Annotated in this window: 57 protein-coding genes, 1 pseudogene and 1 riboswitch (1 of these 59 only partly in view); of the genes and pseudogenes, 39 read left to right on the top strand and 19 right to left on the bottom strand. The window is 70.7% G+C overall.

Features of this window, described 5'->3' with window-relative positions:
- The 5 genes from HFP15_RS30445 to HFP15_RS30425 all read left to right on the top strand — a co-directional run.
- Nucleotides 1-536 carry the 3' portion of a YggS family pyridoxal phosphate-dependent enzyme gene (locus HFP15_RS30445; RefSeq protein ID WP_168520216.1) on the top strand. 184 nt of this gene lie to the left of the window's left edge, so the window shows 536 of its 720 coding nt (coding positions 185-720); its start codon lies beyond the left edge, outside the window; its stop codon occupies nt 534-536.
- 68 nt (nt 537-604) lie between these two features.
- Entirely contained in the window at nt 605-1,225 is a 621-nt protein-coding gene (locus HFP15_RS30440) for a cell division protein SepF (protein WP_168520215.1), read from the top strand.
- A 177-nt stretch (nt 1,226-1,402) separates the two neighbouring features.
- The gene (locus tag HFP15_RS30435) at nt 1,403-1,687 is read left to right on the top strand and encodes a YggT family protein (RefSeq protein WP_312871822.1); all 285 of its coding nucleotides are present in this window, start codon (nt 1,403-1,405) and stop codon (nt 1,685-1,687) included.
- Between the two features lie 51 nt (nt 1,688-1,738).
- Entirely contained in the window at nt 1,739-2,581 is an 843-nt protein-coding gene (gene wag31 / locus HFP15_RS30430) for a DivIVA-like cell division protein Wag31 (protein WP_168520214.1), read from the top strand.
- Between the two features lie 84 nt (nt 2,582-2,665).
- A complete protein-coding gene (locus tag HFP15_RS30425) occupies nt 2,666-3,211 on the top strand; it encodes a hypothetical protein (RefSeq protein WP_168520213.1) in 546 nt (181 codons plus the stop codon).
- Here the strand turns inward: HFP15_RS30425 and HFP15_RS30420 are convergent.
- Nucleotides 3,201-3,953 (bottom strand): ArsR/SmtB family transcription factor, encoded by a 753-nt coding sequence (locus HFP15_RS30420; protein ID WP_168520212.1) that lies wholly within the window; start codon nt 3,951-3,953, stop codon nt 3,201-3,203. The genes HFP15_RS30425 and HFP15_RS30420 overlap by 11 nt on opposite strands.
- A gap of 64 nt (nt 3,954-4,017) precedes the next feature.
- Here HFP15_RS30420 and HFP15_RS30415 point away from each other — a divergent pair, with 64 nt between their 5' ends.
- The 3 genes from HFP15_RS30415 to HFP15_RS30405 all read left to right on the top strand — a co-directional run bounded on the left by HFP15_RS30415 (nt 4,018) and on the right by HFP15_RS30405 (nt 10,330).
- Nucleotides 4,018-5,325 carry an MFS transporter gene (locus HFP15_RS30415; protein WP_210718069.1) on the top strand — a complete coding sequence of 436 codons (1,308 nt, stop codon included), beginning with the start codon at nt 4,018-4,020 and terminating at the stop codon, nt 5,323-5,325.
- Between the two features lie 219 nt (nt 5,326-5,544).
- Nucleotides 5,545-8,712 carry an isoleucine--tRNA ligase gene (gene ileS, locus HFP15_RS30410; protein WP_168520211.1) on the top strand — a complete coding sequence of 1,056 codons (3,168 nt, stop codon included), beginning with the start codon at nt 5,545-5,547 and terminating at the stop codon, nt 8,710-8,712.
- Nucleotides 8,713-8,764: 52 nt separating this feature from the next.
- A complete protein-coding gene (locus HFP15_RS30405; RefSeq protein WP_312871821.1) occupies nt 8,765-10,330 on the top strand; it encodes a penicillin-binding transpeptidase domain-containing protein in 1,566 nt (521 codons plus the stop codon).
- Here HFP15_RS30405 and HFP15_RS30400 read toward each other — a convergent pair.
- Nucleotides 10,231-11,574, bottom strand: coding sequence for an MFS transporter (locus HFP15_RS30400; RefSeq protein ID WP_210718067.1), 1,344 nt, complete (start codon nt 11,572-11,574; stop codon nt 10,231-10,233). The genes HFP15_RS30405 and HFP15_RS30400 overlap by 100 nt on opposite strands.
- 66 nt (nt 11,575-11,640) lie before the next feature.
- On the opposite strand from HFP15_RS30400, the gene HFP15_RS30395 reads away from it, so the two are divergent.
- From HFP15_RS30395 to HFP15_RS30370, 6 genes are all read left to right on the top strand, one after another.
- Complete coding sequence (locus HFP15_RS30395; protein WP_168520210.1) at nt 11,641-12,309, top strand: ArsR/SmtB family transcription factor; 669 nt, start codon at nt 11,641-11,643, stop codon at nt 12,307-12,309.
- Nucleotides 12,306-12,578 carry a DUF167 domain-containing protein gene (locus HFP15_RS30390; RefSeq protein WP_446680255.1) on the top strand — a complete coding sequence of 91 codons (273 nt, stop codon included), beginning with the start codon at nt 12,306-12,308 and terminating at the stop codon, nt 12,576-12,578. Before HFP15_RS30395 ends, HFP15_RS30390 begins: the two co-directional genes overlap by 4 nt.
- 396 nt (nt 12,579-12,974) lie before the next feature.
- Complete coding sequence (locus HFP15_RS30385) at nt 12,975-14,453, top strand: potassium/proton antiporter (protein ID WP_168520209.1); 1,479 nt, start codon at nt 12,975-12,977, stop codon at nt 14,451-14,453.
- A gap of 52 nt (nt 14,454-14,505) precedes the next feature.
- Nucleotides 14,506-14,620: riboswitch (SAM riboswitch) on the top strand.
- Nucleotides 14,621-14,654: 34 nt separating this feature from the next.
- Entirely contained in the window at nt 14,655-15,983 is a 1,329-nt protein-coding gene (locus tag HFP15_RS30380) for an aminotransferase class V-fold PLP-dependent enzyme (RefSeq protein WP_168520208.1), read from the top strand.
- Between the two features lie 83 nt (nt 15,984-16,066).
- Complete coding sequence (gene lspA / locus HFP15_RS30375) at nt 16,067-16,621, top strand: signal peptidase II (RefSeq protein WP_376768905.1); 555 nt, start codon at nt 16,067-16,069, stop codon at nt 16,619-16,621.
- Complete coding sequence (locus HFP15_RS30370) at nt 16,618-17,544, top strand: RluA family pseudouridine synthase (protein WP_312871820.1); 927 nt, start codon at nt 16,618-16,620, stop codon at nt 17,542-17,544. Before lspA ends, HFP15_RS30370 begins: the two co-directional genes overlap by 4 nt.
- Before the next feature lie 29 nt (nt 17,545-17,573).
- Here the strand turns inward: HFP15_RS30370 and HFP15_RS30365 are convergent, their stop codons facing one another.
- Entirely contained in the window at nt 17,574-18,443 is an 870-nt protein-coding gene (locus HFP15_RS30365) for an AsnC family transcriptional regulator (protein ID WP_168520207.1), read from the bottom strand.
- A gap of 78 nt (nt 18,444-18,521) precedes the next feature.
- On the opposite strand from HFP15_RS30365, the gene HFP15_RS30360 reads away from it, so the two are divergent.
- Nucleotides 18,522-20,171, top strand: a complete 1,650-nt coding sequence (locus HFP15_RS30360) for a DUF885 domain-containing protein (RefSeq protein WP_168520206.1) — start codon at nt 18,522-18,524, stop codon at nt 20,169-20,171.
- Between the two features lie 61 nt (nt 20,172-20,232).
- Nucleotides 20,233-21,273, top strand: a complete 1,041-nt coding sequence (locus HFP15_RS30355; protein ID WP_168520205.1) for an LLM class F420-dependent oxidoreductase — start codon at nt 20,233-20,235, stop codon at nt 21,271-21,273.
- 38 nt (nt 21,274-21,311) lie between these two features.
- On the opposite strand, the gene HFP15_RS30350 is transcribed toward HFP15_RS30355, so the two are convergent.
- A complete protein-coding gene (locus HFP15_RS30350; RefSeq protein ID WP_168520204.1) occupies nt 21,312-21,692 on the bottom strand; it encodes a nitroreductase family deazaflavin-dependent oxidoreductase in 381 nt (126 codons plus the stop codon).
- 59 nt (nt 21,693-21,751) lie between these two features.
- On the opposite strand from HFP15_RS30350, the gene HFP15_RS30345 reads away from it, so the two are divergent.
- Both HFP15_RS30345 and HFP15_RS30340 read left to right on the top strand, forming a co-directional pair.
- A complete protein-coding gene (locus HFP15_RS30345; RefSeq protein WP_246272167.1) occupies nt 21,752-22,549 on the top strand; it encodes an Fpg/Nei family DNA glycosylase in 798 nt (265 codons plus the stop codon).
- Between the two features lie 30 nt (nt 22,550-22,579).
- Complete coding sequence (locus HFP15_RS30340) at nt 22,580-22,744, top strand: hypothetical protein (RefSeq protein ID WP_168520203.1); 165 nt, start codon at nt 22,580-22,582, stop codon at nt 22,742-22,744.
- A gap of 10 nt (nt 22,745-22,754) precedes the next feature.
- Here HFP15_RS30340 and HFP15_RS30335 read toward each other — a convergent pair whose 3' ends face one another.
- The 3 genes from HFP15_RS30335 to HFP15_RS30325 are packed head-to-tail and all read right to left on the bottom strand — an operon-like array spanning nt 22,755 to nt 26,303.
- Entirely contained in the window at nt 22,755-25,151 is a 2,397-nt protein-coding gene (locus HFP15_RS30335; RefSeq protein WP_168520202.1) for a glycoside hydrolase family 65 protein, read from the bottom strand.
- The gene (locus HFP15_RS30330; RefSeq protein WP_168520201.1) at nt 25,148-25,882 is read right to left on the bottom strand and encodes an HAD family hydrolase; all 735 of its coding nucleotides are present in this window, start codon (nt 25,880-25,882) and stop codon (nt 25,148-25,150) included. Before HFP15_RS30330 ends, HFP15_RS30335 begins: the two co-directional genes overlap by 4 nt.
- A gap of 49 nt (nt 25,883-25,931) precedes the next feature.
- Entirely contained in the window at nt 25,932-26,303 is a 372-nt protein-coding gene (locus HFP15_RS30325) for an ArsR/SmtB family transcription factor (protein ID WP_168520200.1), read from the bottom strand.
- Nucleotides 26,304-26,462: 159 nt separating this feature from the next.
- Between HFP15_RS30325 and HFP15_RS30320 the strand changes: the two genes are divergently transcribed.
- The gene (locus HFP15_RS30320) at nt 26,463-26,912 is read left to right on the top strand and encodes a PaaI family thioesterase (RefSeq protein WP_168520232.1); all 450 of its coding nucleotides are present in this window, start codon (nt 26,463-26,465) and stop codon (nt 26,910-26,912) included.
- Nucleotides 26,909-27,748 carry an SCO6745 family protein gene (locus HFP15_RS30315; RefSeq protein WP_168520199.1) on the top strand — a complete coding sequence of 280 codons (840 nt, stop codon included), beginning with the start codon at nt 26,909-26,911 and terminating at the stop codon, nt 27,746-27,748. The genes HFP15_RS30320 and HFP15_RS30315 overlap by 4 nt, the downstream gene beginning before the upstream one ends.
- Before the next feature lie 4 nt (nt 27,749-27,752).
- Here HFP15_RS30315 and HFP15_RS30310 read toward each other — a convergent pair whose 3' ends face one another.
- The 4 genes from HFP15_RS30310 to HFP15_RS30295 all read right to left on the bottom strand — a co-directional run bounded on the left by HFP15_RS30310 (nt 27,753) and on the right by HFP15_RS30295 (nt 33,505).
- The gene (locus HFP15_RS30310) at nt 27,753-27,986 is read right to left on the bottom strand and encodes a DUF6480 family protein (protein ID WP_168520198.1); all 234 of its coding nucleotides are present in this window, start codon (nt 27,984-27,986) and stop codon (nt 27,753-27,755) included.
- Nucleotides 27,983-30,496, bottom strand: coding sequence for an ATP-dependent Clp protease ATP-binding subunit (locus HFP15_RS30305; protein ID WP_168520197.1), 2,514 nt, complete (start codon nt 30,494-30,496; stop codon nt 27,983-27,985). Before HFP15_RS30305 ends, HFP15_RS30310 begins: the two co-directional genes overlap by 4 nt.
- Before the next feature lie 24 nt (nt 30,497-30,520).
- Nucleotides 30,521-32,626 (bottom strand): catalase, encoded by a 2,106-nt coding sequence (locus HFP15_RS30300; RefSeq protein WP_168520196.1) that lies wholly within the window; start codon nt 32,624-32,626, stop codon nt 30,521-30,523.
- Between the two features lie 75 nt (nt 32,627-32,701).
- Complete coding sequence (locus HFP15_RS30295) at nt 32,702-33,505, bottom strand: SigB/SigF/SigG family RNA polymerase sigma factor (RefSeq protein WP_168520195.1); 804 nt, start codon at nt 33,503-33,505, stop codon at nt 32,702-32,704.
- Between the two features lie 142 nt (nt 33,506-33,647).
- On the opposite strand from HFP15_RS30295, the gene HFP15_RS30290 reads away from it, so the two are divergent.
- From HFP15_RS30290 to HFP15_RS30250, 9 genes and pseudogenes are all read left to right on the top strand, one after another.
- A complete protein-coding gene (locus HFP15_RS30290; protein ID WP_168520194.1) occupies nt 33,648-34,064 on the top strand; it encodes a DUF4383 domain-containing protein in 417 nt (138 codons plus the stop codon).
- A gap of 29 nt (nt 34,065-34,093) precedes the next feature.
- Entirely contained in the window at nt 34,094-35,062 is a 969-nt protein-coding gene (locus tag HFP15_RS30285; protein ID WP_246272166.1) for a glycosyltransferase, read from the top strand.
- Nucleotides 35,059-36,282 (top strand): glycosyltransferase, encoded by a 1,224-nt coding sequence (locus tag HFP15_RS30280; protein ID WP_168520193.1) that lies wholly within the window; start codon nt 35,059-35,061, stop codon nt 36,280-36,282. Before HFP15_RS30285 ends, HFP15_RS30280 begins: the two co-directional genes overlap by 4 nt.
- Nucleotides 36,283-36,448: 166 nt before the next feature.
- Nucleotides 36,449-36,958: pseudogene (locus HFP15_RS30275) on the top strand (D-glycero-alpha-D-manno-heptose-1,7-bisphosphate 7-phosphatase); the annotation flags it as partial.
- Entirely contained in the window at nt 36,955-37,956 is a 1,002-nt protein-coding gene (locus HFP15_RS30270; RefSeq protein ID WP_210718066.1) for a glycosyltransferase family 9 protein, read from the top strand. The pseudogene HFP15_RS30275 and the gene HFP15_RS30270, both read left to right, overlap by 4 nt.
- On the top strand, nt 37,953-38,516 hold the full coding sequence (locus tag HFP15_RS30265; protein WP_168520190.1) for a D-sedoheptulose-7-phosphate isomerase: 564 nt from the start codon (nt 37,953-37,955) through the stop codon (nt 38,514-38,516). Before HFP15_RS30270 ends, HFP15_RS30265 begins: the two co-directional genes overlap by 4 nt.
- Nucleotides 38,513-39,871, top strand: coding sequence for a PfkB family carbohydrate kinase (locus HFP15_RS30260; RefSeq protein ID WP_168520189.1), 1,359 nt, complete (start codon nt 38,513-38,515; stop codon nt 39,869-39,871). The genes HFP15_RS30265 and HFP15_RS30260 overlap by 4 nt, the downstream gene beginning before the upstream one ends.
- Nucleotides 39,864-40,550, top strand: coding sequence for an SDR family oxidoreductase (locus HFP15_RS30255; RefSeq protein ID WP_168520188.1), 687 nt, complete (start codon nt 39,864-39,866; stop codon nt 40,548-40,550). Before HFP15_RS30260 ends, HFP15_RS30255 begins: the two co-directional genes overlap by 8 nt.
- Nucleotides 40,541-41,479 (top strand): glycosyltransferase family 9 protein, encoded by a 939-nt coding sequence (locus HFP15_RS30250; RefSeq protein WP_246272171.1) that lies wholly within the window; start codon nt 40,541-40,543, stop codon nt 41,477-41,479. The genes HFP15_RS30255 and HFP15_RS30250 overlap by 10 nt, the downstream gene beginning before the upstream one ends.
- Here the strand turns inward: HFP15_RS30250 and HFP15_RS30245 are convergent.
- Both HFP15_RS30245 and HFP15_RS30240 read right to left on the bottom strand, forming a co-directional pair.
- Nucleotides 41,442-41,801, bottom strand: coding sequence for an STAS domain-containing protein (locus HFP15_RS30245; RefSeq protein WP_168520187.1), 360 nt, complete (start codon nt 41,799-41,801; stop codon nt 41,442-41,444). The genes HFP15_RS30250 and HFP15_RS30245 overlap by 38 nt on opposite strands.
- A 104-nt stretch (nt 41,802-41,905) precedes the next feature.
- Nucleotides 41,906-42,289 (bottom strand): ATP-binding protein, encoded by a 384-nt coding sequence (locus HFP15_RS30240; protein WP_168520186.1) that lies wholly within the window; start codon nt 42,287-42,289, stop codon nt 41,906-41,908.
- Nucleotides 42,290-42,426: 137 nt separating this feature from the next.
- Between HFP15_RS30240 and HFP15_RS30235 the strand changes: the two genes are divergently transcribed.
- The 8 genes from HFP15_RS30235 to HFP15_RS30200 all read left to right on the top strand — a co-directional run bounded on the left by HFP15_RS30235 (nt 42,427) and on the right by HFP15_RS30200 (nt 46,933).
- Nucleotides 42,427-42,978, top strand: coding sequence for a nucleotidyltransferase family protein (locus HFP15_RS30235; protein WP_168520185.1), 552 nt, complete (start codon nt 42,427-42,429; stop codon nt 42,976-42,978).
- Nucleotides 42,975-43,226, top strand: coding sequence for a BON domain-containing protein (locus HFP15_RS30230; RefSeq protein ID WP_168520184.1), 252 nt, complete (start codon nt 42,975-42,977; stop codon nt 43,224-43,226). Before HFP15_RS30235 ends, HFP15_RS30230 begins: the two co-directional genes overlap by 4 nt.
- Nucleotides 43,223-43,936: a metallophosphoesterase family protein gene (locus HFP15_RS30225; RefSeq protein ID WP_312871818.1), complete on the top strand. Its 714-nt coding sequence runs from the start codon at nt 43,223-43,225 to the stop codon at nt 43,934-43,936. Before HFP15_RS30230 ends, HFP15_RS30225 begins: the two co-directional genes overlap by 4 nt.
- 69 nt (nt 43,937-44,005) lie before the next feature.
- Entirely contained in the window at nt 44,006-45,772 is a 1,767-nt protein-coding gene (gene ctaD / locus HFP15_RS30220) for an aa3-type cytochrome oxidase subunit I (protein ID WP_168520183.1), read from the top strand.
- Nucleotides 45,773-45,814: 42 nt separating this feature from the next.
- Nucleotides 45,815-46,234 (top strand): phage holin family protein, encoded by a 420-nt coding sequence (locus HFP15_RS30215; RefSeq protein WP_168520182.1) that lies wholly within the window; start codon nt 45,815-45,817, stop codon nt 46,232-46,234.
- Entirely contained in the window at nt 46,227-46,442 is a 216-nt protein-coding gene (locus tag HFP15_RS30210) for a DUF3618 domain-containing protein (RefSeq protein WP_168520181.1), read from the top strand. The genes HFP15_RS30215 and HFP15_RS30210 overlap by 8 nt, the downstream gene beginning before the upstream one ends.
- Nucleotides 46,443-46,448: 6 nt before the next feature.
- Nucleotides 46,449-46,778, top strand: coding sequence for a DUF3140 domain-containing protein (locus tag HFP15_RS30205; RefSeq protein WP_168520180.1), 330 nt, complete (start codon nt 46,449-46,451; stop codon nt 46,776-46,778).
- Nucleotides 46,778-46,933 carry a hypothetical protein gene (locus HFP15_RS30200; protein WP_168520179.1) on the top strand — a complete coding sequence of 52 codons (156 nt, stop codon included), beginning with the start codon at nt 46,778-46,780 and terminating at the stop codon, nt 46,931-46,933. The genes HFP15_RS30205 and HFP15_RS30200 overlap by 1 nt, the downstream gene beginning before the upstream one ends.
- A gap of 72 nt (nt 46,934-47,005) precedes the next feature.
- Here HFP15_RS30200 and HFP15_RS30195 read toward each other — a convergent pair whose 3' ends face one another.
- Genes HFP15_RS30195 through HFP15_RS30170 form a run of 6 tightly spaced genes read right to left on the bottom strand, consistent with a single transcriptional unit; the run spans nt 47,006 to nt 53,467 of the window.
- Nucleotides 47,006-47,629 (bottom strand): pyridoxamine 5'-phosphate oxidase family protein, encoded by a 624-nt coding sequence (locus HFP15_RS30195; RefSeq protein WP_246272165.1) that lies wholly within the window; start codon nt 47,627-47,629, stop codon nt 47,006-47,008.
- A 28-nt stretch (nt 47,630-47,657) separates the two neighbouring features.
- Nucleotides 47,658-48,914, bottom strand: a complete 1,257-nt coding sequence (gene ispH, locus HFP15_RS30190; protein ID WP_168520178.1) for a 4-hydroxy-3-methylbut-2-enyl diphosphate reductase — start codon at nt 48,912-48,914, stop codon at nt 47,658-47,660.
- A gap of 11 nt (nt 48,915-48,925) precedes the next feature.
- Nucleotides 48,926-49,921: a polyprenyl synthetase family protein gene (locus HFP15_RS30185; protein WP_168520177.1), complete on the bottom strand. Its 996-nt coding sequence runs from the start codon at nt 49,919-49,921 to the stop codon at nt 48,926-48,928.
- Nucleotides 49,918-51,306 (bottom strand): family 2B encapsulin nanocompartment shell protein, encoded by a 1,389-nt coding sequence (locus HFP15_RS30180; protein WP_312871817.1) that lies wholly within the window; start codon nt 51,304-51,306, stop codon nt 49,918-49,920. Before HFP15_RS30180 ends, HFP15_RS30185 begins: the two co-directional genes overlap by 4 nt.
- Before the next feature lie 15 nt (nt 51,307-51,321).
- Entirely contained in the window at nt 51,322-52,053 is a 732-nt protein-coding gene (locus HFP15_RS30175) for a terpene synthase family protein (RefSeq protein WP_168520175.1), read from the bottom strand.
- Nucleotides 52,054-52,060: 7 nt separating this feature from the next.
- On the bottom strand, nt 52,061-53,467 hold the full coding sequence (locus HFP15_RS30170; protein ID WP_312871816.1) for a family 2B encapsulin nanocompartment shell protein: 1,407 nt from the start codon (nt 53,465-53,467) through the stop codon (nt 52,061-52,063).
- A gap of 632 nt (nt 53,468-54,099) precedes the next feature.
- Between HFP15_RS30170 and HFP15_RS30165 the strand changes: the two genes are divergently transcribed.
- Nucleotides 54,100-54,867, top strand: a complete 768-nt coding sequence (locus HFP15_RS30165) for a bestrophin-like domain (protein ID WP_168520174.1) — start codon at nt 54,100-54,102, stop codon at nt 54,865-54,867.
- Nucleotides 54,868-54,870: 3 nt separating this feature from the next.
- A partial coding sequence (locus HFP15_RS30160) for a DUF6923 family protein (RefSeq protein ID WP_168520173.1) occupies nt 54,871-55,902 on the top strand: 1,032 nt, incomplete at its 3' end.

Here is a 55,902-nt window from a genome sequence, read left to right as displayed (position 1 = left end):
AGAACCGCGACCAGGAGGCGGGCCCGAAGGCCGAGGAGGTCGCCCGGCTGCGCCCGGACGCCGCGCCGCGCTGGCACATGGTCGGCAGGCTGCAGCGCAACAAGGCGCGTTCGGTGGTGCGGTGGGCCGCCGAGGTGCAGTCCGTCGACTCGGTCCGGCTGGCCGACGCGCTCGACAAGGCGGTGGCCGCCCAGGAGCGCCCGCCGCTGGACGTGCTCATCCAGGCAAGCCTCGACGACGACCCCGGGCGCGGGGGCTGCCCGCTGCCCGGACTCGCCGCGCTCGCCGACCACATCGCCCGCGCGGGTGGCCTTCGATTGCGTGGCCTGATGGCCGTCGCGCCGCTGCGCGCCGACCCGGCCGCGGCGTTCGAACGACTGGCCCGAGCGGCGGAAACGTTGCGCCACGAGCATCCGGAGGCCACCGAACTGTCCGCGGGGATGAGTGGTGATCTTGAACAGGCGATCGCGCATGGTTCGACCTGTGTGCGTGTCGGAACCGCGTTGCTCGGCGGACGCGGTTTAGCCTCGCCCTAGCGAGTCACCCGGAAGTGCGCTGGCGTGCGGCCGGGTTACCAGGTCGAGGGAGCGGCTAGGGAGAAGCCATGAGTGCGCTGAACAAGCTGAAGGCCTACTTCGGCATGATCCCGGCTGACAGTGACGACTACGACGGCTACGGCGATTACGACGCGCCCGGGGACTACCGGCGTGACTACGACGACGGCGGTTACGAGCCCGGCTACGACGGTGACTTCGAGGAGGAGGCCGCATCCGTGCGGCCCCGGCGGCGTTACCGCGGCGAGTTCGAGGACGAGCCGCTGGCCAGGCCGCGCGCCGCCGTGCGCGAGCCCGCGGTGCACGGGGCGCTGGCCGTGGACCGGCAGCCGGAGCCCGTGGCGCGGCTGCGCCCGGTCGCCGAGCCGGTGCGTGCGACGCAGCGTGACCCGCTGAGCCGCATCACGACGTTGCACCCGAGCAGCTATGTCGAGGCCCGCGCGATCGGCGAGGCCTACCGCGAGGGCGTGCCGGTGATCATCAACCTGACCGCGATGGAGAACGCCGACGCCAAGCGTGTCGTCGACTTCGCGGCCGGGCTGGCGTTCGCGCTGCGCGGGTCGATGGACCGGGTCACCAACAAGGTGTTCCTGCTCTCGCCTCCCGACGTCGAGGTGACCGCGGAGGACCGCAGGCGGATCGCCGAGGGCGGACTGTTCCTTCGTCACTGAACGGAGTGACCTGAGCGCGGAACGTGGCCGGGAAGGCGTAATTGCCCTATGACAGAGCGTGAGATGGTACTCCTTTCAGGTGACATCGTTGGATAAATCACAGTTCGGTTACATGACCCGGACACTTCGGTCTTCCTCGGCGTTCGCGGCGGTCCGGTGATGTGGCAGAGTGGTGATGTGGATGTGGTCTGGCTTGTCATCTACTACGTGCTGTTCGTCTTTTGGCTGCTGCTCACAGCACGTGTAGTGGTTGAACTCGTGCGCGCCTTCGCCAGGGAGTGGCGGCCGGCGGGCGGGGTTGCGGTGACGCTTGAGACCATCTACACAGTGACCGATCCGCCGGTCCGCCTGGTGCGGCGGATCATTCCGATGGTGCGGATTGGCGGCGTCGGACTGGACTTATCGATTATGGTGCTGCTGTTGGTTGTGTTCATACTGATGCAACTGGCGTATCCCGGTTGATCGGGGCTTCCGGGAAGTCGGAGCAGGCCATGGAGTGCGTGAGGTGATCTGATGTCGTTGACCCCCGCTGACGTGCATAACGTCGCGTTCAGCAAGCCACCCATCGGCAAGCGGGGCTACAACGAGGACGAGGTGGATGCATTCCTCGACCTGGTGGAAACCGAGCTGGCCCGGCTCATCGAGGACAACAACGAGCTGCGTCAGCAGGTCGAGCAGCTCGACGCGGAGCTGGAGTCCACTCGTTCCGACCTCGAGTCCGCCCGTGCGGGCGGCGGAGGTTCGCAGGAGACGTCGCGCAGGCTGGCCCCGGTGCCGCCGCCCCCGTCGCCGGTGGAGCAGACCCAGGCCCACTCGATGGCCGACACGGGCGAGCCCAACGTGCAGGCGGCCAAGGTGCTCGGCCTGGCGCAGGAGATGGCCGACCGGCTGACCGCCGAGGCCAAGACCGAGTCCGACGGCATGCTGGCCGAGGCCCGTGCGAAGTCCGAGCAGCTGCTCTCCGACGCGCGGTCCAAGGCGGACTCGATGGTGAACGAGGCGCGCACGCGCGCCGAGACGATGCTGAACGACGCCAGGACCAGGACCGAGACCCTGGAACGGCAGGCGCGCGACAAGGCGACGTCGATGGAGCGCGAGGCACAGCGCAAGTACACCGAGACGATGAACAACCTCAACGCGGAGAAGACCACCCTCGGCAAGAAGATCGAGGAGCTGCGCACGATCGAACGCGAGTACCGCACCCGGCTGCGGGGCTTCCTGGAGTCCCAGCTGCGTGAACTCGACGACCGCGGTTCGGCCGCGCCGGCGTCCGCTTCGGCGTCGTCGGGCAGCTCGAGCTCCGGTTCGAGCAGTGGGCAGGGTTACTCCTTCGGCCCGCGGGCCGAGGCGGGTTGATCGAGGCTTAACGGACAGGAACGGTTCCGGCACTCTTCGGAGAGTCGGAACCGTTCCCCGGATCCCTCCGTGTTGTAATTCACCGTGCTTTTCATCGTTCTCATCCTGGTCCTGGCCGCGCTGGGGTTGCTGGTCACGGCACTGATCACCGCGAACTCGCTGTGGGCCTGGGTCTCGATCGTCTTGTCCGTGCTGGCGGGGCTGCTGCTGGTGGTGGACTACTTCCGCCGCCGGTCGCGGCGTAAGCAGGCGGCGGCCGAACCCGCCGACGCGACCGTCGTGGACGCCGAGCCGGTCGAGTCCGAGGACAGCGAGACCGAGGCCGTCACCTCCGAAACCGACGAGCCCGCCGAGGAGACCGAGGCGGAGCCCGCGCAGGCCGGCGAGGCCGGCGACCCGGCGGAGGAGAAGAGCGCGCCCGCCGATGTCGAGGTGGTCTCGCAGCTGGACGTCGAGGTCGTGGTGGTCGACGAGTATCCGCGCTACCACCTGGTCGAATGCGGCTGGCTCGAAGGCAGGGACACCATCCCGATCGCGGTCAAGGAGGCACGCGACCTCGGCTTCACGCCGTGCGCGCGGTGTGCGCCCGACGCGAAGCTGGCCGGGACGCACCGGGCGGCTACTCGCTGAGCCGCACGTCCAGGCGCTTGCCGATCTCGCGAGCGCCGGTGTCGGTCAGCCGCAGCGCCCGGTGACCGGGCGTGCGGCGTTCGGTCCAGCCCTGCCGGTCGAACGCTGCCGCGACTTCGGCGCCGAGCGCCCCGGCGAGATGGTGGCGCTGTTCGGACCAGTCGAGGCAGAACCGCAGCAGCGGGCGTTTCCGCCGGGCGACCTCGGCCAGATCCACGCCCAAGTCGCGAAGGACCGTCTCCGCGTCCGGGCCGAGCTCGTAGGGATGGCCGGCCAGCGGTTGGGAGATCTTGTCCTCCGGGCGGCGCTCGGTGCTGTCGATGCCGTCGGTCGCGGTCAGCGCCCGCTGGTCCAGTAATGCCGCGGTGACGGCCACCCCGAGCCGACCGGCGAGGTGGTCGTAGCAGGTGCGGGCGAACCGGACGGCCTGTGCACGAGTGCCCGCCCGTAGTGATCTGACCGGTTGCGCCGGAGAAAGCCGGGCCAGCGTCTCCAGCACCTCCCCGACCTCGGGACCGGCCAGCCGGTAGAACCGGTGCCGTCCCGACCGCTCCACCTCGACGAGCCCGGCCTCCCGCAGCTTGGCCAGGTGCGCGCTGGTGCCCTGGGCGGACAGCCCGGCCTCGGCGGCCAGCACGGACGCCGCGAGCGTGCGTCCGTCGCCGAGCGCCATCAGCACCCGCACCCGTGCCTGGTCGGCGAACAGGGCGGCGGTGGTCGCGATATCGGCGTCTCCACGCATGCCTCAAGGATGCACCCGGCACGCTTCCAGCGCGCTGGAACCGTTTCCGGGGTCTGCTGGGGACATGAGAACCGCCACCCTGCTCACCATGTGCGCCGGGATGTTCCTGGTGCAGCTCGACGTCACCGTCGTCAACATCGCGCTGCCGGCCATCGGCGGCCAGCTGCACGCGGCGCTGTCCTCGCTGCAGTGGATCATCGACGCCTACACGGTGGTGCTGGCCTCGCTGCTGCTGAGCGGCGGCGCGATCGGCGACGCGTTCGGGCACCGGCGGGTGGTGATGAGCGGGTTCGCCGCGTTCGGCGTCGCCTCCGCCGGGTGCGCGCTGGCGCCCTCGATCGATTTGCTCATCGGATTCCGTGTCCTGCAAGGGATCGGTGCGGCTTTGCTGCTGCCCGGCACGCTCGCCGTGATCACCCGGACCTTCCCGGAACGCCGCGAGCAGGCCCGCGCGCTGGGCGTGTGGGCCGGGGTGTCGGCGCTGGCGCTGCCCGCCGGGCCGCTGCTCGGCGGTCTGCTGGTGGGCCTCGCCGGATGGCGTTCGCTGTTCTGGATCAACCCGCCGCTGGTGGCGCTGGCGATCCTCGCCTGCCTGCGGGTGGTGCCGCGCAGCGGCCGGACGGGCCGCCGGGTCGACCTCGGTGGCGCCCTCACCGCGGCGGTGGCGCTGGCGGCGGTGGTGTTCGGCGTGATCGAGCGGATGCCGGCCGCGGCCGCCGTCGCCGTGGTGGCCGTCGCGGCCTTCGCCGTCGTGGAGCGCCGGGCCACCGATCCGATGTTGCCGCCCGAACTGCTGCGCTCGCGCCAGTTCGTGGGCGCCAATCTGGTCGCGGGGGCGATGAATTTCGTCGGGCAGGGCACGATTCTCGTGCTCACGCTGTACCTGCAGGGAGTGCTGGGCCACGCGCCGCTGGCGGCGGCCGTGCTGATGCTGCCGGGATTCCTGCCGCTGGCGGTGCTCGCGCCGGTCACCGGCCGGCTCACCGGGCGGTTCGGGCCACGCCCGCTGATGATCGCGGGGCTGGCCGCCGGTGCCGTCTCGATGCTCAACCTGCTGCGTGTGGGCCCGGGCACCGGCTACGGCACGTTCGTGCCGACCTGGGCGGGGCTGGGCCTTGGCATGGGCCTGCTGACCGCGGCGGTGGTGGCGGCCGCCGTCGGCGGGGTGCCCGGCGAGCGCGCGGGGGTGGCCAGCGGGGTCAACAACACCGCGCGGCAGGCGTCCGGTTCGATCGGCGTGGCCGTGCTCGGCACGATCGTGGGGGAACCGGTGCGGCACGACGCGTTCGTCGCCGGCATGCACACCGTCGGCGTGCTGGGCGCCGCGCTGTGGGTGGTGGCCATCGCGATAACCGCTGGCACGGTGCGCTAACCTGGAACGCACAAGGCGCCGATCCGGCCATCACCGGGGAGCCTCCGGAAGAACGGGCGTGAGCCTCAGTAGAACCGGACGGGACTGGCCCGTCACAGCCTTTCAACGAGCGGCCCGCGGTTGCGGGCAAGCGGGGTGGTACCGCGGAACGCGCGAGCAGCGCGTGTCGTCCCCGTAACGACTGCCAGGTCTTTACGAGGAACCGCGAGGAGCGCACCGATGTACCCGAAGGCACAGCTGGGCGGCCAGACCCCTGGCCAGGTCCCGTCCCAGCCGTCTTTTCCCGAGCTGGAGAAGAGCGTGCTGGCCTACTGGGAGTCCGACCGGACCTTCCGTGCCTCGGTCGAGCAGCGCGACGCGGGCGTGAACGGCGCGAACGAGTTCGTGTTCTACGACGGCCCGCCCTTCGCCAACGGCCTGCCGCACTACGGTCACCTGCTCACCGGGTACGTCAAGGACATCGTGCCCCGCTACCAGACCATGCGTGGCCACCGCGTCGAGCGCCGCTTCGGCTGGGACACCCACGGCCTGCCCGCCGAGCTGGAGGCCGAGCGGCAGCTGGGCATCACCGACAAGTCGCAGATCGACGAAATGGGTATCGCCAGGTTCAACGACGCCTGCCGCGAGTCGGTGCTGCGCTACACGAACGAGTGGCGGGAGTACGTCACCCGGCAGGCGCGCTGGGTCGACTTCGACCACGACTACAAGACGCTCGATCTCACCTTCATGGAATCGGTGATCTGGGCGTTCAAACAGCTGTGGGACAAGGGCCTGGTCTACGAGGGCTATCGCGTGCTGCCCTACTGCTGGCGCGACGAGACGCCACTGTCCAACCACGAGCTGCGGATGGACGACGACACCTACGCCAGCCGCCAGGACCCGGCGGTCACGGTCGGATTCCGCTTGCAGGACAACGGAAACAATCTGGACGGCGCCTACCTGCTGGTGTGGACGACCACCCCGTGGACGCTGCCGTCCAACCAGGCCGCCGCAGTGCACCCGGATGTGGACTACGTCGTCGTGGAGGCCGACGGCACGCGGTTCGTGCTCGCCGAGAACCGCCTCGCCGCCTACGCGAAGGAACTGGGCGAGGAACCCGCGATCCTGGAGCGCCACAAGGGAAGCGCGCTCAAGGGGCTCACCTACGCGCCGCCGTTCCCGTACTTCGTGGGCAACCCGCACTCGCACCAGATCCTGCTCGCCGACTTCGTCACCACCGACGACGGCACCGGCGTGGTGCACATGTCGCCCGCCTACGGTGAGGACGACAAGGCCGCCTGCGACGAACTCGGCATCGTGCCGGTCACGCCGGTCGACGTCCGCGGCCGCTTCGACGCCACCGTGCCCGACTACGAGGGCCAGCAGGTGTTCGACGCGAACCCCAACATCATCCGGGATCTGAAGAACGGCACGGGTTCCGCGGCGCAGCAGGGCGCGGTGCTGCTGCGGCACGAGACCTACGAGCACTCCTACCCGCACTGCTGGCGCTGCCGCAACCCGCTCATCTACCGCGCGGTGTCGTCGTGGTTCGTCAAGGTCACCGAGTTCAAGGACCGGATGGTCGAGCTGAACCAGCAGATCACCTGGTACCCGGAGCACGTCAAGGACGGCCAGTTCGGCAAGTGGCTCGAAGGCGCCCGCGACTGGTCGGTCTCGCGCAACCGGTACTGGGGCACCCCCATCCCGGTGTGGGTTTCGGACAACCCCGAGTTCCCGCGTATCGACGTGTACGGCTCCCTGGACGAGCTGGAGCGTGATTTCGGCGTGCGGCCCACGGATCTGCACCGCCCCTACATCGACGAACTGACCCGGCCCAACCCGGACGACCCCACCGGCAAGTCCACGATGCGCCGGATCGCCGACGTGTTCGACGTGTGGTTCGACTCGGGCTCGATGCCCTACGCCCAGGTGCATTACCCGTTCGAGAACGCGGACTGGTTCGAGCACCACTACCCGAGCGACTTCATCGTCGAGTACATCGGGCAGACCCGCGGCTGGTTCTACCTGCTGCACGTGCTGGCGACGGCGTTGTTCGACCGGCCCGCGTTCACCATGTGCGTCTCGCACGGCATCGTGCTCGGCTCGGACGGGCAGAAGATGTCCAAGTCGCTGCGCAACTACCCCGACGTCAACGAGGTCTTCGAGCGCGATGGCTCGGACGCGATGCGCTGGTACCTCATGGCGAGCCCGATCCTGCGCGGTGGCAACCTGATCGTCACCGACAAGGGCATCCGGGACGCGGTGCGCCAGGCCGTGCTTCCGCTGTGGAACTCCTACTACTTCCTCGCTCTCTACGCCAACGCCGACGGTAAGGCCGGGCACTGGCGCACGGATTCCACGCACGTGCTGGACCGCTACATCCTGGCCAAGACCAACGAGCTGGTCACCGACGTCCAGTCCGGTTTGGACGTGTGCGACATCGCCGGTGCCTGCCAGAGCGTGCGTGATTTCCTCGAGGTGCTCACGAACTGGTACGTGCGCCGTTCGCGGGACCGGTTCTGGGCGGGCGAGCAGGACGCGATCGACACGCTGCACACGGTGCTGGAGGTCGTCTGCCGCACCACCGCGCCGCTGCTGCCGCTGACCACCGAAGCGGTGTGGCGCGGGCTCACCGGCGAACGTTCGGTGCACCTGGCCGACTGGCCGCTGGTGGACGAGCTGCCCGCGGACGCGGCGCTGGTGCGCGCGATGGACCGGGTGCGCCAGGTGTGCTCGTCCGCGCTGTCCCTGCGCAAGTCCAACAAACTGCGCGTGCGGCTGCCGCTGGCCACACTGCTCGTCGCGGCGCAGGACGCGGAGGCGTTGCGGCCCTTCACCGATCTCATCGCCGACGAGGTCAACGTCAAGACCGTCGAGCTGACCACGGACGTGGCCGCGCACGGCGGTTTCGAGGTCGCGGTCAACGCGCGTGCCGCCGGGCCCCGGCTCGGCAAGGACGTGCAGAAGGTGATCAAGGCCGTGAAGGCGGGGGAGTGGTCGGTCTCGCCGGAGGGCGCGGTGGTCGCTGCCGGTATCGAACTGCTCGACGCCGAGTACGAGCGCCGGCTGGTGGCCAAGGACTCCGGGGCGGCGATCGAGCTGCCCGAGGGCTCGGGCCTGGTGCTGCTGGACACCGGCGTCACGCCGGAGCTGGCCGCCGAGGGCCTGGCGCGGGACCTGGTGCGGGTCGTGCAGCAGGCGCGCCGCGACGCGGGCCTCGACGTCGCGGACCGCATCGAGCTGACCGTGGACGCGCCGGAGGACGTCGTGGCCGCGGCGAAGGAGCACGAGAAGTTCATCGCCGGTGAGACGCTCGCGGAATCGGTGTCCTACGGCCAGGCCGAGGACGGGTTCGACGGCACGGTCGGCGAGGGCACCAAGGTGCGGGTGCGGGTCGGCAAGTCGTAACAAACCGCCCTCGGTGATCGATTAACCGGCAAACCGGACCGGGGGGTTGATCGTGTCGCCGACGGCGAAACGCTGGGTGCTGTCCGGGGGCGCCGCCACGGTGATCGCGATCATCGTGGCGGCGTTGCTGGTGCTGCGGGGAGAATCCGGCAACCCGCCGGCATCGGCCGACGAGGACGCGGGCGCCGTCGTCACGCGCTATGTGCGGGCCTGGTCGGCCGGCGACGATCAGGCGGCGGGCGCGCTCACCGATGATCCGGCGAAGGCCGTGGCCGCGATCCGGTCCGCCCGCGCGGGCCTGGCGCCGGTGACGTTCTCGGCGTCGCTGGAAGTGGTCCGGGGCGAGTCCGCCCTGATCCGTCCGAAGTGGACGCTCGGCACGGCGCGCGTGTGGTCCTACGAGGTGAACCTGCCGCTGGTGCACGGCGGCGACGGCTGGCGCGTGCACTTCACGCCCGCCGCGATCCACCCCGGGCTGGGGCCGGGTGACCGGCTGGCCGTGCGCACCGCCTCGGGCACCGCCGTGGCCGACCGGGACGGCACCCCGCTGATGGACTGGCAGGCGGGCGGGCCGAAGGCGGTGGACCCGGCGGTCGCGCCGCTGGTGCTGCCCGGCATCGGCAGGCTGGTCGCTACCGCGGCCACGGCGTGGTCGGTGGTCGGCGTCGACGCCGCGGGCAACGAGAACAAGCTCTACGGCGAAGGCGACGTTCCGAAGGGACCGGCCACGGCGTCGCTGAGCCTCGGCGTGCAGAATGCCGCGCAGGCGGCGGTGGACGCGGCCGCCACGCCCGCGATGCTGGTCGCCATCCAGCCCTCCACCGGGGACATCCTGGCGGTGGCGCAGAACGCGAGTGCGACCGACGGCAACCCGCTGACCGGGCTGTACGCGCCGGGCTCCACGTTCAAGATCGCCACCGCCGCGGCGGTGCTGGAGCACGGCCTGGCGGAGGCGAACACGGTGCTGCCGTGTCCCGGCACCGCGCAGATCGGGCAGCGCACCATCCCCAACGACGAGTCGTTCTCCTTCCCGTCGCTGCCGCTGCACTCGGCGTTCGCGCACTCGTGCAACACCACGTTCGCGCAGCTGGGCGCCCAGTTGCCTGCCGACGGGCTGGCGAAGGCCGCGAGCGAGTTCGGCCTCGACGCGGACTTCACGATCCCGGGCATCACCACCGAGACCGGCACGGTGACCGCCTCGACGGGCGCGGCCGACCAGGTCGAGTCCGCGATCGGCCAGGGCACCGTGCAGGTCAGCCCGTTCGGGCTGGCGCTGATGGCGGCGACCGTCGCGGCGGGCGAACCCGTCACCCCGCAGCTGGTGGGGGGCCATCCGACGACGGTGACGCAGGGCTACGAGGCCCCGCCGGCTGCGGTGATCAGTGCGCTGCGGGCGATGATGCGCGAGGTCGTCGCAGGCGGCACCGCGACGGGCCTGGCCGGCAGCGGGACCGTGTACGGCAAGACCGGCACGGCGCAGTTCGGCGACGGCAGCCACGCCAACGGCTGGTTCGCCGGCTACCGTGGCGATGTCGCGTTCTCCGTGCTGTTGCTGGGTTCGGGCTCGTCCAAGCCTGCCGTGTCGACGGCTTCGGCGTTCCTCGGCCGCCTGGGCTGAACCCCCTTCGCCGCGACGAGCGCTCCGGCGAGTTCGACCGCCGCGCCCGTGCCCAGCGCGGGCCGCAGGCCGGCGCGGGCCAGCACGGCACCGAGCACGGCGACCCCGAGCGCGGCGCCGAACATGCGGGCCAGGTTCGCGATCCCGCCGGCGAGACCGGCCCGGTCGGCGGGCACGGTGCTCACCGCGACCCCCACGACCGGGCCTGCGGTGAGCGCGAGCCCGGCGCCGAGCACCGCGAACACGATTTCCAGCCACGGCTGGCGCAGCCCGGTAACGGCGAACGCGCCGAGCCCGGCGGCCAGCAGTGCCATGCCCGCGGTCATCGGGACGCGCGGCCCGACGCGGGTCACCAGCCGTCCGGTGAGCGGGGAACCGATCACGACCGCGACCGGCATCGGCAGGAGTTCCAGCCCGGCCCGCAGCGCGCCCTGGCCGTGTTGCAGCTCGATGCCGGCCAGCAGCAGCATCCCGTACATGCCGAAGGTCATGCACAGCGCGACGACGGCCGCGACGGGCACCTGCCCCCGGCGCACCATGTGCAGCGGCAGCATCGCCTGCTCGCGGCGCTCCACGAGCACGAACGCGGCGCCGCTGACGGCCGCGAGCACGCCGGGCAGCACCCCGCCCTCGATGACGGTGTAGGTGAGCGTGGCGAGGAACGCGATGCCGAGCAGCTGCCCGGCCGGATCGAGTCCGCGCGCCGTTCCGGCGGAGGATTCGGGGACCGCGAACGTCAGCGCCAGCGCGGCGAGGCCGAGCGGAACGTTGAGCCAGAAGATGTCCTGCCAGGCCAGCTTCTGCACGAGCAGACCGCCCAGGAGCGGCCCGCTGGCCAGCGCGATGCCGGTGACCGCCGACCACGCCGCCATCGCGCGGTCGCGTTCGCGGCCGGGCCGGAACACCACGGACATGATCGCGAGGCTTTGCGGGATCGCGAGTCCCGCGCCGGCGCCCTGCACCGCGCGCCCGGCCACCAGCGCCGGGCTCAGCGCGCACAGCACCGACCCGGCGACGAACAGCGCGAGCCCGATGCGGAACAACCGCCGCCTGCCGAACCGGTCCCCGAGCGTGCCGCCGGTGAGCAGCAGCGCGGCGAACGCCAGGTGGTAGGCGTCCATCACCCACTGCTGAGTGCTCAGCTCACGGGCCATCGAAGGCAGCGCGAGGTTCACCGCCGTGGTGTCGGTCTGGGCCAGGAACAGGCCGAGGCAGAGCGAGATGAGGGTGAGTTGCCGTGTCACGTCTCCGACGCTAGGTACCGGACGTGTCGGCAGCGGCCGAACTGTTGCCGCCTTACGGTGGAGTGCATGGAAACCGTCGCACTGGCCGACGTCGCCGCGGTGCTGGCCGAGCCCAGCCGGGCGAAGATGTGCCTCGCACTGCTCGACGGGCGCGCGTGGACCATCGGCGAGCTGGCCCGCGCCGCCGGGGTCGGGCCCTCGACCGCGAGCGAGCACGTCACGCGGCTGCGGGAGTCCGGCTTCGTGACCGGGGCGCGCCAGGGACGGCACAGCTACGTGCGGCTGGCCGATCCGCGCGTCGCCGAGCTCATCGAGCATCTCGCGCAGCACGCCGAGCAGCGGCCGGCCACCGGGCTGAAGGCCTCGCTGCGGGCGCGGCGGCTGGCCTATGCCCGTACCTGCTACGACCACCTCGCCGGCACGGTGGGCGTCGCGATCCGCGACGGCATGGTGCGTACCGGTCTCGTCGCCGTCGAGGCCGGGCTGACGCTCACCGCCCGCGGCCACGACGTGCTGACCGGGCTCGGCGTGCCGGTTCCCGCGGGCGGACGGCGCCCGTTGCTGCGCGACTGCCTCGACTGGACGGAGCGGCGGGAGCATTTCGGCGGGGCGCTGCCCGCCGCGCTGCTCGCGCACGCCGTCGAGGCGGGCTGGGTGAGCAGGGAGCCGGACCGGGCGGTGCGGGTGCACCGGAGGGAGCCGTTCGCCCGGCTCGGCGCGGATCTTTCGGCGTGATCCGGTTCCCGGTCCGGGTCAAGCCCGGCGCGAAACGCGACGCCGTGGGCGGCGATCACGCGGGCGCGCTGATCGTGGCGGTCAAGGCGCCAGCGGTCGAAGGCAAGGCGAACGAGGCGGTGCGGCAGGTGCTGGCGAAGGCGCTCGGCGTGCGGGCGCGGGATGTCGTGGTGCTGCGCGGCGAACGCGGCCGCGACAAGATCATCGGCCTCGACGGCGCACCGGACGGCGTCGAGGAGTTGATCGTGCGGCTGCGCCGGATGCGGTGAGCCGCTCCGGCCAGTCGAGCTCCAGGCCTTCGCCGGGTTCCAGCCGGGCCCACCGCTTCACGAGCGAGGTGAGTTCCGCCGCGGCGTGGGCTCCAGCCCGGACAGCGCCGGCGCAGTCGGAGGCGGCGTTCCGTTACCGCGTGCGCGAGATCGTGCGGGACCCGCCATTTCCGGTCGTAGGACTGGAGTTCGAGTACGACGCCGTCCGCGCGATGCAGGATCGCGCGGCTGCCGCCACCGCGGCGCGGGTAGAAGATCACTTGCACCGGCCGAGAGTGCGCCGGCGGAGTGCGCCCGGTCCACCGGTTTTCCGGGACGACGGCCACGTCTGCCGCCCGATCGGGTGGCGATCTTTTATCCTGTCACCGTCAAGGTGAGGGTGAGGGGTGGTCGCGGGTGGCGGAGCTTCCGGTCGTGCTCGGGCTGGGCGCGGCCGTGCTCCTGGCGGCCGTGCTGGCGGTACGGCTGTCGACCCGGCTCGGCTTCCCGTCGCTGGTCATCTACCTCGCCATCGGCGTGCTGCTCGGCGAATCCGGGTTCGGCATCCACTTCTCCGACCCGATCCTCACCCAGTCGCTCGGTCTCGCCGCGCTCGTCCTGATTCTGGCCGAAGGTGGCCTCACCACCCGCTGGTCGGCGGTCAAACCCGCGCTGGGCCAGGGAATCGCACTGTCCACAGTGGCCGTGCTCGGCAGTATCGGGATCACCGGCGCGGCACTGCACTGGCTGCTGGGCCTGGACTGGCGGATGGCGCTGCTGTGGGGCGCGGTGCTCGCCTCGACCGACGCGGCCGCGGTGTTCTCCGTGCTGCGCGCGCTCGGCCTGCGCCGCGGCCTGGTCGGCGCGCTGGAGGTCGAATCCGGCATCAACGACGCGCCCTCCTACATCGCGGTGGTGGTGCTCGCCGAGAGCATGCGGATCGACTGGACGCTGCCGCTGCTCGTGGTCTACGAACTGGTGGCGGGTGCGGCGATCGGGTTGCTGCTCGGCTGGGCCGGGGGATGGGCGCTGCGGCGCGCCGCGCTGCCCGCGACCGGTCTCTACCCGCTGGCCACACTCGCGGTGTGTGTCGTCGCCTACGCGTCCGGTCAGCTCGCGCACGCGTCCGGGCTGCTGGCCACCTACCTCGCCGCGCTCGTGCTGGGCAATGCGAAGCTGCCGCACCGGTCGGACACGCTGTCCTTCGCCGAGGGCATGGGCTGGCTCGCGCAGATCGGGTTGTTCGTGCTGCTCGGCCTGTTCGCCTCACCGGCCAGGCTGCTCGACGCGATCGTGCCCGGACTGGTCGCCGGGGCCGTGCTGCTGCTGCTCGCCCGGCCGGTGTCGGTGCTGCTGTCGATGCTGCCGTTCCGCGTGCCGTGGCGGGAGCAGGTGTTCCTGTCGTGGGCGGGGCTGCGGGGTGCGGTGCCGATCGTGCTGGCCATGATCCCGCTCGCGCGCGGCGTACCGGGTGCGGAAAAGCTCGTGGACGCGGTGTTCGTGCTGGTCATCGTGCTGACCCTGGTGCAGGCGATGACGCTGACACCGCTGGCGCGGCTGCTCGGCCTCGCCATGGACGCCGAGCCGAAGGAGATGGAGGTCGACTCGGCGCCGCTGGACGAGCTGCGGGCCGCGCTGCTGCAGGTGAAGATCCGGCCGGGATCGCGGTTGCACGGTGTGTATCTGACCGAACTGCGGCTGCCCGCGGGCGCGTCGCTGAGCCTGATCGTGCGCGGCGAGGAGAGTTTCACGCCGCAGCGCACGAGCCGGCTGCAGGAGGGCGATCAGCTGCTGGTGGTCGTCACAGAAGGATCGATGGACGCGGCCGAACAGCGGCTGCGGGCGGTCGACCGGGCCGGGCCGCTGGCCCGCTGGCGCGGCGAGTCGGGGAAGTGATCGCCGTCTCGGGGTTTGGTTCCCGGCGTGACATCCGCTAATCTCGTCGGCAGGTCATGAGTGTCAGCGTCAAGCCCCGGCTCGCTGGCCGGCAACCCTCCTACCGCGGTGGGGTGCCCCGGGTGAGGACCTGGCCCACCGCGACGTGCGGTGGGCAAGCGCGGGCCCCTCTCCGGGTCCCGGACCCGCCCAGGAGGCATCGTGACACTCGCTGTGGAACGCCACGAAACCGTTGCGGCGCACCGCATTCCGGCTGTGCTCGGCACCGAGGTGCCACTGGTGACCGGCGAGCGCGTCGGCTACGCCAACCTCGACCACGCGGCCAGCGCGCCCTGCCTGGCGGCGGTGCGCGACGCGGTCGAGGAGTTCCTGCCGTGGTACGCCAGCGTGCACCGCGGCGCGGGTTTCGCGTCGCAGGTGTCCACAAAGGTCTACGAGCGCGCCCGCGGAATCCTGCACCGCTTCACCGGCGCACGCCCCGGCGACGAGGTGATCTTCACCCGCAACACCACCGACGCGTTCAACCTGCTGGCCCGTTGCCTGCCCCGGCGCACCTCGGTCGTGCTGTTCGACACCGAGCACCACGCGGCGCTGCTGCCGTGGCGCGGCCCGGAGGTGCACCGCATCCCGGCGCCACGCACCCGCGCCGCCGCCGTGTCCGCTGTGGACACTGCGCTCGCGGCATGCCCGGAGGGGCCACGGCTGGTGGTCATCGCCGGTGCGTCCAATGTGACCGGCGAACTGCTGCCGATGGCCGAGATCGCCGCGGCCGCCCGGCGGCACGGCGCGCGGGTCGCACTGGACGCCGCGCAACTGGCCCCGCACCGGCGGATCTCGTTGCGGGAGCTGGACGTGGACTACGTGGCGCTGTCCGGGCACAAGCTGTACGCGCCCTACGGCGCCGGGGTGCTGGTCGGCCGCGCGGACTGGCTGCGCGCCGCCCCGCCCTACCTCGCCGGTGGTGGTGCGACGAAGGCCGTCACCGAGGACGCGGTCGTGTGGAACACCGGCCCGGAGCGGCACGAGGCCGGTTCGCCGAACACCGTCGGCGTGTACGCGCTCGGCGTGGCGTGCGAGCGGCTCGGCGCCGCCTGGGATGCCGTCGTCGAGCACGAGAACGAGCTGACGGACCGGCTGCTGCGCGGTCTGGCCGCGGTGCCGGGCCTGGCCGAGTTGCGGCTGTTCGACGATCCGGGCGGCCGGGTCGGCACGGTCGGTTTCGTGCTGGACGGCCTCGATCCCGGCTGGGTCGCGGCGGTGCTGTCGGCCGAGTACGGCATCGGGGTGCGCGACGGGGCGTTCTGCGCGCACGTCGCCACCCGCCGGCTGATCGGGCGGAGCGGTGGCCGCGGGCAGCAGGCGCTGCGGGTGAGCCTCGGCCTGGGCACCACCGTCGAGCACGTGGACCGGCTCGTGCTGGCGCTGCGGCAGGTCGTGGCGCGTGGCGCGCGCTGGACCTACGGCGAGCAGGACGGCCGGTGGGCGCCGAGCCCGGACCCGAGGGCGCTGCCCTCATTCCTGCAAGACTGACCTGCGGTGGATGTCTGGGGCCTTGGTGGCCACGTGGCGCCCCACCGCGACGGCGTCGCGAGCGGGCAGTGGACAATGGGCTGGTGAGCACCGAACAGGGATCGCAGCCGGAGGCCGCGCCACCGCAGGAACTGCCGAAGCGGCGGGTGGGGCTGCTCGCCGTCATCGCCGTGGTCGCCTTCGCGCTGGACCTGACCACCAAGGCCATCGTCGCGTCCACTTTGGAGGGACACGAGCCGGTGCGCGTCCTCGGTGGGCTCGTCTACCTGCAGATCGTGCGCAATCCCGGTGCGGCGTTCTCGATGGCCACCGGGATGACGTGGGTGCTCGCGCTGGTCGCGACCGCGGTGGTGGTCGTGCTGATCTGGTTCGCGGGGCGCCTGCGGTCGGTCGGCTGGGCGATCGGGCTCGGGCTGATCCTGGCCGGCGCGTTCGGCAACCTCATGGACCGGCTGTTCCGCGCGCCCGGTGTGCTGCGGGGGCACGTCGTCGACTTCATCTCGGTGTTCGCGCCCAACGGCCAGGCGTTCCCGGTGTTCAACGTCGCCGACTCCTGCATCACGTGCGGGGCCATCCTGATCGTGCTGCTGACGCTGCTCGGCCGCGACTACGACGGCAGCGTGAGGTCCAAGAAGTGAGCGCACGGATGCTGCCCGTCCCCGACGGGCTGGACGGCATGCGCGTCGACGCGGGGCTGGCGAAGCTGCTGGGGCTGTCGCGGACCGTGGTGGCCGAGCTGGCCGAATCGGGCGAGGTGCTGCTGGATGGCAGGCCCGCGGGCAAGTCGGACCGGCTGGCGGCCGGTGGCCTGCTGGAGGTGACCCTGCCGGATCCGGACCAGCCCGTCCAGGTGATCGCGGAGCCGGTCGAGGGCCTGCGCATCCTGCACGACGACGATGACATCGTGGTGGTGTCCAAGCCGGTCGGTGTCGCGGTGCACCCGAGTCCCGGCTGGACCGGCCCGACGGTGGTCGGCGGGCTGGCGGCCGCGGGGCTGCGCGTCTCGACGTCGGGTGCGGCGGAGCGGCAGGGCGTCGTGCACCGGCTGGACGCGGGGACCACGGGCGTGATGGTGGTGGCCAAGAGCGAGCACGCGTACACGGTGCTCAAGCGGGCGTTCAAGGAGCGCACGGTCGACAAGGGCTATCACGCCGTGGTGCAGGGTCACCCCGATCCCACGCGCGGCACCATCGACGCGCCCATCGACCGGCACCCCAGGCACGACTACAAGTTCGCGGTCGTGGCCGGCGGGCGCCCGAGCATCACCCACTACGAGGTGATCGAGGCCTTCCGCGCGGCTTCACTGGTGGCCATCAAGCTGGAGACCGGGCGGACACACCAGATCCGCGTGCACTTCTCGGCGGTGCGGCATCCGTGCGCGGGCGATCTGACCTACGGCGCGGACCCGGTGCTGGCCAGGAAACTCGGCCTGACCCGGCAGTGGCTGCACGCCAGGACGCTGGCCTTCGCGCACCCGGCCGACGGCCGCTGGGTGAGCTTCCAGTCCCCGTACCCGGACGATCTGGCCCACGCTCTGGACGTGCTCCGCGCCGAGAGCTGAGGAGCTCCCGCGAGGCGCGAGACAGGCGTTCAGGTCTCGAGTGACCAGCTCAGCGTGCGCTCGTCCGGCTCCGGCCGCGGGCTCCACCGCAGCGTCGTCACGCGAGTCGCCTCCGGCAGGACGTACACGGTGTGGCCGCCCGCCGTCTCGCCCGGCTGGACGCCGATCTTGTGCGGCGGCCGCGACGTCAGCGAGACCGGGGCCTTGGCGATCGTCGTGCCCTCGGCGGTGACCAGCTCCAGGTAGTTGTCCGGCAGCGACACGAACGGCACAGTGCCGCGGTTGGTGATCTCGGTGTGCACGACCACGGCCCGCTCACCCGCGTCGAGCCGGTACCCGGCCGCGCCGAACAGGAAGTCCGCCGGGTCCTGCACCTCCAGCAGCTGAATGGTGAGCTGCTCGCCCTCCAGGCCCTGGGCGGCGAGCGCGTCCCCGATCCGGCCGGTGCGCTGGACCGGGGAAGGAGCCTGGCGTTGATCGCCCCGGGCCCAGGACGCCGTTTGCGGCGGGCCCCACGTGCTGATCACCGGATCGACCGCCGGTCGCGGCGCCGCGGCGGCGAAGCGGCCCGGCGCCGGCGGCGGAGGCTGCACCGGGTACCGGCCGGAGGGAACGTTGTAGGCAGCGGAAGGGACGGTGTAGGCGCCCGAGGGCATGCCCTGCGCCGGATACGGCGGCGGGGGAGCGGGACGGGCGGTCGCCAGCGCGGCGCGCAGGCCGTTCGGGTCGCTCTCGACGCCCACCAGCAACGGCAGGCCGCTCCCCGACAGCGCGACCAGCCGGTAGGCCACCTCGCGCGGGTCCATCCCGACCTTCGCGGCGAGTTCGTGCACGGCGGCCTTGCCCAGCTCCGCCAGCGCGGCGAGCAGGCGGGCGTCCACGGGATCGGTCACGGCCACAACCGGAAACGCTACCGTCCCGCCACGGCCGCGCGCTTGTTCCCCCGGCCGTGGCGAATGAGGTTCTAGGCTGGCGCCATGACCGAGGTGACGAAGCTGGCCGACGAGTTCGTGGAAGCACTGTTCGACGCCGAGCCCCTGTGGCCGGCGCTGCTGGGCATCGAGTCCGATCGCGAGGGAATCGGCGAGATCAGCGAGGCCGCCGAGGAGCGGCAGCGCGTCACGCTGGAGGAGTTCGTGCGCCGCGGCGAGGCGCTCGAACCCGCGTCCGAGCAGGATCGCGTCACCCGCGACGTCCTGGTCAGCCAGGCCCGCAACTACCTCGACCGGATCAGCACGCACTCGGCCGAGTACACGATCAGCGACCTGTTCATCGCACCCGCGGCGAGCCTGCTCACCTCGCTGCCGATGGTCACGGTGGCCGACGAGGAGCAGGGCGCGAAACACCTGCGCCGCCTCGCCGAGATCCCGCGCTACCTCCAAGACGCCGCCGACCGGCACCGCGCGGGCCTGGCGTCGGGCCGGCTGCCGGTGGAGCATCTCGTGCGCGCCGCCATCGGCCACCTCGACCGCCACCTGGCAGACGCCGACAACGACCCGTTGAAGCGCCAGCCCGCACCGTCGGAGGCGTTCGCCGCCGAACGGGAGCGGCTGCTCGCCGACGTCGTGAACCCCGCGTTCGCCGCCTACCGCGACATGCTCGCCGCCGAGATCGCCGAGCACGGCCGCCCGCTGGACAAGCCCGGCCTGTGCTGGCTGCCCGACGGCGAGCGCATGTACGCCGCGGCCGCCCGGTCGCACACCACCACCGACCGCACCCCGGACGATCTGCACGAAACCGGTCTGCGGATCATCGGCGACCTCGCGCGCGAGTACGCCGAAATCGGCTCGCGCGTGTTCGGCACCGGCGACCTGCAGGAGATCTTCACGCGGCTGCGCACCGATCCGGCGCTGCGCTGGAAGGACGCCGACGAGCTGCTGGAGACCGCCCGCGCGGCGATCACGCGGGCCGCGGAGGCCTCGCCGCGGTGGTTCGGCCGGATCCCGCCGCACGAATGGGTCGTCGAGCCGGTGCCGGCCGCGGCCGCGCCCAACGCGCCGGCGGCCTACTACCTGCAGCCCTCCGTGGACGGCTCGCGGCCCGGCACGTACTTCGCCAACACCTACGAGGTGACCGAACGCTTCCGGCACACCGCCGAGGTCATCGCGTTCCACGAGGCCATCCCGGGCCACCATTTCCAGCTCTCGACCGCCCTCGGGCTCACCGACCTCCCGCTGCTGCGGCGCATCGGCGACTTCACCGCCTACGTCGAGGGCTGGGGCCTCTACGCCGAACGGCTCGCCAACGAGATGGGCCTGTACTCCGGCGACGTCGCGCTGCTGGGGATGCTCACCACCGACTCGATGCGCGCCGGGCGGCTCGTCGTCGACACCGGTCTGCACGCGAAGGGCTGGAGCCGGGCGCAGGCCGTGGACTTCCTGCGCGAGAACACGCCGATGCCGCAGGTCGAGATCGACGCCGAGATCGACCGCTACATCGCCTATCCCGGCCAGGCCCTGTCGTACATGGTGGGCAGGCTGGAGATCCTGCGCGTCCGTGAGAAGGCACGGCAGGCGCTGGGGGAGCGGTTCGACATCCGGGCCTTTCACGACCTGGTGCTCGGCGGGGGCTCGCTGCCGATGCCGGTACTCGACGGTGTGGTGAGCGCCTGGATCGAGTCCCACTAGAAGTTACCGGCGTGTAGGGTGTGGACACTAAGCGCACGCTTACCCGGGAAAGGTGACTTCCATGCGGCTCGGCACCCAGATCTCCTACGCGGGCGGTTTCGCCGAAAGCGTGGCGGACATCGTCGAACTGGAGAAGGCCGGTCTCGATGTCGCGTTCGTCCCCGAGGCGTACTCGTTCGACGCGGTCAGCCAGCTCGGCTACCTCGCCGCGAAGACCGAGCGGGTGCAGATCGCGTCGGGCATCCTGCAGCTCTACACCCGCACGCCGACACTCACCGCGATGACCGCGGCGGGCCTGGACTTCGTCTCGAACGGCCGGTTCATGCTCGGCATCGGCGCGTCCGGGCCGCAGGTGATCGAGGGCTTCCACGGGGTGCGCTACGACGCGCCGCTGGGCCGTACGCGTGAGCTGGTCGAGATCTGCCGCATGGTGTGGCGGCGCGAGCGCGTCGAGTACAACGGCCGCTACTACCGGATCCCGCTGCCCGAGGGCCAGGGCACCGGGCTGGGCAAACCGCTCAAGCTGATCAACCACCCGGTGCGCGAGCGGATCCCGATCATGCTCGCCTCGCTCGGCCCGAAGAACGTCGCGATGACGGCGGAGATCGCCGAGGCGTGGGAGCCGATCTTCTACCACCCGGAGAAGGCGGCCGACATCTGGGGCGAGCCGCTCGCCGCGGGCAAGGCCAAGCGCGACCCGGAACTGGGCGATCTCGATGTCGTGGTCGGCGCGCCGGTGGCGATCGGCGAGGATGTCGAGCACATGATCGACTGGATGCGCCCGATGGTCGCGCTCTACGTCGGCGGCATGGGCGCGCGCGGCAAGAACTTCTACAACGAGCTGGCCTGCCGTTACGGCTACGAGGCCGAGGCGAAGCGGATCCAGGACCTGTACCTGGACGGCAAGAAGGAGGAGGCCGCGGCCGCGGTCCCGGCCGATCTGCTGAAGGCCATCTCGCTGATCGGTCCCGCCGGGCACGTCAAGGAGCGGCTGGCCGCGTACCGGGAGGCCGGGGTGACCACGCTGCAGGTGACGCTGTTCGAACCGGGCGTCGAGCGCCGGGTGAAGGTCATCGAGCAGCTCCGCGAGCTGCTCGCCTGACCCGCGCCTCGGCGGTGGCCCGTCCGTCCTGAGTGGACTCAGGCCGCGCGGTCGAGGTAGAGCAGGTCGGCCACGCCGATCAGGCCGAGGAACCGGCGCGTGGGAAACGGCAGCGCCGCGCGGTTCTCGTCGTGCACCACGCGCGGGTTGGTCAGTGTGACCACCCGCCCCAGTGTCTCCAGTTCGCACCCGCCCGCGGCGAGCACGTTGCGCACCCAGTCGGAGTCGGGGCCGTAGGTCAGCGCCACGACGTAACCCTCCGGCACGCGGAACACGTTCAGCGGCGTGCGGTAGATCTTGCCGGAACGCCGCCCCCGGTGCACGACGGTGCCGAAGCCCGGCACCCGCCGGCTGATCGGTCCCAGCACCTTGTTCGTCGCGACCCGGTTGAACCGCGCGACCTTCTTCGGGATCACCATGCCGCCAGTGTGCCCGCTCGTGGAGCAAAAATCAACGAGCGATGAATTAGACGTTTGCCATGGCCGGGCGGGTGGAAGACTTCGGTATGCCCGAGTTACCGGACGTCGAGGGCTTCCGCCGGGTGCTTGCCGAGCACGCGGTGAACCGCCGCATCACCGGTGTCGTCGTGCGCGACGCCCAGGTGCTGCGCGACGTCGGCGCCGCCGCGTTGCGCGAGGCGCTGACCGGGCGGCGGTTCGCCGAACCGCGCAGGCTCGGCAAGTGGCTGCTCGTACCGGTGCGTGGCGGACCGGCCACGGTCGTGCTGCACTTCGGCATGACCGGTTCGCTGCACTGGCAGACCGGCGAACCGCACCGGCACGACAGGGTGATCTTCTGCTTCGCCGACGGCGAACTGCGGTATCGCGACATGCGCAAGCTCCAGGGCCTGCGGCTCGCGGCCGACGAGCAGGCGCTGGACCGGTTGCTGGCGGACACCGGGCCGGACGCGCTGGAGGTCGGGCCGCTGAAGGACGTGCTGCCCCCGCGTAAGCAGCTCAAGGCGGCGCTCGTGGACCAGTCGGTGCTGGCCGGGCTCGGCAACCTGCTCGCCGACGAGATCCTGTGGCGCGCCAAGCTGAACCCGTATCGCAAGGTTTCCAGTGTGGGCGAGAAGGAGCTCGGCCTGCTGCGCACCACGATGCGGAAAACCCTGCGCGAGTCCGTCGAAGCGGGCCGCGTGCCGCCGCGGCCGTCCTGGCTGACCGGACGCCGCGACGAACCGTCGGGCTCGTGCCCGCGCTGCGGCACGACACTCGAACACGGCCGGGCCGGTGGCCGCGGCACCGTGTGGTGCCCGCACTGCCAGCCGGGTTGACGTCCCGCCGAAATGAGGTAAGCCGGTGCCATGACCGACAAGAAGCGCGAACGCGATCCCAGCCCGCCGCTGCCGCCGGACTTTCCCGATCTCGACCATCCGGACCTGGGCCTGCACGGGACCGAGGAGGTCGAGGAGCCGCCCAACCGCGACGACGTCAAGCCCGACCTGCCCAATCCGGAGCCACCGGACTGAGCCGGCGCGCTCAGCCCGGGGTGCTTTCCCTGGCCGCGCCCGCCGGGCGGCGGATGTGCTCGGGTTTGCGGCGCGACGGTTCGCGCCCGGTGGGCTGGCGGGGCGGGGGACCGGGATCGAGCACGGGGATCGGCAGCGACAGCGGCTCTTCGGAAACCGTGCACGCCTTGCCGTGGTGGGTGATCTCCACCGGTTTGCCCGACAGCAGCCGGTAGGTGGCGCGCTCGGCGTGCACCTCGACCGCGAACCTGCTGTCGCGCAGGCACATCCGGAACTCGATGCGGGACAGCTGCGGCGGCAGCCGCGGCGCGAACGCGAGCTTGCCGTTGTGGTCGCGCATGCCGCCGAACCCGGCCACCACCCCGTTCCACGCACCCGCGAGCGAGGCCATGTGCAGCCCGTTGCGCACGTTGTTGTGCACGTCGCGCAGGTCGGTCAGCGCCGCCTCGCCGAGGTAGTCGTAGGCCAGCTCCAGATGCCCGACCTCGGCGGCGACGACGGCCTGCGTACCCGCCGACAACGACGAGTCGCGCACCGTCCGCTCCTCGTAGTAGGCGAAGTCGCGGGTCTTTTCCTCGGGGGTGAAGGCGTCGCCGCACAGGTGCAGTGCCAGCACCAGATCCGCCTGCTTGACGACCTGCTTGCGGTAGAGGTCGAAATAGGGATAGTTGAGCAGCAACGGATAGTTGCGCTGGGGCGTGCCGGCGAAATCCCAGTCGGCGTGCTCGGTGAAGCCCTCCGACTGCGGGTGCACGCCCAGTTCGCGGTCGTAGGGGATCAGCATCCGGTCGGCGGCCTCGCGCCATGTGCCGAGTTCGTGCTCGGTGGCCTCCAGCGCGCGTGCCACCTGGGGGATCCGCTCGCAGGACGCGGCGGCTTCGCGCAGGTTCCGTGCCGCCATGAGGTTGGTGTAGACGTTGTTGTCCGCCACCGCCGAGTACTCGTCGGGACCGGTGACGCCGTCGATGCGGAACCGGCCGTGCGAGTCGTAATGCCCGAGAGACATCCACAGCCGCGCCGTCTCCACGAGCATCTCGGTGCCGCAGGTGCGCTCGAACTCGCGGTCCTCGGTCGCGGCGAGGTAGCGCGCCACGGCGTCGGCGATGTCGGCGCTGACGTGGAAGGCCGCCGTGCCCGCGGGCCAGTAGGCCGAGCATTCGGCGCCGTTGATGGAGCGCCACGGGAACGCCGCGCCGCGCAGGCCGAGCTGCCTGGCCCTGTCCCTTGCCTTGTCCAAAGTGGAGTGGCGCCAGCGTAGCGCGTCCCGCGCGGCCTCCGGCATGGTGTAGGTCAGCACGGGCAACACGAAGGATTCGGTGTCCCAGAAGGCATGCCCGTCATAGCCGGGCCCCGTCAGTCCCTTGCCCGGGATGGCGCGGCTTTCGCCACGGGCCCCGGCCTGCAGCACGTGGAACAACGCGAACCTGGTCGCCTGCTGCAGTTCCGGATCACCGTCGATCTGGATGTCCGCGGTATCCCAGAAATCGTCGAGGAAGGCCTTCTGTTCGGCCAGTAGCCCGTCCCAGCCGGTCTGCAGCGCACCGGCGAGCGCGGCGTCCACCTGCGCCCGCAGCGCGGGGATCGAACGCTGCGCCGACCAGCCGTAGCCGAGGAACTTGGTCAGCCGCACGCGTTTTCCGCGCGGCACGTCCACCGCGACGGTGAGCCGGGCGAGATCGTTCTCGACGGCGATCTCGGTGCGCAGCCCGTCCGGCGACTCGATCTGGTGGTCCATCGCCGCCGCCATCCGGAGCCCCGAGCGCTTCGTGCGATGCACGAGCGCCGCGCGGTAGTGCTGGGCGTAGGTGAACTCCGACTCCAGCGGGCACTGCAGCGCCGCCGCGACGCGCGGATCGCCGGCGTCGGACTCGATGGGTTCGTTGGCCAGCAGATCGGACTGCAGTACCAGCTGCAGGTCGTCCTCCAGCGGCTCGACCTCGTAGCGGATCGCGACGACCGCGCGCTGGGTGAACGAGACCAGCCGTTGCGTGCGCACCCGCACCCGGCGCCCGGTCGGCGATTCCCATTCGGTGGTGCGGGTCAGCGTGCCGGTGCGGAAGTCGAGCACGCGGTCGTGCGCGGTCGCGGAGCCGTAGCGCATGTCGAACGGCTCGTCCTCGACGAGCATCCGGATGACCTTGCCGTCGGTCACGTTGACCACGGTCTGGCCGGCCTCGGGATAGCCGTAGCCCGCCTCGGCGTAGGGCAGCTCGTGTTCTTCGTAGAAACCGTTGAGATAGGTGCCCGGCAGCCCGCGCGGCTCACCTTCCTCGAGTGTGCCGCGAACGCCGATGTGCCCGTTGGACAGCGCGAACGTCGACTCCGTGCGCTGCAGCTGATCGACCGCGAGGCCGCGCCAGCGCAGCTCCCACGGCGAGCATTCGTAGCCGCGGAAAGGCAGGCTCATCGTCGTTCCTCCAGCAGTTCCGCGAGATCGTCCACCACGACGTCGGCGCCGTTCGCGCGCAGTTCGGTGGCCTGGTTCGCGCGGTTGACGCCCACCACGTACCCGAAACCGCCCGCCTTGCCCGCCGCCACGCCCGCGAGCGCGTCCTCGAACACGGCGGCGTTGGCCGGGCTGACACCGAGCGCCTTGGCGCCCGCGAGAAACGAGTCGGGCGCCGGTTTCCCGCGCAGATTGTCCTTTTTGATCACGATGCCGTCGATGCGGGCGCGCACGAAGTGGTTCAGGTGCGCCGCTTCGAGCACGGTGGCGCCGTTGGCCGAGGACGTGACCACCGCGATGGCGAGCCCGGCTTCTTCTGCGGCCTCCAGGAAACGCACCGAACCAGGGTACGGGCTGACGCCGCGGTCGGCGATGATGCGCAACACCAGTTCGTTCTTGCGGTTGCCGACGCCGTTGACGGTTGCTTTGTCGACGGGATCGGTGGAATCGCCTTCGGGCAACGTGATGCCGCGCGAACTCAGGAACTGCCGCACGCCGTCCGCGCGCGGCCGTCCGTCCACGTAGCGCGCGTAGTCCTGGTCGGTGAAGGGCCGGAAGTCCGCGCCGTCGCGTTCGCGCAGGAATTCGTCGAAAGTCTGTTTCCACGCCTCGCGGTGCAGTGCCGCGGTGCCGGTGAGCACGCCGTCGAGATCGAACAGGCACGCGGAGATGTCCTCGGGTAACCCGATCATGCCTCGCACGGTACCCCGGCTCGGCGGCCATCGCCGTCTGTATAACGACCTATACGTCGCCGCCGTGTGGCGGGGCTCCGGGGTGTGGTCGCACGTGATGGATGAGGTCGTGGATGGTGGCGTCGGCGAGGCTGTAGCGCACGACACGGCCGGTGCGGTGGCCGGTCACCAGGCCGTGCGCGCGCAGCAAACGCAGCGCCTGGGACACCGCGGTGTCGGTCATGCCGGCGGCGGCCGCGAGATCGGACACGGAGATCTCGCGGGCGTAGTGAATGCACACCAGCAGGGTCAGTCGCGACGGGTCGGCCAGGATCGAGAACCGCTCCGCCCACTGCTGGACGACGGCGCGATCGCCGAGACCCGCCAGCGCGGCCTCCACGGCCCCGGCGTCGATCACCCGGCGTTGCGGCTCCTCTCCCATGCGCAAATGTTCTCACCACGATCACCGTGCCGGGCCGGGTCCCTTGACTAAGACGGCTGTCATAGTCGATGCTCCGGATTAAGACAGTTGTCATAGAGGAGGCAGTGCGTGACAGTGGACAACGCCGTCCGGCGGAAGACGATCAGCTGGGACGACCCGATGCGCACGGCGTCGGCCGCGCGCGCCATGACGGGCCTGGAGTTCCTGACCGCGATGGCCGAGGGCCGGATTCCGCCGGCACCGATCTCCGCGCACCTCGGGATGCGGGTGGTCAGCGTCGCCGAGGGCGCGGTGCATTTCGCGGCCACACCGGACGAATCGCTGTACAACCCGATCGGAACCGTGCACGGCGGGGTGGCCGCGACGATGCTCGACTCCGCGGTCGGCTACGCCGTGCATTCGACGCTGCCGGCCGGGGTCGGCTACACCTCGGTCGAACTCAAGATCAGTTTCGTGCGTGCCGTGACCGCGGCCTCGGGCGAGATCCACGCACGCGGACGCGTGGTGAAGACCGGCTCGCGGGTCGCCTTCGCGGAGGGCGATCTGCGCGACGCCGACGGCACGCTGCTCGCGACCGCGTCCACCACCTGCCTGGTCATCCAGCCGTGAACGCGCGGGCGCTGTGGGTCGTGCTGGAGACGGTGCACGGCGTCACCTACTTCACCCGCCAGGCACGCGCGGCGCACGAGGCGGGCGGCATGCGCGGGTTTTGGCGCGGCTACGTCGCGACGCGGGCGGCGCCGCTCGGCGCGGCCGGACTCGGCGCGGTGACCGCGGTGTTCTACAACTTCGCGCCGTCGTTCCTGGCCCGGTCGCTGCCGTCGATCTGGTCGGTGGTGCCGCCGGAACGGGCACTGGCCGCGCGCGCCGAGGGGGCGGTGACCGCGTTGCGCACCTACCTGCCGGACCTGGCCGGCGACCCGCGCCTGCCGGAGGCGACCGACCTGTTGCGGCGCCTCGTGTCGGACGTGCAGTGGGAGGGCCGCCCGCTCGGCGCGGCGAACGCGGCACTGCCGTGGCCCCAGGACCCGGTGGCGGCGCTGTGGCAGGCGGCGACGACGCTGCGCGAGCACCGCGGGGACGGGCACGTGGCCGCGCTGCTCACCGCCGGGCTCGACGGCGTGGAGGCCCATGTGCTGCGTGACGCGGAGGACGGCAGCGGGGAGTCGATCCTGCCGAACCGTGGCTGGACCGGCGAGGACTGGTCAGCCGCCCGCAGCCGCCTGGCCGACCGCGGCCTGCTGGACGGTTCGGAACTCACCGAACGGGGACGCCACCTGCGCGCGCAGATCGAGCAGCGCACCGACGCGCTCGCGGAAAGCGCTTACCGTGCCGCGACACCGGAGGAACTGGCGTGGCTGGACGATTTCCTCCGCCCCTACGCGCGACGCCTCGTGCCGGCGGCGGTGCCACACCCGAATCCGGTGGGCAATCCGCCGCCGTGAACCGTCAGAACGGCGGCCACCCCACCGCCGATGCCACGATCAGCGCCGCCACCAGCAGCGCCAGTACGGCCGACACGGTGATCGTCGCCCAGGGAAGCACCTTGGGCGGCTTCGGCTCCTGGTGGGACAGGCCCGAGGTCTGTCCCGAGTCCGGCGGGGTGTCGCCGGGGCGGACGCCGCCGCCGGGCTCGAGGCCGGGCGTGCGGTCCGGGTCCGGGTCGGGCGGTGGGGTGGTCACCTCGACTGCCCGCCTGCCGGGACCGACACGTCGAACGTGAGCCCCACGTCGTCCGCGCCGACGCGGACGCGCGAACCGGGACCGAGGTCACCGCGCAGCATCATCCGCGACAGTTCGTTGTCCACCTCGCGCTGGATCGTGCGGCGCATCGGGCGGGCGCCGAACTCGGGCTGGTAGCCGCTGCGCGCGAGCCACCGCACCGCCTCCGGCGTGAACTCCACCGTGACGTCCTGCGCGTGTGCCCGCCGCCGGGTCTGTTCCAGCAGCAGCGCGGTGATCTGTTCCAGCTGCTCGGCTTCCAGTTTCCGGAACACGATGATCTCGTCGATCCGGTTGAGGAACTCCGGCCGGAACTGCTCGCGCAACCGCCGCATCAGCCGCTCGCGCAGCGGGCGGTCGGTGTCGGCCTCGTTGGCCGGGGCGAAACCGAGCGCGCCCTGCGTGCCGCTGGTGATCAGCTCCGAGCCGATGTTGCTCGTCATGATCAGCACCGTGTTGGTGAAGTTCACCGTGCGGCCGCGGCCGTCGGTCAGGCGCCCGTCGTCGAGCACCTGCAGCAGGACGTTGAAGATCTCCGGGTGTGCCTTCTCGATCTCGTCGAACAGCACGACCGAGTAGGGCCGCCGCCGCACGGCCTCGGTCAGCTGCCCCGCCTCGTCGTAGCCGACGTAGCCGGGCGGCGCGCCGATCAGCCGCGACACGGTGTGCCGCTCGCCGTACTCCGACATGTCGAGCCGGATCATCCGGTCCTGGTCGCCGAAGAGTGCTTCGGCCAGCGCCCGTGCCAGCTCGGTCTTGCCGACGCCGGTGGGCCCGAGGAACAGGAAGCTCCCGAATGGACGGTCCGGTTCGGACAGTCCGGCGCGCGAGCGGCGGACCGCCTCGGCGACCGCGGTCACCGCCTCGTCCTGCCCGATGACGCGTCCGTGCAGGTGTTCTTCCAGCCGCAGCAGGCGATCCCGCTCCGCCTCGGTGAGCTGGCTGACCGGCACGCCGGTGATCCGGGAGACCACCTCGGCGATGTCCTCCGGCCGTACGCACAGGGTGCCCGCGGGCTTGCCGTCGGACTCGGCCTGCCGGATCCGCTCCCGCAGCGAGGCGATCTCGTCGCGCAGCCGGGAGGCGTGTTCGAAGTCCTCCTCGGCCACCGCCTGGTCCTTGTCCCTGGTCAGCTCCTCGACCCTGGCCTCGAGGTCGCGCTGCTGGTGGGGCCTGCGCCCGGAGCGCAGCCGCACCCTCGCGCCTGCCTGGTCGATCAGGTCGATCGCCTTGTCCGGCAGGAAACGGTCCGTCAGATAGCGGTCGGACAGGTCCGCCGCCGCGGCGAGCGCCTCCTCGGAGAAGCGCACCTGGTGGTGCGCCTCGTACCGGTCGCGCAGCCCGTGCAGGATCGCGATCGTGTCCTCCACGGTCGGCTCGGGCACCAGGATCGGCTGGAACCTGCGCTCCAGAGCCGGATCGTGCTCGATGTTCTGCCGGTACTCGTCCAAAGTGGTCGCACCGACGACGTGCAGCTCACCACGCGCCAGCGCGGGCTTGAGCATGTTGCCCGCGCCCATCGAGCCCTCCGAGGACCCCGCGCCGACGACGGTGTGCAGCTCGTCGATGAACACGATCAGATCGTCGCGATGCCGGCGGATCTCGTTGAGCAGGTTGGTCATCCGTTCCTCGAAGTCGCCGCGGTAGCGCGTTCCCGCGATTATCGCGGTGAGATCCAGTTGCACGACCCGGCGGCCGGCGAGGATGTCGGGCACGTCACCGTCCGCGATCCGCTGGGCCAGACCCTCCACAATGGCCGTTTTACCGACACCGGCCTCGCCGATCAGCACCGGATTGTTCTTGGTGCGCCGGGACAGCACCTCGACGGTCTGCTCGATCTCGTCGTCCCGGCCCACCACCGGGTCGATCCCGCCCTCACGCGCCTGCGCGGTCAGGTCACGCCCGTACTGGTCCAGCGTCGGGGTCTCGCTGCGTTGCTGCTGTTGCTGCGGCCCGGGCTGCTGCGGGCTCGCGCTCTGCATCGCCTCCGGGCTGACCCCTGCCTGCGCGAGGATCCGGCCCGCGCGCGACTGCGGGTTCACCGCGAGCGCCAGCAGCAGATGCTGCGGCCCGATGTAGGACGAGCCCATGCCGCGCGCGATGCTGTGCGCGTCCATCAGGGTGCGTTTCGCACCCGGCGCCAGCGAGGACGGCGTGCTGTGCTCGCCCGCGCGTTCTCCGCCTGCGATCTCGCGGGCGATCTCGTCCGGTTTCGCGCCCGCGTTCTCCAGCAGCTGCCGGGTCGCGGGCAGCTGGGTCGCCGCCCACAGCAGCTGGTCGGTGTCGACGTCGTCGCTGCCCTGTTCCGCGGCCTTGCGCGCGGCGGCCGAGACCAGCTCGCGTGCCTGGTCGGTCAGCAGCCGGGTGATGTCGACCGACTGCCGCCTCGGCGGCATCGCGCTGCCGAAGAACTGGGCCAGGAACTGGTCGAAGGGGCTGGGGCCGGCCCCACCGGGAAAGAAACCTGTCATCAGTGTTCAGAACTCCTTGACTGCCTATGCCGGAACCGAATCCGTCTTCCGGTCCCACGCGCGGTGCTCGGCGATCACGTCGGCGAAGGTGTCGAAGAACTCGCCGGGAAGTGACTGCTCGGCCGCGGTCGAGGTCACCACGCCGTGGTCCCGCGTCACCTGCTCGCCCTCGGCGATCCGCTCGGTCACGCCCGCCTTGCGCAGCACGTCCAGCCCGGAACCGAACCCGGCGACCGGCTTCGCGTGCTTGTAGGCCTCGGCCACGAAATGCACGGCATACCCGTCGCCGGACAGCGTCCGTGCCGCGTCCGGGCCGCACGGCACGGCGACGGCGTCGTAGAGCACCGATGCCATCGTGTTCAGCTGGCGATCGGCGCTCAGCGGACCGCCGCCCGAGGCGCCCGGCCGCAGCTCACCCTCGGCGGGCGCGAGCAGTTCGACGATCACGCCCTTCTTGGTCAGCTCGTCCACGAGCCGCTGTGCGCCGACCGCGTCCGTGCCGTCGGCGACGAGCACGGCGACCTTCCTCGTGTCGAGCTTGTTCACCGGGGCGTTGAGCTGTGACAGCGCGGGGGAGCTGCGGCCGTGGTTCGGCGTCGCCTCCGCCGCGGGTGTCCGCACGCCGATCCCTTCCGCCACCCGGGCCGCCAGCTCGTGGTCGACATGGTTGAGCTCGGTCACCGTGCGGGCCCGGATCTCCTTGTCGACGACCTTGCCCAGTTCGAACCGGAACGCCGAGACGATGTGCTCACGTTCCACTTCGGACATGCTGTTCCAGAACAGTGTCGCCTGGCTGTAGAAGTCGCGGAAGCTTTCGCTGCGCTCGCGGATCTTGCGCCCGTCGACCCGCTCGGTGTAGTGCGAGAAGACGTCCGAGTCCGCGATCGCCGGGCAGCCACCGCCGATGCTGTTCTTGAAGTAGCTGGTCCGTCCCTTGTGGATTTTCTGCTGGCCGTAGCCGTCACGCTGGTTGTGCTGGACTTCGGCGATCGGCCGGTTGACCGGGATCTGCGCGAAGTTGGGCCCGCCCAGCCGGATCAGCTGAGTGTCCAGATAGGAGAAGTTGCGGGCCTGCAGCAGCGGGTCGTTGGTGAAGTCGATACCGGGCACCACGTTCGCGGTGTGGAACGCGATCTGTTCGGTCTCGGCGAAGAAGTTCTCCGGGTTGCGGTTGAGCACCATCCGCCCGACCGGCCGCACCGGAACCTGCTCCTCCGGGATGATCTTCGTCGCGTCCAGCAGGTCGAAGTCGAACGAGTGCTCGTCGGATTCCGGCACCAGCTGCACGCCCAGCTCCCACTCCGGGAACTGGCCGGAGTCGATGCAGTCCCACAGATCGCGACGGTTGAAGTCTGGATCCTTCCCGGCGATCTTCTGGCATTCGTCCCACAACAGCGAATGCGTGCCCAGCAAAGGTTTCCAGTGGAACTTCACGAACGTGCCCTCGCCGCGCGCGTTGACCAGCCGGAACGTGTGCACGCCGAAGCCCTGCATCATCCGGTAGCTGCGCGGCAGCGCGCGGTCGGACATCAGCCACAGCACCATGTGCAGCGTTTCCGGTTGCAGCGACACGAAGTCCCAGAACGTGTCGTGCGCCGACTGGGCCTGGGGAATCTCGTTGTCCGGCTCCGGTTTCACCGCGTGCACGAAGTCGGGGAACTTGATGCCGTCCTGGATGAAGAACACCGGCATGTTGTTGCCCACGAGATCGTAGTTGCCCTGGCGGGTGTAGAACTTCGTCGCGAAACCACGCACGTCCCGCACGGTGTCGGCGGATCCGCGCGAACCCGCGACCGTGGAGAACCGCACGAAGACCGGGATCTGCTCGCCACTGGTCAGGAACTCGGCGGTGGTGTGGTCGGCCAGGGAGTCGTCGTAGGCCTGGAAGTAGCCGTACGCGCCCGCGCCACGCGCGTGCACCACCCGTTCGGGAATGCGCTCGTGGTCGAAGTGTGTGATCTTCTCCCTGGCGTGGAAGTCTTCCAGCAGCGTCGGGCCGCGCTGCCCGGCGCTGAGTGAGTCGTCGGTGTGATCGACGCGCACCCCTTGTTGCGTCGTGAGATAACCCTCGCCTGCCTCGACACGTGCCGCTTCGAGCTGTTCGTGTTTGGCGTCCTTCTGCTCGGCCACGGTCCGTCCGCCCCTCTCGCGAGTGTGTGGGTCCGGCCTCCGGCTACCCTCGCCCTCGCGCGGCGAAACGACGCGTCACTCCTCGTCCACCAGCTTCTCCCGCAGATGCTGCAGGGTCTGCGCGAGCAGCCGCGACACGTGCATCTGGGAGATGCCGACGCGTTCGGCGATCTGGGTCTGCGTCATGTTCCCGAAGAAGCGCAGCATGAGGATCGTCCGTTCGCGCGCTGGAAGTTCGCGCAGAAGTGGTTGCAGTGCCTCATGATTTTCCACCGACTCCAGCCCGACGTCCTCCTCGCCGAGCGTGTCGGCCAGCGATGCGGATTCGCTTTCCTCGCTGGCGGGTTTGTCCACGGAGATCGCGTAGTAGGCGTTGCCGGCCTGCAGGCCCTCGCTGACCTCATCGACCGTGAGATCGAGCTCGCGGGCGATTTCCGTCGGCGTCGGCGCGCGGCCGAGGCGCTGCCCGAGCTCGCCGCTGACCTGCCCGATCTGCAGGTGCAGCTCCTTGAGCCGCCGCGGTACCCGCACCGACCAGCTCGCGTCGCGGAAGTGCCGTCGTACCTCGCCCATGATCGTGGGCACCGCGAAGGACAGGAAGTCCGAGCCCCGGTCGGGCTCGAAGCGGTCCACGGCGTTGATCAGCCCCACCCGTGCGACCTGCACCAGGTCGTCGTAGGACTCGCCGCGGCCGGAGAACCGGCGGGCGATGTGCTCGGCCACCGACAGGTACTCGGTGACCAGGTCCGAACGCAGCCGTTCCCGCCGGGGATCGCCGGGCGCCGTCGCGGCGAGGTCCGCGAACTTCGCGAGCTTCTCGTCGGTGTCGCCGTTTCGGGTCCTGGCCACGCTTACTCTCCGGTCGTCGGCCACGCGCATGGGCGGGGGCTCCCGGCCGGGTGATTGCAGTGGTCGAGTCGCATAGTCCTGACTACCCGCGACCCGCCGACCTCACACCTGGTTGGGCCGATCGTTCGCTGGCAACCCTCACCGCAACTCGTCATCAAAGGAGGTCCCGGAAATGGCCGAGCATTCGGGTGCGCAGCGGGCGCCGCTGTCGCAGGCGGCGGCGCTGGTGATCGGCATCGTCTACGTGGTACTCGGCATCGGCGGTTTTTTCGCCGGTGGCAAGGAAATCCTCGTGTTCCACACCGGTGTGCTGCTGGACATCATGCGCACCGCGATCGGGCTGCTCGCGCTCGTGGCCGCCCGCCGGGGTGCGGCGGCGCAGGTGATCGAGCTGGTCACGTTCTTCGGGCTGGCGGGGCTCACCGTGTACGGGATCCTGTCCACCGCCACCGGTGACCCGGTCGACGTGCGCGGACTGCTGGACGTGCAGTGGGCCGACAACATCCTGCACGGCGTGACCGCGATCGCCGGGCTCGTCTTCGGCCTGCTTCCCGCACGGCGGCGTTCCTCTGCTGCGCCCCGTGTTTAACTCCTTCGCTGTCGGTGAATGAGTGGACCATGATGTGGGCGAAAGAGCACCGGCTGCGCGTACTCGTGTGGCATGTGCACGGTTCGTGGACGGGTGCGTTCGTCCACGGCCGGCACGAGTACCTGCTGCCGGGGGGTGAGTGGGGGCTGGGACGTGCCGGGCGGGACTGGCCGGGCACGGCGCGTGAGGTGAGCCCCGAGGAGTTACGCGCGGGCGGGTTCGACGTCGTCGTGCTGCAGCGACCGGAGGAGTTCGAGCTGTTGCGCGAGTGGACCGGCCTGCGGGCCGGGCAGGACGTGCCCGCGGTGTACGCGGAGCACAACACGCCGACCGGCGACGTGCCGCGGACCAGGCATTTCCTGGCCGACCGCGACGACATCCCGCTGGCGCACGTGACGCATTTCAATCAGCTCATGTGGGACTCCGGGCGCGCTCCGGCCGTGGTGATCGAGCACGGTGTCGTCGATCCCGGTGCGCGCTACACCGGCGAGGAGCCCAGCGCCGGGGTCGTGATCAACGAGCCGGTGCGGCGCGGGCGCGCGGTCGGCACCGATCTGCTGCCGGCCTTCGCCGAGGCCGCGCCGCTGGACGTGTACGGGATCGGCGTGGAGAAGCTGGACCTCGGCGAGCGCGTGCGGCCGCGGGGCGATCTCGGGCAGGAGGACCTGCACACGAGCGTGGCGCGCTCGCGGTTGTACCTGCACACGACGCGGTGGACGTCGCTGGGCCTGTCGCTGATCGAGGCGATGCATCTGGGCATGCCGGTCGTCGCGACGGCCACGACCGAGGCCGCCCGTGCCGTACCCCGGGAGGCCGGGGTCGTGTCGGCCGACGTCGCCGAACTGACGCAGGCGGTCCGGGAGCTGATCGCCGAACCCGAGCTCGCCCAGCGGATGGGCAAGAACGCGCGTGAGCACGCGCTGGCCCACTACGGCCTGGACGCCTTCCTGCGCAACTGGGACGTCCTGCTCGACCGAGTCGTTGGAGGTGGATCATGAGGATTTCGATGGTGTCCGAGCACGCCAATCCGTTGGCCGCGCTCGGCGAGGTCGACGCGGGCGGTCAGAATCTGCATGTCGCGGAGCTGTCCGCGGCACTGTGCAGGCAGGGTCACCAGGTGACCGTCTACACCAGACGCGATGATCCCGGTCTGCCCGAACGGGTGCGTGCCGACTCCGGCTACGAGGTCGTGCACGTGCCCGCCGGCCCGGCGAAGCACCTGCCCAAGGACGAGCTGCTGCCGCACATGGCGGAATTCGGCCGGTTTCTCGCGGGCGAGTGGTCCCGCGACCAGCCCGACGTGGTGCACGCGCACTTCTGGATGTCGGGCCTGGCGGCATTGCTCGCCGCGAAGGAAGCGGACGTGCCAGTGGTCCAGACCTTTCACGCGCTGGGGGTGGTCAAGCGCAGGCACCAGGGTGCGGCGGACACCAGCCCGCCCGATCGCATCCGGCTGGAGCGGCTGATCGGCAAGAACGCGACGCAGGTCGCCGCGACCTGTTCGGACGAGGTGTTCGAGCTGGCGCGGCTCGGCCTGCCGCGGACCCGGATGTCGGTCGTGCCCTGCGGGGTGGACCTCGACCGGTTCACTGCGAGCGGCCGGAGCGGCCCGCGCGCGGCGAAGCACCGCATCGTCAGCGTCGGCAGGCTGGTGCCCCGCAAGGGTTTCGCGACGGCGATCAGTGCGCTACCCAGGGTGCCCGACACCGAACTCGTGATCGCGGGCGGTCCGGAACAAGGTCGTCTTTCCGATGACGAGGAAGCCCGCCGCCTCACGAAACTCGCCCGTCGCTGCGGCGTCGAGGACCGGGTCCACCTGCTGGGGCAGGTCTCCCGCAGCGAGATGCCCGCGCTGCTGCGGTCGGCCGATCTCGTGGTGTGCACGCCGTGGTACGAGCCGTTCGGCATCGTGCCCCTCGAAGCGATGGCCTGCGGTGTCCCGGTGGTCGCGGCCGCCGTCGGCGGCCTGATCGACACTGTGGTCGACGGGGTGACCGGTGAACTGGTCCCGCCGCGACGGCCCGAGGCGCTGGCGTCGACGCTGCGCCGCCTGCTGGACGACGCTGCCCAGCGCGAGGCGTACGGCGTCGCGGGAATGGACCGGGCCACCTCGCGGTACTCGTGGGACCGCATCGGCATCGACATCCTGCGCGTGTACGAAAAGGCATTGGCCGACCGCTCCGCGGCCGGCACGCCCGCGGCGGCGAACCAGGCATAACGGCGACCGAAGAGCCAGGGCCGCGACCTCACGGCGAGTTCGCGGCCCTGGCTCTTCGTGCTGCCGGAAAACCCGAGGGCAACGGCCCAAGCCGTCTCCTCCGCGGTGGCGTTTAGCAGTCGATGCGCCGGGTAGCGGTAGAAGGAGAGGAGGTGGACCGATGCGCGCGGTGCTGTTCGACCGGGACGACACGATCATCGTGGACGAGCCCTACCTGGCCGATCCGAAGCTCGTGCGCCCGGTCCCCGGCGCCGAGCAGGCGCTGCGAACCTTGCGTGAAGCGGGAATTCCGCTCGGTGTCGTGAGCAACCAGTCCGGTGTGGCCAGAGGACTCGTCACCGAAGGTGAGCTCGCCGAGGTCAACGCGCGCGTGGAGGAACTGCTCGGGCCGTTCGGCACCTGGCAGATGTGCGTGCACGCCGAAAGCGACGGTTGCGACTGCCGCAAACCGAAGCCCGGTCTGGTCATCAGGGCCGCGAGTGTGCTGAGGGTGCGGCCGGGCGAATGCGTCGTGATCGGCGACATCGGCTCCGACATGGGGGCGGCCGCCGCCGCGGGGGCGCGGGGCATTCTGGTGCCCACCGCGCGTACCCGCCGGGCGGAGATCGCCGCGGCTCCTTGTGTGGCAACGAATCTTCGGGAAGCGGTGGGCATGGTGATGGGGGAGTGGGGATGAGGGTTCTGGTCGCACGCCTGGACAATGCGGGCGACGTCTTGCTTTCCGGCCCCTGTGTGCGGGCGGTCGCGGCGGGTGCGGAGTCGGTCACGATGCTCGCCGGCCCGCGCGGACGAGCGGCGGCGGAGCTGCTTCCCGGTGTGGACGACGTGATCGAGTGGTGCGCTCCGTGGATCGACCCGGAACCGCCGCCGGTCACCGCCGAGTATACGAAAACCTTGCGGGACAGGGTAACCGGCTTCGACGCGGCCCTCGTCGTCACGTCGTTCCACCAGTCGCCGCTGCCGCTGGCGCTGATCCTGCGTGAATGCGGAGTGCCCTGGATCGGCGCGATCAGCGACGATTACCCCGGCTCCCTGCTCGATCTGCGGCACCGTGTCCACGGCGATCCGCCGGAAGCCGAGCGGGCCCTCGCACTCGCCGAGGCGGCGGGTTTCGCCTTGCCGCCCGGTGACGACGGCAGGCTCGCGGTCCGCGGCCCACTGCCTGATGTGTCCGAAGTGGCCGGTGACCCCGGCTACGTCGTCGTGCATCCCGCCGCGTCGGTGCCGGCACGCGAATGGCCCGCCGCGCAGTGCGCCGAAGCGGTGCGCATGCTCACCGGCGACGGCTATCGCGTCGTCGTCACCGGTGGCCCCGCGGACAAGGAGCTGACCGCCCGCGTCGCGGGCGAGTACGCGCTCGATCTCGCCGGGCGCACGGACCTCAGCCAGCTCGCCGCGGTGCTGAGCGGCGCGAGTGTCCTCGTCGCCCCGAACACGGGCCCCGCACACCTGGCCGCGGCGGTCGGCACCCCGGTGGTGTCGCTGTTCGCGCCGGTGGTGCCCGCGGCGCGCTGGGCGCCCTACGGGGTGCCCGTCGTGCTGCTCGGCGACCAGGAAGCGCCGTGCCGCGACACGCGCGCGCGGCGGTGCCCGGTGCCGGGGCATCCCTGCCTGGCCGGGGTGACTCCTGACGAAGTGCGCCAGGCGGTCGAGAAACTAGGAGGTGCAGCGTGATTGAACAGCGGTTCGCGGACTTGTCGGCCGCACTGGGCAGACTGAACTCGGCAGCGCCGAGGATCGAGGCGTGGGGCGAGCATCTCGCCCGGGTGCTCGACTCCGGCGGCAGGCTGCTGGCCTGCGGAAACGGCGGCAGCGCCGCCGAGGCCCAGCATCTGACCGGTGAACTGGTCGGCAAGTTCGTCAACGACCGGCAGCCGCTGTCGGCGATCGCGCTGCATGCCGACACCTCGGCGGCGACCGCGATCAGCAACGACTACGGCGAGCAGGAGGTGTTCGCGCGGCAGGTCCGCGCGCACGGCCGCCCCGGTGACGTGTTCGTCGGCCTGTCCACCAGCGGCCGCAGCCAGAACGTGTGCCTGGCCGCCAAGACCGCACACGAACTGGGCATGACGACCTGGGCGCTGACCGGGCCGATACCCAACCCGCTGGTGTCGCTGAGCGACGACGCGGTCGTCATCGACGCGCCGGGCACCGGCACCGTCCAGGAGGCGCATCTGGCGGTGGTGCACGCGTTGTGCGCGGCCGTGGACGCCTCGCTCGGGGTGCCTTCGTGACCGGCCCGCTGGTGGTGGTCGGCGACGCCCTGCTCGACATCGACGTCGACGGCGCCGCCGAGCGGCTCTGCCCCGAAGCGCCGGTCCCCGTGGTCGACGTGGGCCGCGAATGGCAGCGGCCGGGCGGCGCCGGGCTGGCCGCGTTGCTCGCGGCGCGGTCCGCGCGGGAGGTCGTGCTGGTCACCGCGCTGGGCGCGGACGAAAGCGGCGAGCGCGTGGCCGGTCTGCTGGCCGGCGAGGTGGAGCTGTGCGCGTTGCCGCTGGAGGGCGAGACTCCGCGCAAGACCAGGATCCGGGCCGCCGGCCAGTCCGTCGTGCGGCTGGACCACGGTGGTGGCCGTGCCCGGCACGATCCTTTGCCCGCGCGGGTGATTTCGTTGCTGCGCGAGGCGTCCACGATCCTCGTGGCCGACTACGGCCGGGGCGTGGCCGGGCATCCGGAGATCCGGCGGCTGCTGGCGCAGGCTCGCGTGCCGGTGGTGTGGGACCCGCATCCGCATGGTGGCCGGCCGGTGCCCGGTGCGCGGCTGGTGACGCCCAACGAGAGCGAAGCGGCGAAGTTCGCCGGGGAACACGGAGCCCCGGACGGACTGGCGCGAGCGCTGCGGGAGAGGTGGGGCGCGCCGGTGGCGGTCACGACCGGCTCGCGCGGCGCGGTGCTGGCCACCGACGCGGGAACCACGACGATCCCGGTGCCCGACGCGGCGCGCGTTCCCGCGAGCGTGCGTCCGGACACCTGCGGCGCGGGTGACCGGTTCGCCAGCGCCGCCGCGGCCGCGTTGTTCGACGGCGTGCGGCTGGAGGAGGCCGTCGGCGTGGCCGTGGAGTCCGCGGCGAGGTTCGTCGCGGCGGGCGCGGCCACCGCGGTGTCGCGGCCGGTGGACCGGACCGGGCCCGCGGCCGGGGCGGACGCGTTCGAACTCGCCGCGCGGGTGCGCCGCCGCGGCGGCCGCCTGGTCGCCACCGGCGGCTGCTTCGATCTGCTGCATACCGGCCACGTCAAGCTGCTCCAGCAGGCGCGCTCGCTCGGCGACGCGCTCGTCGTGTGCCTGAATTCCGACTCCTCGGTGCGCGCGCTGAAGGGCCCGGCCCGGCCGGTGACCCCGGCTGCGGACCGTAAGCGCGTGCTCGAAGCGCTCGAGGCCGTCGACGCCGTCGCGGTGTTCGACGAGACCTCACCGGCGCCGCTGCTGGGCCGGCTCGCGCCCGACGTCTGGGTCAAGGGCGGCGACTACACCGAGGCCGACCTGCCGGAGGCCGCCGTGGTGCGGCGGCACGGCGGGGACATCGTGCTCGTACCGACCGTCGAGGGCTACTCGACGACAAGGATTCTGGAGGGTGTCCACAATGGATAATCCAGGCAAGGTGCTGATCACCGGTGGCGCGTCCGGGCTGGGCGCGGCCACGGTCGAGGCGGTCGCCGAGGCCGGCGGCACGCCGCTGGTGCTGGACAAGGACAGCCCCGCCGCCGGAGTGCCCCACGTGCCGGTCGACCTGACCGACACCGAGGCCACCGAGCGCGCGGTCACCGAACTCGCCGAGACCGCGGGCGGGCTGGACGCGGTGTTCACCGCGGCGGGCATCGACACTCCCGGCAAGTTCGACCAGGTGTCCACCGAGGACTGGGAACGCGTGGTGAAGGTGAACCTGTTCGGCACCGCCGCCGTGGTGCGCGCCGCGCTGCCGTTCCTCAAACGCTCGCACGGCAAGGTCGTGACGGTGTCCTCGACGCTGGGCATCAAGGCCGTCGGCGACGCGACCGCCTACTGCGCGTCGAAATGGGGCGTCGTCGGATTCACCAGGGCGCTGGCCGCCGAGACCGCGGGCGAGATCGGCGTGACGATGCTGGTGCCCGGCGGGATGCACACGGCGTTCTTCGACAGCCGCGACGAGCAGTACAAACCTCCGCCCGACGCGAAACTCAACCACCCGGAGAACGTGTCCGCGGCCGTGCTGTTCGCGCTGTCCCAGCCGGCGGGCTGCGAAGTGCGCGAACTCGTCGTCGCCTCCTCGGAGGAGGGCTCCTGGCCGTGAGCCGCGTGCTCGTCCTGCGGGCGCTGGGCATGGGAGATCTGCTGGTGTCGGTGCCGGCGTTGCGAGGGTTGCGCGCCGCGTTCCCTGCCACCGGGATCACGCTTGCCGCGCCCGAGGGCCTGCGTGAGCTGGCCGAGCTGACCGGTGCGGTCGACGAGCTGCTGCCCACCAGCGGGCTCGGCGAACTGCGCTGGCGGCACGAGCCGCCCGCCGTCGCGGTCAACCTGCACGGCAGCGGGCCGCAGAGCGTCGCCGACCTGATGGCGACACGGCCCGCACGGCTGCTCACGCACGCCCATTCCGACTACCCGGCCATCGACGGGCCGCGCTGGGGAACTGGCGTGCACGAGGCACGGCGGTGGTGCGATCTCCTTGAGCACTACGGGATTCCAGCCGATCCGGCCGATCTCACGCTGCCCAGACCGCACGTGCCTAGCCCGGCCCCGGGCGCGGTCGTCATCCATCCGGGAGCGGCCTACGGCGCCCGGCGCTGGCCCGTCGACCGCTACGCACGCGTCGCTAAAACACTTGCCGCGCGAGGTCATCGCATCGTTGTGACCGGTGATGCCGGAGAACGGGAACTGGCCGGGGCCGTCGGCGGTGAGGTACTGGCAGGGCGAACCACGCTGTCGGAATTGGCGGCGCTGATCGCGGACGCGACGCTCGTGGTGTGCGGTGACACCGGGGTCGGGCATCTCGCGACGGCCTACGGCACCCCCTCGGTACTGGTGTTCGGGCCCGTGCCGCCGTGGCAGTGGGGGCCGCCACCGGGCACGGAAAAGCGCCACGTGGTGGTGTGGTCGGGGCGCGAAGGTCCCGCGTTCACCGACGAGCCCGACGCGGGGTTGCTGCGGATCGGCGAGAACCGGGTGCTCGAGGAAGCCGAAGTCCTTATCGGACGTCCACAAGGGACGGTGAGGCGAGGCTGAGGATCGCCTCCGGCACGCTGGGCCGCATCGGCAGGTGACCGGCCAGTCCGGTGATCTGCAGCGGCCTGGCGACCGGGTGGTGATTGCCCACCAATGCCCAGCTAAGCTGTGCGCGGTCCGCGGACTGGCTGGCGCGTAGCAGCAGGTGCAGCCCGGCCGAGCCGAGGAAGGTCACATTGTCGAGGTCCAGGACGAACGGGCCGGCCGAGCCGATCCGTTCGTCGAGGTATTCGCGCAGGATGGGCGCCCCCAGCGCGTCCAGCTCACCTGCGGTGCGTGCCAGCTGGATGCCGTCTTGCCGGTCTTCGGTTTCGATCCGCACGTCGCTTCGTGTAAGCACGGTGCTTCCGATCTGTTGAACAATATAGTTCCGGCACGGCTGTTGAGGTCAACCGCTCATATCTTCGACCGTACGGACGCTCCCGCTCATTGGCAAGACAGGGCTGTCTCCAGCCTGGCCCACACCGTTTTCCCCCCGGCCGGAGCGGTTGTGCAGCCCCATTCGGCGGCCGTTTTGGACACCATCAGCATCCCGAACCCTCCGTAGGAGTCGGCTTGCCGTATGTAGGCGTGCTCCGGGGCGTCGTCGGAGACCGAGATCGTCAGCCCGTCCGGCCGCCGTTCCAGGCACAACTGCGGCTGGGAACCGGTGTGCTGCAGGGTGTTCTCCACGAGCTCGCTCGCGATGGTCTCCGCGTCCTCGCACAGCGCCGGGAATCGCCAATCCGTGCATATCCGGTCGACGAATCTCCTGGCGCGGCGTGCGGCGTCCGGGGATCTGGCCAACGTGAGCTCGGCGCGGCCTCGCATCGGGCTTTCCTTCCCCCGCTTGAACTTTTCGTGACGAAACCGCACATACCCTAGGACACGGGCCGGGAAACGCGCCGCGGACCATGGTCCGTTGTGGACCGGGTTTCGCGGCGGCACGGGCGGGGTAGTCGCGGCAGATGGACGAGCACGCCCTGCTGCGAACGCTGACCAAGGTGGTGAACACGCTCGCCGACCGGCGGGTCGAGTTCGCGGTGGCGGGCGGGTGCGCGGTGTACGCGCGCGGCGGGCCGCCGTCGGATCACGACGTCGACGTGTTCGTGCACGAAGGCGACGTCCACCGGGCCCAGCGGGCGCTCGGCGAGGTGGGGATGCGGCCGGCGGACCCACCCGAAGACTGGCTGCTCAAGGCCTATGACGAAGACGTGCTCGTCGACCTGGTCTTCCGCCCCAATCACCGCACGGACATGGCCGCGCTGCTGGACCGCGCCGAGACGATGCGGATCGGTCCCGCGCGGGCGCCGGTGATCAGCGCGACCGATCTGATGGTCGACAAGCTGCTGGTCCTCGACGCCCACCGCTGCGATTTCACCCCGCTGCTGCACATCGCCCGCGATCTGCGGGAGCAGGTCCACTGGGACGAGGTCGCGACCGAAACCGCCGAATCCCCTTACGCGCAGGCGTTTCTGATGCTGATCGAGTCGCTTTCCGTGACGGAGGTGCGCGCATGACGGAAGAGATCCAGTACCGCGTCGCCCATGTCCGGCGGGCCCTCGCCGAGGACCCGCGCACGGCCGAGCTGGGCGTGCGGGTCAACGTGCGCGCGGACGCCGTGTACCTCTCCGGAGAGGTGGCCACCGAGGAGCGCAGGGCCGACCTGGAACGCGTCCTGCGGGAGGTGGCGCCGGAGGTGACCGTGCACAACGACGTGCGGGTGGCCGACACCCGCGAGCCGGCACGGAGGGAGGAACTGCGGTGATCCGTGTGGCCGCGGTCGGAGACGTGCACCTGGGCGAGGACGCCCGCGGCCGGCTCCGTCCCGCGCTCGACAACCTCGCCGGTCACGCCGACGTCCTGCTGCTGGCCGGCGACCTGACCCGGCACGGTGCGCTGGACGAGGCGCGGGTCGCCGCCGAGGAGTTCAGCGGCCTGGACGTGCCGGTGGTCGCCGTGCTCGGCAACCACGACCACCACTGCGACCTCGGTGACGACATCGCGAAGCTGCTGGAGGACCACGGCATCGTCGTGCTGGAGGGCACGGCCACCACGCTGCGGGTCAACGGGCAGCGGCTCGGCGTCGCCGGCGTCAAGGGCTTCGGCGGCGGCTTCGCCGGGAAATGCGCGAGCAATTTCGGCGAGCGCGAGATGAAGGCATTCGTCAGTCACACGATCGAACGATCCGAGGCATTACGCGGTGCACTGGCCCGACTCGACACCGATGTCCGGATCGCGCTGACCCATTACTCGCCGATTCCGGAAACCCTGCGTGGTGAACCTCCCGAGATATATCCGTTCCTCGGCTGTTACCAACTCGGCGAGGTGATCGACGAAGCACGCGCCGACCTCGCCGTTCACGGGCACGCGCACTTCGGCTGCGAGCAGGGAGTGACACCCGGTGGGGTGCGTGTCCGCAACGTGGCCCAGCCCGTCATCCGCAGTGCCTTCGCCACTTACGGATTAGGGGCTTGATTCACTTTTCCCACCGGAGGACAGTGGGTACGCCGGGATACGCAGTCTGCGACGAAGGCGAGGACGCGAATGACGGAGTTGCGGGCCCGGCCCATTGTGCTGGGCAACCGGTATGAGCTTCCGGCCCGGCACCGCAAGGGCCGGGCGCTGGTCAGTATCGCGCGCACGACCGACCACAAGGTGATCGGTCTGCTCTACTTGTTCACTTCGCTGGCGTTTTTCATGATCGGCGGCGCGCTGGCGCTGCTGATGCGTGCCGAGCTGGCCCGGCCAGGCCTGCAGTTCCTGTCGAACGAGCAGTACAACCAGCTGTTCACCATGCACGGCACGATCATGTTGCTGTTGTACGCGACGCCGAACGTCTTCGCCTTCGCCAACCTGGTGCTGCCGCTGCAGATCGGTTCGCCGGACGTCGCGTTCCCACGGCTGAACGCGTTTTCCTACTGGCTGTTCCTCTTCGGCGGCCTCATCGTGCTGTCCTCGTTCGCCACGCCGGGCGGCGCGGCGGACTTCGGCTGGACGGCCTACACGCCGTTGTCGAACGCGATGCACTCGCCAGGACTGGGCGGGAACCTGTGGATCTTCGGGTTGATCGTTGCCGGTCTCGGCACGATCCTCGGCGCGGTCAACATGGTGACGACGATCGTCACCCTGCGCTGTCCGGGTATGACGATGTGGCGGATGCCGATCTTCACCTGGAACATCCTGTTCACCAGCGTGCTGATCCTGGCCGTGTTCCCGATCCTGACCGCGGGCCTGTTCGCGCTGGGCGCCGACCGGATCATCGACGCGCATCTGCTCGATCCCGCCAACGGCGGCGCGATCCTCTGGCAGCACCTGTTCTGGTTCTTCGGCCATCCCGAGGTCTACATCATCGCGCTGCCCTATTTCGGGATCATCACCGAAATCGTGCCGGTGTTCAGCCGGAAACCGTTGTTCGGCTACCGCCTGATGGTGTTCGCGACGCTGGGCATCATGGCGTTGTCGTTCGCGGTGTGGGCGCACCACATGTTCGCCACGGGCGCGGTGCTGCTGCCGTTCTTCTCGTTCCTGACCTTCCTCATCGCGGTGCCGACCGGGATCAAGTTCTTCAACTGGATCGGCACGATGTGGAAGGGGCAGATCTCCTTCCAGACCCCGATGCTGTGGTCGGTCGGGTTCATGGTGACGTTCCTCTTCGGCGGGCTGACCGGGGTCATCCTGGCCTCCCCACCGTTGGATTTCCACATCACCGACTCCTATTTCGTGGTCGCCCACTTCCACTACGTGCTGTTCGGCACGATCGTGTTCGCCACGTTCGCCGGGGTGTATTTCTGGTTCCCCAAGATGACGGGCCGGATGCTCGACGAATCGCTGGGCAAACTGCACTTCTGGACCACGTTCATCGGGTTCCACACCACGTTCCTGGTGCAGCACTGGCTCGGCGACATGGGCATGCCGCGCCGCTACGCCGACTACCTGCCCACCGACGGGTTCACCACGCTGAACACGATCTCCACGATCGGCGCGTTCATTCTCGGGGCGTCGATGCTGCCGTTCGTCTACAACGTGGTGAAGAGCTACCGCTTCGGCGAACCGGTCGAGGTGGATGATCCCTGGGGCTTCGGCAACTCGCTGGAATGGGCCACCACCTGCCCGCCGCCGCGGCACAACTTCCTGGAGCTGCCCAGGATCCGCTCCGAGCGTCCCGCGTTCGAACTGCACTATCCGCATCTGGTGGAGCGGCTGCACGCCGAAGGCCACATCACGCTCACCGGCAAGCCGGTCCCGCATGAAGACGCGCGGGCGACGTTGTCGGAGAAGGCGGCTCCGGGTACCGCGGAACACGACGGTTAGCGCTTGCCACCTCCGGGTAGTCGAAGTCCGGAGGTGACGACGATGAGTGAAGAGGTCCGTGGATCCACCGCGGTCGAGGGCCGGTCCGTCGCGCAGCTGGTCCAGGACGCCTCGGAGCAGATGCGCCGTCTGGTGCGCGACGAGTTGCGGCTGGCCACTTCGGAACTGAAGGAGAAGGGCAAGCACGCCGGCGTCGGTGCCGGCCTCGCCGGTGCGGCCGGGATCGTCGCGGTGTTCGGTGGCGCCACCCTGATCGCCGCCGCCGTGCTCGCGCTGGCACTGGTCGTGCCCGCGTGGCTGTCCGCGCTGCTGATCGGCGCGGCGCTGCTGGTGATCGGCGGGATCGCGGCGATGGTCGGCGGCAAGCAGCTGAAGTCGGCGACGCCGCCGGTGCCCGAGGAGGCCGCGGCGGGGGTCAAGAAGGACGTCAGCGCGATGCGAGGGGACTACGGCCATGGCTGACAAGCGCGAGACTTTCCCCGCCGACGCCGAGGAAGCACGCCTGGATGTCGAGCTGACGCGCCAGGAACTCGGCGAGACGGCCGAGGCACTGGCCAACAAGATGAAGGAGACCGCGGCCACGACCCAGAAGGTGGCCCTGTCCACCGGCGCCGCCGTCGGCGCGGTCGTGCTGGCCGTCGTGCTCATCCGCAAGTTCGCCGGGAGGTGATGCCGGATGCCGGTGGAGACCGAGCTGTGGGAGGAGTTTCACCGCGTGGTCAACATGTCTTCCCGTGAGCTCAGTGAATGGCTGCGGATCCGCTCCGCCGACGAGACTACCGAGGAGCTGCCGGACCACGCGGGCACCCCGACCGGCAGGCACGTCCTGGAGATCCTGGGCAAACGCCGCGGTGATCTGACGGCCGACGACGAGCGGGTGATGCGCAACGTCGTGGACCGGGTCCACGCCGAGCGACGCGACGATCTGGAACCGACGGCGGGCCAGGACAACTGGCGGCACCGGCTGATGTCGCTGGGCCACGACCCGCTCAAAGGAGGCCGCTGATGCATCGCGGTAGCGAGAAGCACAGCCCGCGCGAGGACGACCAGCTCAAGCACGAGCTGCAGGGGACGTTGCAGGGCAACGGGTCCAGCCGCGCCGAGGAGTGGCGCGACCCGGAACCGCCCGCCGACGACGATCCGGATCTCGACCAGCGTTAGCCGGTCGTGACGCCGTGCCGGGCCCCCTCGCGATGAGGGGGCCTCGCACTGTGTGAGCCTCGGCCCGGGCTTTCAGCGGTAGAGTTTCTTCGCGTAGTCGGGCCCGTAGTAGCGTTCGAGTTCTTCCAGCGAGTCCTCGGGACGTTCCAGCGCCTGCGCGATCAGCGCCCGCGACGGCACCGAATCCGGTCCCCAGGTCTCCGGCTGCCACAACCGGGACCGCAGGAAAGCCTTGGCGCAGTGGAAGAAGATCTGCTCGATCTCGACGACGATCGCCAGGCTGGGCCGGTGCCCCTGCACGATCATCAGGTCGAAGAATGGCGCGTCCTTGATCAGCCGGGCGCGTCCGTTGATGCGCAGCGTGTCGCCGCGGCCCGGCACGAAGTAGGTCAACCCGACGTGCGGGTTGACCAGGATGTTGCGGAGCCCGTCGGCCCGGCGGTTGCCGGGGCGTTCGGGGATGGCGATGGTGGTGTCGTCCAGCACCAGGGTGAATCCGGGCGGGTCGCCCTTCGGGGACGCGTCGCACGCGCCGTCGGCGCCGGCGGTCGCGATGACGCAGAAGGGGGAGCGGGCCAGCCACCGCCGGTGGATCTCGTGCAGCGAGCCGCGTTCCTTGTCCCGTACCCGTGGCAGCGGGTGCCCGATCAGCTCCCGCAGCTCCTCTTCCGAACCGACCTCCGCCATCGTGTCCATCTCCGAACACTAGCGCCGGAGCCGGGGGTCAGCGCCGGACTTTTCGCGGCAACGTGAAGTGCACCGTCTCGCGCGTGGTTTCCCGTTCCTCGACGGTCAGCGGGCCGAGCCCGCCCAGCGCCGCGATCACGTCGTCGACCAGCCGTGGTGGCGCGGACGCGCCCGCGGTGAGCCCGATCGTGCGCACCCCGGCGAGCCAGTCCGTCCTGATGCCGGCCGCGTCGTCGATGAGCTGCGCCGGGGTGCCCTGCTTGCGGGCCAGCTCGACCAGCCGCATCGAGTTGGACGAGTTGCGCGAGCCGACGACCAGGACCAGATCCGCGGCCGCCGCGATGCCCCGCAGCGCGTCCTGCCGGTTGGTCGTGGCGTAGCAGATGTCGTCCGAGGCCGGGCCGCGCAGCGCCGGGAACCGGCGGCGCAGCACGTCCAGCACCTCGGCCGTCTCGTCGACGCTCAGCGTGGTCTGCGTCAGGTAGGACACGCGCCGCGGATCGGGCACCCGCACCGTGCGGGCGTCCTCGGCCGACTGCACCAGCACCGTGCGTTCCGGGGCCTCGCCGAGGGTGCCTTCCACCTCCTCGTGCCCGGCGTGCCCGATGAGCAGCACCGTGTGGCCCGCCGCGGCGAACCGTTTGGCCTCCGCGTGCACCTTCGTCACCAGCGGGCAGGTCGCGTCGATCACGTCCAGCCGCCGCCGTGCCGCGTGCGCGCGGACCGCGGGGGAGACCCCGTGCGCGGAGAACACCACGGTCGCCCCGCGCGGCACCTGGTCCAGCTCGTCGACGAACACCGCGCCGCGGTCCTCCAGATCGGCGACGACATGGGCGTTGTGCACGATCTGCTTACGCACGAAGATCAGCCCGCCGCGCCGGGCGAGCAGCCGCTCGACGATCTCGACCGCCCGCTCCACCCCGGCGCAGAACGACCGGGGTGCGGCGAGCAGCACCGTTCGTGCGGTGCCGGCGACGGCGAGGCAGGCGGCCATCGCCCCGCACACCTGCTCGGTCAGCGCGGGCGAGCCGGTCACGGCGACCCCGAGCCCGGCCTCGTGCTCCGCGGCGGGAAACACGGCCCGCAGGGCCACGGTGTCGGCGGTCTCGACGTGCAGGTGCCCGCGTGCCGCGCGGACCCCGCGCCTGGCCAGCTCACCGGCCAGCAGGGGCGATGCCGGGCAGCCGATCGACGGTCGGTCCGGCCACACCAGGTCATCGGCGACGAGAACCTCGCCGGGATCGGGCCTGCCGGGATTGTTCGCGGCCAGAATGCTTTGCGCTGCGGTGAACATCGGTGACTCCCTCAACGATCCCGGCGTGCGACGAACCGCGCCAGCGTTTCCAGCTCCGCGTGCGCGCCCGGGTCGATCTCGGCGGCACGCAGGTGCCGCAGCGCCTGCGTCATCAGTTCGTCGGCGCGTGCCTGTGCCCACGCGCGCCCGCCCGCGAGATCGACCAGCTCGGCGGCGCGCGCGAGCCGCGTGCCGGACAGTTCCGTGCGGTACAACGCGGCCAGCTCGTGCCCGGCGTCGGTGCCCGAGGCCAGCGCCGCCACGACGGGCAGCGATTTCTTGCGGTTGCGCAGATCCGAGAACACCGGTTTGCCGGTGACGGCCGGCTCGCCCCAGATCCCGAGCAGATCGTCGACGAACTGGAACGCCAGGCCCAGCTCGGAACCGAAACACCGCAGGTGGCCCAGCCGCTCGGGACCGGCGTCGCCGGCGAGGGCGCCGAGCACGCACGCGCAGCCCAGCAGCGCTCCGGTCTTGCCCGCGGCCATCGCCCGGCACTCCGCGACGCCGACCTCGGCCCGGTCCTCGAACTCGAGATCCGCGCTCTGCCCCTCGATCAGCTCCAGCACCGCGGTCATCAACGCGTCCAGCTGGCCCGGAGCCCCGGACAGCAGCCGCGCGGCGAGCGCGAGCATGGCGTCGCCGGCGAGGATCGCCGGGCCGGAACCGAACACCCGCCACACCGTCGCGCGGTGCCGCCGCGTCGCGTCGCCGTCCATCACGTCGTCGTGCACGAGCGAGAAGTTGTGCACCAGCTCCACGGCGACGGCCGCGGGCAGGGCCGATTCCAGCCGCGCGCCGACAGCCTTCGCGCTCAGCAGCGTGAGCACCGGGCGCAGTGCCTTGCCGCTGCCCGCGCCGTCCGCCCAGCCGAAGTGGTGCCACGCGATGGGCCGCATCGAGGCGGGCAGCCGCCCGGCGGCCGCGCGCAGCTCCGGCTCCACGATCGTCTTGCCCCACGCCAGGATCTCGTGTGCGGTCCGGGTTCCCGCGATCACATCCGTCATCGTCCGATCTCCACGTTCTCCAGTACGCCCAGTGCGTCGGGGACCAGCACCGCGACCGAGTAGTACGCGGTGACCAGATAGGACAGCAGGCCCTTGTCGGTGATGCCCATGAACCGCGCGTTCAGGCCCGGGTCGATCTCGTCGGGGATGCCGCTCTGGCGCAGCCCGACCACCCCCTGCGACCGTTCGCCGGTGCGCATCGCCATGATCGAGGTCGTGCCGGTGGCGGTGACGGGAATCTTGTCGCAGGGCAGGATCGGCGTGCCGCGCCAGGCGGGAAAGGGCTTTCCCTCGACCTCGACGGACTGCTGGGCGATCCCGCTGCCGGTGCATTCGCGGCCGAACGCCGCGATGGCCCTGGGATGGGCGAGGAAGAACTCCGTCTTGCGGCGCCGGGACAGCAGTTCGTCCATGTCGTCCGGGGTGGGCGGGCCGCCGCGGGTCTGGATGCGCTGGCGGAAGTCGGCGTTGTGCAGCAGCCCGTACGCCGGGTTGTTGACCAGATCGCTTTCCTGCCGCTCGCGCAACGCTTCCACGGTCAGCCGCAGCTGCTGTTCGACCTGGTCCATCGGATCGTTGAACAGGTCCGCGACGCGGGTGTGCACGCGCAGCACGGTCTGCGCGACCGACAGCTCGTACTGCCTCGGCGCGAGTTCGTAGTCCACAAAGGTCGACGACAGCCGCGGTTCGCCGCAGTGCCCGGACGTCAGCTCGATGGCCGCCTCACCGTGCTTGTTCTGCGAAAGCTCCGTTGTGGACCGGAGCCAGGACACGTGGGCGCGCAGCGACTCGGACTCCGCCAGCAGCCGCAGTAACTCCTCGCGGTCCAGCGTCAGCACGGTGACCGGGGTGAGCGCCAGCACCGAATACGACCACGGCTCGGGCGTTTCCGCGAGCACCTGCTGCCCCAGATAATCGCCGTCGGCGAGTACACCCAGCGTGGCCGGCTCGCCGTAGGGACCGGTGCTGGTCTTGCTCACCTTGCCGTGCGCGATGAGGAAACCGGCTTCCGGCGGCGATCCGGCTTCGGCGAGCACGTCGCCGGGCCGGTACTCGCGGGGCACCATCCGCTCCGCGACCGCCCGCAGCACATCCTGGTCGGTGAAACCGTGGAACAACGGCAGTTCGGCCAGACTCTCCGGGACCACCCGCACGTCGCCGCCGGCGCTGTAGAACGCGGCGCGCCCCTCGCCCGTCGCGTGCGTGAGTCTGCGGTTCACCCGGTAAGTGCCCGCGGTGGTCTCCACCCACGGCAGCCGCCGCAGCAGCCAGCGCGAGGTGATGCCGCGGCTCTGCGGCACGGTCTTGGTCGTGGTCGACAGCTGGCGCGCGGCCGAGGTGCTCAGGCTCAGCCGGGCGCTCGCCTGGACTTCCGTTACCGTCACGGGGAAAACCACCAATCAGTGGGAGGTCAGGGGTGCTGGGGCAGGCGCCGGGGAGCCGCGGTGCCCGCCGTGGAGCCAGTCGCGCAGACCGGTGGCGTAGCGCAGCACCCGCTCGTCGCCGGTGAGCGCGGGAAGTTGTACGAGCGAGAACGTGTCGAACTGACGCAACCGCGCGTCCAGCAGTCTGCCCGCGCCCGCCTCGGCCTCGGCGAGCCGTGCGCAGTCGGCGAAGTGCCGGTTGAGCACGCGGACCGATTCGCCGGGCACCTCGGCTCCGGTGCTGTATTCGACGAGTGCGGCCGACCAGGCCGGGCTGCCCAGCGGATGCCGGTACCCGATCACCAGGCGCCACAACGACTCCATGAGCAGCCGCGACACCTCCTCGGCCAGCCGCGCACGCCAGGCGGGCGACCGGCCGGGCACGGTGCGCGCCCACAGGTCGGCCAGCCCCGCCTCGGCGGGTCGCGCCGGTTCCGTGGTGGGCCCGCCGGTGACCGGCATGAAGGCAGCCAGCCGCTGCGTCCTGGCCTGGCCCGTGCGCAGGCGGTGACAGCCGTCCAGGAAATGGCGGTCCACAAAGGACAGCCAGGTGTACCAGCAGGTCACGACGCCCAGTTCGCGCCGCGGCGCGGTGGGATGCCGGTACGCGCACGACCGCGCTGCGCCGGGCGCTGCGGGCAGGCCCACCTCCGCCGCCCACGCCGCGGCGTGCCGCCACGCGTGCTCGTGCTCCGGGTTCGGCCGCACCGCCACCTCACCGGCCGATCTCGACGTTCTCCAGTATCGCGAGCGCGTCGGGCACCAGCACCGCCGCCGAGTAGTAGGCCGACACGAGATAGGACATGATGGCCTTGTCGTCGATTCCCATGAACCGCACCGAAAGCCCCGGCTGGTACTCGTCCGGGATGCCGGTCTGGTGCAGCCCGACCACACCCTGGTTCTGCTCGCCGGTGCGCATGAGCATGATCGAGCTGGTGCGGGTCTCCGACACCGCGATCTTGTTGCACGGCAGGATGGGGATGCCGCGCCAGGAGGGCACCTGGTGGCCCAGGTAGTCGATGCCGGCCGGATAGACGCCGCGCGCGTTGCACTCCCGGCCGAACGCCGCGATGGCGCGCGGGTGGGCCAGGAACACCGACGGGTCCTTCCAGACCGCGGCGAGCAGCTCGTCGAGATCGTCCGGGGTCGGCGGGCCGGAGCGGGTGTGGATGCGCTGGCTGACATCGGCGTTGTGCAGCAAGCCGAAGTCGGGGTTGTTGACGATCTCGTTCTCCTGGCGTTCCCGCAACGCCTCGATGGTCAGCCGCAGCTGCTGCTCCACCTGGTTCATCGGCTGGTTGTAGAGATCGGCGACCCGCGTGTGGACGCGGAGCACGGTCTGCGCGACGGACAGTTCGTACTCGCGCGGCGACATCTCGTAGTCCACGAAGGTGCTCGGGATGTCCGGCTCGCCGGAATGCCCAGCGGTGACTTCGATGGTCGCCTCGCCGTGTTCGTTGCGCGGCGCCTGCAGTCCCGAGTGGAACGCCGTGACGTGCGCCCGCAGCGATTCGGACTGCGCGTACACGTCGTCGAAGGCATGCTGCGGCAGCGACAGCACGGTGCACGGGGTGACCGCCTTGACCGTGTACTCCCAGATGCTCTGCGGGTCCACGAGCGTCTCGTCGCCGAAGTGGTCGCCGTTCGCGAGGACGCCGAGCGTCGTCTGGTCGCCGTACCGGCCGGGGCCGATCTTGCTGACCTTGCCGTGCGCGATGAGGAACGACTGGTCGGACTGGTGGCCGAACTCGACGATCACGTCGCCGGGGGAGTACTCGTGCTGTTCGTAGCGCTCGGCCAGTGCGGCGAGCACCTGATCGTCGTCGAATCCGCGCAGCAGCGGCAGTTCGCCGAGTTCGGCGGGGATGACCCGGACGTCGGAGCCGGTGCTGATGAACGTCACCCGACCGTCGCCCACCGTGTAGCTCAGGCGGCGGTTCACCCGGTACGCGCCGCCTGCCGCCTGTACCCAGGGCAGCACGCGCAGCAGCCACCGCGAGGTGATGCTCTGCATCTGCGGGACGGACTTGGTCGTGGTCGCCAGGTTGCGTGCGGCCGCGGTGCTCAAGCTCTGCTGCGGGGTGCCTTCGACGCTGGGTTCAGCGGATTCGGTCACTGTCACGGCAAAAACCACCAATCCATGCTTATTTCAGGATTCAGCGTGTGGAATCGGAATCGCCCAATTTCACGGGGCGAATTCGACCGTAGCACCGGGGGTGTGGGCCGTACAGTCACTCGTCCGTGGTGGCCGGTCGAATTGGACCGTGGGAAATAGCCATTACTGCGCGGCGGGAAGACTGAGAGTAGAGCGAACGGTTTCGGATCACTCGGGGCGACCAGTGCGGCCCGGCACGACCGTGTGAGTCGTCTCCGTGGCGTTCCGCGTGACTGTCACCCTGCTGCTCCGAACGGACCCAATCGATCCCGGATACTGGGAGGGTTGCCTCCGATGGCGGAGTGGACTCGCACGAAAGCGTTGTGCGGCAGGCATTTCAACGAGCGACGGACAATCGGCGAACACGGATGGTCACGCCCACTTCGTGACCGTGGCCCGGCTGGAGCAGCAGCACACCCGGGTGCGCCGGCCGTGACGGCGGAATTGCGGCCGGAATTAGCTGCGTGGAATCGATCTGGGCTGAATAAGTGAGAGCCGCGTCAAATTCGCTGCCGCTCGAATGAAAGACAACGCGCGATCTTGTCCGGCCATAGGGCCCTGATTAGCGTGTGCGTATTCGCGACCGGATAAGGAGCCTCATGAGCGTGTACCTGACCGGGTCGATCTGGGTCCTCGCCGCCGTGCTCGGCGGAGCGCTGATCGCGTATCTCGTCAGACGCTACGGCCTGGACGAGGGCCGGATGGACAACAACGACGCGGCCGGGCAGGCGTTCACGATCGTCGGCGGTCTGCACGCGGTGGTCGTCGCGTTCGTACTGATCTCCCTGTTCGACGCGGCGACCACCGTTCGCGACGAGTCCTATTCCGAGACTCAGGCGCTGGTCGGCGTCGCGTGGGCGGCGCAGGCGCTTCCGGAGCCGGCGAAGAGCGAGCTGCCCCGGCTGGCCAGGGACTACGCGGACACCGTGGTGCGCGTCGAATGGCCCGAGCTGCGCGCGGGCGGCACGGTGCCGGACCAGGGCTGGCACGAGCTCCAGCAGATGCGCGAGGTGCTGGACAGCGCGGACATACCGGGCGACGACGACTGGCTGACCGGCGAGAAGACCCAGGCCGCCGACCAGCTGATGACGATCTACGAGCAGCGGCAGTCCCGGTTGAACGCCGTACGGGACAACAATGTCGGGCTCGTGGTGTGGTTCGTGCTGATCGTCGGGAGCCTGATCTTCGTGTTGCTGCCCAACCTGTTCGGCGGTACCAAGCAGATCACTCACATCATCATCGTGTCCACCCTGGCCGCGACCACCACGCTGCTGCTGTTCGCGATCTATCAGCTGCAGAACCCGTTCGGGGGCGGCGCGAAGGTGGGCCCGGACGCGTTCAGCCAGGCGATCACCAGGTTGAGCTGAATCGTGTGGCTTCGTGGCGCGTGCGCCGTGCTCGTGCTCGTGGGCAGCACGCTGTTCACCGGTCCGGCTTCGGCGGCCTCGTCGTGTCTGGCACTGCGGGTGTCCAGCGGCCGTGGATTGTCCACAGTGGAGCGTGTTCGGCTGCCGGAGATGACGACGACCACGCTGGGCGAGGTGGGCTACCGGCTCAACGCGCTCGGCTACACGGCGCGGCAGGACCTCGCCTACGCGATGAGCGATTCGGGACGCGTGATCACGCTCGATCGTCAGGGGCGGGCCACGGATCTGGGGCCGCCGAAGCGGTGGGGCAGGCACGACCTGGGGCACATGACGGCGGGCGCGGTGTCCGGAAACGTCTGGTACGTCAAGGGATACGGCGTGCTGTACACGATCGACGTCAACCCCGCGAGCCCGGCCTATCTGCGGTTGACCTCGGCGCTGACCCTGTGGCCGTGGGACCTGGCCGCGGACGTGGACGACTTCGACGTCGATCCGGCGGACGGCAGGCTCTACGGTGTGGCAGAGGGGAACGTGGTGAGCATCGACCCGGACACCGGCGCGGTGCGCGTCGTGCCGGGCCCGGTCCTGCCGTGGAGCCGCGCGTACGGCGGAGTGGTCCTGGCCCCCGACGGCACCCTCTACGTCACGGCGAACGCCACCAGCGGGCGGAGCCGTGTTTACGGCGTCGTCAGGGGCGTTTCGTACACTCTCCTCGCGAGCGGGCCGCCCGTGCAGGACACGGATATGGCGGGCTGCCTCACCGCGCGACCGTCGCCACCGCCGACCACGCCTCCCACGGTGCCGCCGGTGCCGCCGCCGGTGACGACACCGCCGCCCCCGCCACCTTCCACCGTGCTGCCACCGCCACCCACACCGCCAACGGTGCCACCGTCACCACCGCCGGTGACCACGCCGCTGCCGCCTCCGCCCGTGACCACACCGCCGTCCCCAACGCCACCCTCTACGACCACCACGCCACCGCCAGCGCCGCCACGGCCACGTCCTCCGGCGCCACCACCACCCGCACCATCCGCC

Source organism: Amycolatopsis acididurans, from assembly GCF_012328925.1.
GTDB classification, from domain to species: domain Bacteria; phylum Actinomycetota; class Actinomycetes; order Mycobacteriales; family Pseudonocardiaceae; genus Amycolatopsis_E; species Amycolatopsis_E acididurans.
Note: the sequence above shows the minus strand (reverse complement) of the source record. Positions and strands in the feature narration are given on the sequence as shown.

Coding starts and splice junctions, on each gene's coding strand:
- ctaD (WP_168520183.1), top strand. CDS start 44,006: ATGACGGAGTTGCGGGCCCGGCCCATTGTGCTGGGCAACCGGTATGAG.
- HFP15_RS30340 (WP_168520203.1), top strand. CDS start 22,580: ATGACCGACAAGAAGCGCGAACGCGATCCCAGCCCGCCGCTGCCGCCG.
- HFP15_RS30420 (WP_168520212.1), bottom strand. CDS start 3,953: ATGCGTGGAGACGCCGATATCGCGACCACCGCCGCCCTGTTCGCCGAC.
- HFP15_RS30255 (WP_168520188.1), top strand. CDS start 39,864: ATGGATAATCCAGGCAAGGTGCTGATCACCGGTGGCGCGTCCGGGCTG.
- HFP15_RS30230 (WP_168520184.1), top strand. CDS start 42,975: ATGACGGAAGAGATCCAGTACCGCGTCGCCCATGTCCGGCGGGCCCTC.
- HFP15_RS30335 (WP_168520202.1), bottom strand. CDS start 25,151: ATGAGCCTGCCTTTCCGCGGCTACGAATGCTCGCCGTGGGAGCTGCGC.
- HFP15_RS30270 (WP_210718066.1), top strand. CDS start 36,955: ATGAGGGTTCTGGTCGCACGCCTGGACAATGCGGGCGACGTCTTGCTT.
- HFP15_RS30440 (WP_168520215.1), top strand. CDS start 605: ATGAGTGCGCTGAACAAGCTGAAGGCCTACTTCGGCATGATCCCGGCT.
- HFP15_RS30305 (WP_168520197.1), bottom strand. CDS start 30,496: ATGACAGGTTTCTTTCCCGGTGGGGCCGGCCCCAGCCCCTTCGACCAG.
- HFP15_RS30355 (WP_168520205.1), top strand. CDS start 20,233: ATGCGGCTCGGCACCCAGATCTCCTACGCGGGCGGTTTCGCCGAAAGC.
- HFP15_RS30200 (WP_168520179.1), top strand. CDS start 46,778: ATGCATCGCGGTAGCGAGAAGCACAGCCCGCGCGAGGACGACCAGCTC.
- HFP15_RS30195 (WP_246272165.1), bottom strand. CDS start 47,629: ATGGACACGATGGCGGAGGTCGGTTCGGAAGAGGAGCTGCGGGAGCTG.
- HFP15_RS30330 (WP_168520201.1), bottom strand. CDS start 25,882: ATGATCGGGTTACCCGAGGACATCTCCGCGTGCCTGTTCGATCTCGAC.
- HFP15_RS30210 (WP_168520181.1), top strand. CDS start 46,227: ATGGCTGACAAGCGCGAGACTTTCCCCGCCGACGCCGAGGAAGCACGC.
- HFP15_RS30205 (WP_168520180.1), top strand. CDS start 46,449: ATGCCGGTGGAGACCGAGCTGTGGGAGGAGTTTCACCGCGTGGTCAAC.
- HFP15_RS30360 (WP_168520206.1), top strand. CDS start 18,522: ATGACCGAGGTGACGAAGCTGGCCGACGAGTTCGTGGAAGCACTGTTC.
- HFP15_RS30415 (WP_210718069.1), top strand. CDS start 4,018: ATGAGAACCGCCACCCTGCTCACCATGTGCGCCGGGATGTTCCTGGTG.
- wag31 (WP_168520214.1), top strand. CDS start 1,739: ATGTCGTTGACCCCCGCTGACGTGCATAACGTCGCGTTCAGCAAGCCA.
- HFP15_RS30295 (WP_168520195.1), bottom strand. CDS start 33,505: ATGCGCGTGGCCGACGACCGGAGAGTAAGCGTGGCCAGGACCCGAAAC.
- HFP15_RS30235 (WP_168520185.1), top strand. CDS start 42,427: ATGGACGAGCACGCCCTGCTGCGAACGCTGACCAAGGTGGTGAACACG.
- ispH (WP_168520178.1), bottom strand. CDS start 48,914: ATGTTCACCGCAGCGCAAAGCATTCTGGCCGCGAACAATCCCGGCAGG.
- ileS (WP_168520211.1), top strand. CDS start 5,545: ATGTACCCGAAGGCACAGCTGGGCGGCCAGACCCCTGGCCAGGTCCCG.
- HFP15_RS30345 (WP_246272167.1), top strand. CDS start 21,752: ATGGCCGGGCGGGTGGAAGACTTCGGTATGCCCGAGTTACCGGACGTC.
- HFP15_RS30240 (WP_168520186.1), bottom strand. CDS start 42,289: ATGCGAGGCCGCGCCGAGCTCACGTTGGCCAGATCCCCGGACGCCGCA.
- HFP15_RS30350 (WP_168520204.1), bottom strand. CDS start 21,692: ATGGTGATCCCGAAGAAGGTCGCGCGGTTCAACCGGGTCGCGACGAAC.
- HFP15_RS30285 (WP_246272166.1), top strand. CDS start 34,094: ATGATGTGGGCGAAAGAGCACCGGCTGCGCGTACTCGTGTGGCATGTG.
- HFP15_RS30280 (WP_168520193.1), top strand. CDS start 35,059: ATGAGGATTTCGATGGTGTCCGAGCACGCCAATCCGTTGGCCGCGCTC.
- HFP15_RS30320 (WP_168520232.1), top strand. CDS start 26,463: ATGCGCACGGCGTCGGCCGCGCGCGCCATGACGGGCCTGGAGTTCCTG.
- HFP15_RS30215 (WP_168520182.1), top strand. CDS start 45,815: ATGAGTGAAGAGGTCCGTGGATCCACCGCGGTCGAGGGCCGGTCCGTC.
- HFP15_RS30185 (WP_168520177.1), bottom strand. CDS start 49,921: ATGACGGATGTGATCGCGGGAACCCGGACCGCACACGAGATCCTGGCG.
- HFP15_RS30165 (WP_168520174.1), top strand. CDS start 54,100: ATGAGCGTGTACCTGACCGGGTCGATCTGGGTCCTCGCCGCCGTGCTC.
- HFP15_RS30290 (WP_168520194.1), top strand. CDS start 33,648: ATGGCCGAGCATTCGGGTGCGCAGCGGGCGCCGCTGTCGCAGGCGGCG.
- HFP15_RS30395 (WP_168520210.1), top strand. CDS start 11,641: ATGGAAACCGTCGCACTGGCCGACGTCGCCGCGGTGCTGGCCGAGCCC.
- HFP15_RS30325 (WP_168520200.1), bottom strand. CDS start 26,303: ATGGGAGAGGAGCCGCAACGCCGGGTGATCGACGCCGGGGCCGTGGAG.